The 56505-nt window shown below is 45.6% G+C and carries 60 protein-coding genes, 1 tRNA gene and 1 pseudogene (1 of these 62 only partly in view); 14 read left to right on the top strand and 48 right to left on the bottom strand.

The features are described from left to right. From AB4263_RS10800 to AB4263_RS10735, 14 genes are all read right to left on the bottom strand, one after another. Window positions 1-127 carry the 5' end (the start) of a hypothetical protein gene (locus tag AB4263_RS10800; RefSeq protein WP_102300534.1) on the bottom strand. The gene continues 869 nt to the left of window position 1, outside the view, so the window shows 127 of its 996 coding nt (coding positions 1-127); the start codon lies at window positions 125-127; its stop codon lies beyond the left edge, outside the window. Continuing rightward, a complete protein-coding gene (locus AB4263_RS10795) occupies window positions 124-1740 on the bottom strand; it encodes a GspE/PulE family protein (RefSeq protein WP_372081662.1) in 1617 nt (538 codons plus the stop codon). The genes AB4263_RS10800 and AB4263_RS10795 overlap by 4 nt, the downstream gene beginning before the upstream one ends. Further along, window positions 1737-2348: a hypothetical protein gene (locus AB4263_RS10790; RefSeq protein WP_102300536.1), complete on the bottom strand. Its 612-nt coding sequence runs from the start codon at window positions 2346-2348 to the stop codon at window positions 1737-1739. The genes AB4263_RS10795 and AB4263_RS10790 overlap by 4 nt, the downstream gene beginning before the upstream one ends. Further along, complete coding sequence (locus tag AB4263_RS10785; RefSeq protein ID WP_102483219.1) at window positions 2345-3460, bottom strand: hypothetical protein; 1116 nt, start codon at window positions 3458-3460, stop codon at window positions 2345-2347. The genes AB4263_RS10790 and AB4263_RS10785 overlap by 4 nt, the downstream gene beginning before the upstream one ends. Then, window positions 3460-4932 (bottom strand): type II and III secretion system protein, encoded by a 1473-nt coding sequence (locus tag AB4263_RS10780; protein WP_102300566.1) that lies wholly within the window; start codon window positions 4930-4932, stop codon window positions 3460-3462. Before AB4263_RS10780 ends, AB4263_RS10785 begins: the two co-directional genes overlap by 1 nt. Further along, complete coding sequence (locus tag AB4263_RS10775) at window positions 4932-6269, bottom strand: hypothetical protein (RefSeq protein WP_372098190.1); 1338 nt, start codon at window positions 6267-6269, stop codon at window positions 4932-4934. The genes AB4263_RS10780 and AB4263_RS10775 overlap by 1 nt, the downstream gene beginning before the upstream one ends. A 242-nt stretch (window positions 6270-6511) precedes the next feature. Beyond that, complete coding sequence (locus tag AB4263_RS10770) at window positions 6512-6916, bottom strand: hypothetical protein (protein WP_371728088.1); 405 nt, start codon at window positions 6914-6916, stop codon at window positions 6512-6514. A 5-nt stretch (window positions 6917-6921) separates the two neighbouring features. Then, window positions 6922-7839, bottom strand: a complete 918-nt coding sequence (locus AB4263_RS10765) for a DUF1281 domain-containing protein (protein ID WP_372098189.1) — start codon at window positions 7837-7839, stop codon at window positions 6922-6924. A gap of 132 nt (window positions 7840-7971) precedes the next feature. After that, the gene (locus AB4263_RS10760; RefSeq protein ID WP_372081800.1) at window positions 7972-8289 is read right to left on the bottom strand and encodes a hypothetical protein; all 318 of its coding nucleotides are present in this window, start codon (window positions 8287-8289) and stop codon (window positions 7972-7974) included. 114 nt (window positions 8290-8403) lie between these two features. Beyond that, complete coding sequence (locus AB4263_RS10755; RefSeq protein WP_198599960.1) at window positions 8404-8718, bottom strand: hypothetical protein; 315 nt, start codon at window positions 8716-8718, stop codon at window positions 8404-8406. Between the two features lie 97 nt (window positions 8719-8815). Beyond that, a complete protein-coding gene (locus AB4263_RS10750; RefSeq protein WP_102333121.1) occupies window positions 8816-9157 on the bottom strand; it encodes a hypothetical protein in 342 nt (113 codons plus the stop codon). Window positions 9158-9235: 78 nt separating this feature from the next. Next, window positions 9236-9469 carry a hypothetical protein gene (locus tag AB4263_RS10745; RefSeq protein ID WP_237297761.1) on the bottom strand — a complete coding sequence of 78 codons (234 nt, stop codon included), beginning with the start codon at window positions 9467-9469 and terminating at the stop codon, window positions 9236-9238. Window positions 9470-9543: 74 nt separating this feature from the next. After that, a complete protein-coding gene (locus AB4263_RS10740; RefSeq protein WP_235612580.1) occupies window positions 9544-10068 on the bottom strand; it encodes a hypothetical protein in 525 nt (174 codons plus the stop codon). Between the two features lie 123 nt (window positions 10069-10191). Next, window positions 10192-10635: a DUF3577 domain-containing protein gene (locus AB4263_RS10735; RefSeq protein WP_017110273.1), complete on the bottom strand. Its 444-nt coding sequence runs from the start codon at window positions 10633-10635 to the stop codon at window positions 10192-10194. Between the two features lie 515 nt (window positions 10636-11150). Here AB4263_RS10735 and AB4263_RS10730 point away from each other — a divergent pair. Then, window positions 11151-11527, top strand: a pseudogene (locus AB4263_RS10730) (regulator). A gap of 49 nt (window positions 11528-11576) precedes the next feature. Here the strand turns inward: AB4263_RS10730 and AB4263_RS10725 are convergent. The 3 genes from AB4263_RS10725 to AB4263_RS10715 form a co-directional block, all read right to left on the bottom strand. Next, window positions 11577-12308 carry a hypothetical protein gene (locus AB4263_RS10725; RefSeq protein ID WP_136985708.1) on the bottom strand — a complete coding sequence of 244 codons (732 nt, stop codon included), beginning with the start codon at window positions 12306-12308 and terminating at the stop codon, window positions 11577-11579. Then, window positions 12298-13416: an ATP/GTP-binding protein gene (locus AB4263_RS10720; RefSeq protein WP_136985707.1), complete on the bottom strand. Its 1119-nt coding sequence runs from the start codon at window positions 13414-13416 to the stop codon at window positions 12298-12300. The genes AB4263_RS10725 and AB4263_RS10720 overlap by 11 nt, the downstream gene beginning before the upstream one ends. Window positions 13417-13796: 380 nt before the next feature. Then, the gene (locus AB4263_RS10715; RefSeq protein WP_017110279.1) at window positions 13797-14135 is read right to left on the bottom strand and encodes a DUF3024 domain-containing protein; all 339 of its coding nucleotides are present in this window, start codon (window positions 14133-14135) and stop codon (window positions 13797-13799) included. A 148-nt stretch (window positions 14136-14283) separates the two neighbouring features. Here AB4263_RS10715 and AB4263_RS10710 point away from each other — a divergent pair. Next, a tRNA-Gly gene (locus AB4263_RS10710) sits at window positions 14284-14358 on the top strand. Window positions 14359-14381: 23 nt separating this feature from the next. Next, window positions 14382-14663 carry a hypothetical protein gene (locus tag AB4263_RS10705; RefSeq protein WP_102333834.1) on the top strand — a complete coding sequence of 94 codons (282 nt, stop codon included), beginning with the start codon at window positions 14382-14384 and terminating at the stop codon, window positions 14661-14663. 12 nt (window positions 14664-14675) lie between these two features. Here the strand turns inward: AB4263_RS10705 and AB4263_RS10700 are convergent, their stop codons facing one another. The 7 genes from AB4263_RS10700 to AB4263_RS10670 all read right to left on the bottom strand — a co-directional run bounded on the left by AB4263_RS10700 (window position 14676) and on the right by AB4263_RS10670 (window position 21014). Further along, on the bottom strand, window positions 14676-15260 hold the full coding sequence (locus AB4263_RS10700; RefSeq protein WP_372098188.1) for a hypothetical protein: 585 nt from the start codon (window positions 15258-15260) through the stop codon (window positions 14676-14678). Window position 15261: 1 nt separating this feature from the next. Further along, window positions 15262-16899, bottom strand: a complete 1638-nt coding sequence (locus AB4263_RS10695) for a PcfJ domain-containing protein (protein WP_372098187.1) — start codon at window positions 16897-16899, stop codon at window positions 15262-15264. Beyond that, window positions 16896-17582 carry a hypothetical protein gene (locus tag AB4263_RS10690; RefSeq protein WP_371728081.1) on the bottom strand — a complete coding sequence of 229 codons (687 nt, stop codon included), beginning with the start codon at window positions 17580-17582 and terminating at the stop codon, window positions 16896-16898. The genes AB4263_RS10695 and AB4263_RS10690 overlap by 4 nt, the downstream gene beginning before the upstream one ends. A gap of 305 nt (window positions 17583-17887) precedes the next feature. Further along, the gene (locus AB4263_RS10685) at window positions 17888-18115 is read right to left on the bottom strand and encodes a hypothetical protein (protein WP_372081813.1); all 228 of its coding nucleotides are present in this window, start codon (window positions 18113-18115) and stop codon (window positions 17888-17890) included. Further along, window positions 18112-20235 (bottom strand): DNA topoisomerase III, encoded by a 2124-nt coding sequence (locus AB4263_RS10680; RefSeq protein ID WP_372098186.1) that lies wholly within the window; start codon window positions 20233-20235, stop codon window positions 18112-18114. Before AB4263_RS10680 ends, AB4263_RS10685 begins: the two co-directional genes overlap by 4 nt. Window positions 20236-20328: 93 nt before the next feature. Next, window positions 20329-20562, bottom strand: a complete 234-nt coding sequence (locus tag AB4263_RS10675) for a hypothetical protein (protein ID WP_019821570.1) — start codon at window positions 20560-20562, stop codon at window positions 20329-20331. A gap of 14 nt (window positions 20563-20576) precedes the next feature. Continuing rightward, the gene (locus tag AB4263_RS10670; RefSeq protein WP_102300587.1) at window positions 20577-21014 is read right to left on the bottom strand and encodes a single-stranded DNA-binding protein; all 438 of its coding nucleotides are present in this window, start codon (window positions 21012-21014) and stop codon (window positions 20577-20579) included. A gap of 793 nt (window positions 21015-21807) precedes the next feature. On the opposite strand from AB4263_RS10670, the gene AB4263_RS10665 reads away from it, so the two are divergent. Both AB4263_RS10665 and AB4263_RS10660 read left to right on the top strand, forming a co-directional pair. Next, window positions 21808-22095, top strand: a complete 288-nt coding sequence (locus AB4263_RS10665; RefSeq protein WP_102333108.1) for a hypothetical protein — start codon at window positions 21808-21810, stop codon at window positions 22093-22095. Further along, window positions 22058-22978 carry a tyrosine-type recombinase/integrase gene (locus AB4263_RS10660; RefSeq protein ID WP_102333109.1) on the top strand — a complete coding sequence of 307 codons (921 nt, stop codon included), beginning with the start codon at window positions 22058-22060 and terminating at the stop codon, window positions 22976-22978. Before AB4263_RS10665 ends, AB4263_RS10660 begins: the two co-directional genes overlap by 38 nt. A gap of 71 nt (window positions 22979-23049) precedes the next feature. On the opposite strand, the gene AB4263_RS10655 is transcribed toward AB4263_RS10660, so the two are convergent. Beyond that, window positions 23050-23208 carry a Hok/Gef family protein gene (locus tag AB4263_RS10655; protein ID WP_017110292.1) on the bottom strand — a complete coding sequence of 53 codons (159 nt, stop codon included), beginning with the start codon at window positions 23206-23208 and terminating at the stop codon, window positions 23050-23052. 870 nt (window positions 23209-24078) lie between these two features. Between AB4263_RS10655 and AB4263_RS10650 the strand changes: the two genes are divergently transcribed. Further along, the gene (locus AB4263_RS10650; protein ID WP_346763709.1) at window positions 24079-24582 is read left to right on the top strand and encodes an HU family DNA-binding protein; all 504 of its coding nucleotides are present in this window, start codon (window positions 24079-24081) and stop codon (window positions 24580-24582) included. Between the two features lie 89 nt (window positions 24583-24671). Here AB4263_RS10650 and AB4263_RS10645 read toward each other — a convergent pair whose 3' ends face one another. Continuing rightward, the gene (locus AB4263_RS10645; RefSeq protein WP_102333110.1) at window positions 24672-25562 is read right to left on the bottom strand and encodes a FitA-like ribbon-helix-helix domain-containing protein; all 891 of its coding nucleotides are present in this window, start codon (window positions 25560-25562) and stop codon (window positions 24672-24674) included. A 221-nt stretch (window positions 25563-25783) separates the two neighbouring features. On the opposite strand from AB4263_RS10645, the gene AB4263_RS10640 reads away from it, so the two are divergent. After that, window positions 25784-26422, top strand: coding sequence for a recombinase family protein (locus AB4263_RS10640; protein WP_019821554.1), 639 nt, complete (start codon window positions 25784-25786; stop codon window positions 26420-26422). Then, the gene (locus AB4263_RS10635) at window positions 26416-26757 is read left to right on the top strand and encodes a DUF723 domain-containing protein (protein ID WP_102333111.1); all 342 of its coding nucleotides are present in this window, start codon (window positions 26416-26418) and stop codon (window positions 26755-26757) included. Before AB4263_RS10640 ends, AB4263_RS10635 begins: the two co-directional genes overlap by 7 nt. Window positions 26758-26787: 30 nt before the next feature. Here the strand turns inward: AB4263_RS10635 and AB4263_RS10630 are convergent, their stop codons facing one another. From AB4263_RS10630 to mobH, 7 genes are all read right to left on the bottom strand, one after another. Beyond that, window positions 26788-27006 carry a hypothetical protein gene (locus tag AB4263_RS10630; RefSeq protein ID WP_102333112.1) on the bottom strand — a complete coding sequence of 73 codons (219 nt, stop codon included), beginning with the start codon at window positions 27004-27006 and terminating at the stop codon, window positions 26788-26790. Between the two features lie 209 nt (window positions 27007-27215). Further along, entirely contained in the window at window positions 27216-27800 is a 585-nt protein-coding gene (locus AB4263_RS10625; RefSeq protein ID WP_102333118.1) for a hypothetical protein, read from the bottom strand. Then, on the bottom strand, window positions 27793-30438 hold the full coding sequence (locus AB4263_RS10620; RefSeq protein ID WP_102333113.1) for a DUF2235 domain-containing protein: 2646 nt from the start codon (window positions 30436-30438) through the stop codon (window positions 27793-27795). Before AB4263_RS10620 ends, AB4263_RS10625 begins: the two co-directional genes overlap by 8 nt. Window positions 30439-31293: 855 nt before the next feature. Further along, window positions 31294-32436, bottom strand: a complete 1143-nt coding sequence (locus AB4263_RS10615) for a hypothetical protein (RefSeq protein WP_102300426.1) — start codon at window positions 32434-32436, stop codon at window positions 31294-31296. Then, window positions 32429-33088, bottom strand: a complete 660-nt coding sequence (locus AB4263_RS10610; RefSeq protein WP_102300425.1) for a PFL_4669 family integrating conjugative element protein — start codon at window positions 33086-33088, stop codon at window positions 32429-32431. The genes AB4263_RS10615 and AB4263_RS10610 overlap by 8 nt, the downstream gene beginning before the upstream one ends. Next, window positions 33078-33614 carry an STY4526/YPO1902 family pathogenicity island replication protein gene (locus tag AB4263_RS10605; RefSeq protein WP_372098185.1) on the bottom strand — a complete coding sequence of 179 codons (537 nt, stop codon included), beginning with the start codon at window positions 33612-33614 and terminating at the stop codon, window positions 33078-33080. Before AB4263_RS10605 ends, AB4263_RS10610 begins: the two co-directional genes overlap by 11 nt. Beyond that, window positions 33611-35521 carry a MobH family relaxase gene (mobH, locus tag AB4263_RS10600; protein WP_198595633.1) on the bottom strand — a complete coding sequence of 637 codons (1911 nt, stop codon included), beginning with the start codon at window positions 35519-35521 and terminating at the stop codon, window positions 33611-33613. The genes AB4263_RS10605 and mobH overlap by 4 nt, the downstream gene beginning before the upstream one ends. 828 nt (window positions 35522-36349) lie before the next feature. Between mobH and AB4263_RS10595 the strand changes: the two genes are divergently transcribed. Continuing rightward, window positions 36350-36667: a helix-turn-helix domain-containing protein gene (locus tag AB4263_RS10595; RefSeq protein WP_102333858.1), complete on the top strand. Its 318-nt coding sequence runs from the start codon at window positions 36350-36352 to the stop codon at window positions 36665-36667. Window positions 36668-36800: 133 nt separating this feature from the next. Here AB4263_RS10595 and AB4263_RS10590 read toward each other — a convergent pair whose 3' ends face one another. Next, complete coding sequence (locus tag AB4263_RS10590; protein WP_372098184.1) at window positions 36801-37859, bottom strand: replication initiation protein; 1059 nt, start codon at window positions 37857-37859, stop codon at window positions 36801-36803. A gap of 1039 nt (window positions 37860-38898) precedes the next feature. Here AB4263_RS10590 and AB4263_RS10585 point away from each other — a divergent pair. Together AB4263_RS10585 and AB4263_RS10580 are read left to right on the top strand one after the other, a co-directional pair. Further along, window positions 38899-40068 (top strand): ParA family protein, encoded by a 1170-nt coding sequence (locus tag AB4263_RS10585; protein WP_102333860.1) that lies wholly within the window; start codon window positions 38899-38901, stop codon window positions 40066-40068. Then, on the top strand, window positions 40061-41104 hold the full coding sequence (locus AB4263_RS10580) for a ParB family protein (protein WP_102333861.1): 1044 nt from the start codon (window positions 40061-40063) through the stop codon (window positions 41102-41104). The genes AB4263_RS10585 and AB4263_RS10580 overlap by 8 nt, the downstream gene beginning before the upstream one ends. Window positions 41105-41480: 376 nt before the next feature. On the opposite strand, the gene AB4263_RS10575 is transcribed toward AB4263_RS10580, so the two are convergent. From AB4263_RS10575 to AB4263_RS10530, 10 genes are all read right to left on the bottom strand, one after another. Further along, the gene (locus AB4263_RS10575) at window positions 41481-41666 is read right to left on the bottom strand and encodes a hypothetical protein (RefSeq protein WP_102333862.1); all 186 of its coding nucleotides are present in this window, start codon (window positions 41664-41666) and stop codon (window positions 41481-41483) included. A gap of 64 nt (window positions 41667-41730) precedes the next feature. Then, window positions 41731-42081: a hypothetical protein gene (locus AB4263_RS10570; protein ID WP_235612610.1), complete on the bottom strand. Its 351-nt coding sequence runs from the start codon at window positions 42079-42081 to the stop codon at window positions 41731-41733. Window positions 42082-42159: 78 nt separating this feature from the next. After that, a complete protein-coding gene (locus AB4263_RS10565) occupies window positions 42160-44433 on the bottom strand; it encodes a DEAD/DEAH box helicase family protein (RefSeq protein WP_102333864.1) in 2274 nt (757 codons plus the stop codon). Then, complete coding sequence (locus AB4263_RS10560; protein ID WP_102300491.1) at window positions 44430-45005, bottom strand: hypothetical protein; 576 nt, start codon at window positions 45003-45005, stop codon at window positions 44430-44432. Before AB4263_RS10560 ends, AB4263_RS10565 begins: the two co-directional genes overlap by 4 nt. Before the next feature lie 66 nt (window positions 45006-45071). Continuing rightward, window positions 45072-46157, bottom strand: coding sequence for a DUF6094 domain-containing protein (locus AB4263_RS10555; RefSeq protein ID WP_154723990.1), 1086 nt, complete (start codon window positions 46155-46157; stop codon window positions 45072-45074). Then, window positions 46157-46744, bottom strand: coding sequence for a DUF3275 family protein (locus tag AB4263_RS10550; RefSeq protein ID WP_136975172.1), 588 nt, complete (start codon window positions 46742-46744; stop codon window positions 46157-46159). The genes AB4263_RS10555 and AB4263_RS10550 overlap by 1 nt, the downstream gene beginning before the upstream one ends. A gap of 69 nt (window positions 46745-46813) precedes the next feature. Further along, window positions 46814-47332 (bottom strand): DNA repair protein RadC, encoded by a 519-nt coding sequence (gene radC, locus AB4263_RS10545; protein ID WP_019820928.1) that lies wholly within the window; start codon window positions 47330-47332, stop codon window positions 46814-46816. Window positions 47333-47336: 4 nt separating this feature from the next. Then, the gene (locus AB4263_RS10540) at window positions 47337-47993 is read right to left on the bottom strand and encodes a hypothetical protein (RefSeq protein WP_102333697.1); all 657 of its coding nucleotides are present in this window, start codon (window positions 47991-47993) and stop codon (window positions 47337-47339) included. A 95-nt stretch (window positions 47994-48088) separates the two neighbouring features. Continuing rightward, window positions 48089-48490: a hypothetical protein gene (locus AB4263_RS10535; protein ID WP_102333687.1), complete on the bottom strand. Its 402-nt coding sequence runs from the start codon at window positions 48488-48490 to the stop codon at window positions 48089-48091. 82 nt (window positions 48491-48572) lie between these two features. Then, window positions 48573-48746, bottom strand: a complete 174-nt coding sequence (locus AB4263_RS10530) for a hypothetical protein (protein ID WP_164496852.1) — start codon at window positions 48744-48746, stop codon at window positions 48573-48575. Window positions 48747-49044: 298 nt separating this feature from the next. On the opposite strand from AB4263_RS10530, the gene AB4263_RS10525 reads away from it, so the two are divergent. Then, complete coding sequence (locus AB4263_RS10525) at window positions 49045-49329, top strand: hypothetical protein (protein ID WP_102333698.1); 285 nt, start codon at window positions 49045-49047, stop codon at window positions 49327-49329. Window positions 49330-49858: 529 nt separating this feature from the next. After that, on the top strand, window positions 49859-50524 hold the full coding sequence (locus AB4263_RS10520; RefSeq protein ID WP_102333700.1) for a hypothetical protein: 666 nt from the start codon (window positions 49859-49861) through the stop codon (window positions 50522-50524). A 312-nt stretch (window positions 50525-50836) separates the two neighbouring features. Here the strand turns inward: AB4263_RS10520 and AB4263_RS10515 are convergent, their stop codons facing one another. Then, the gene (locus AB4263_RS10515; protein ID WP_157938698.1) at window positions 50837-51964 is read right to left on the bottom strand and encodes a GGDEF domain-containing protein; all 1128 of its coding nucleotides are present in this window, start codon (window positions 51962-51964) and stop codon (window positions 50837-50839) included. A 252-nt stretch (window positions 51965-52216) separates the two neighbouring features. Further along, window positions 52217-52420, bottom strand: a complete 204-nt coding sequence (locus tag AB4263_RS10510; protein ID WP_102333704.1) for a hypothetical protein — start codon at window positions 52418-52420, stop codon at window positions 52217-52219. Between the two features lie 68 nt (window positions 52421-52488). On the opposite strand from AB4263_RS10510, the gene AB4263_RS10505 reads away from it, so the two are divergent. Then, window positions 52489-53325: an alpha/beta fold hydrolase gene (locus tag AB4263_RS10505; protein ID WP_102333702.1), complete on the top strand. Its 837-nt coding sequence runs from the start codon at window positions 52489-52491 to the stop codon at window positions 53323-53325. A 115-nt stretch (window positions 53326-53440) separates the two neighbouring features. Here AB4263_RS10505 and AB4263_RS10500 read toward each other — a convergent pair whose 3' ends face one another. Beyond that, window positions 53441-54331, bottom strand: coding sequence for a hypothetical protein (locus tag AB4263_RS10500; protein ID WP_102333703.1), 891 nt, complete (start codon window positions 54329-54331; stop codon window positions 53441-53443). Between the two features lie 452 nt (window positions 54332-54783). Continuing rightward, on the bottom strand, window positions 54784-56256 hold the full coding sequence (ltrA, locus tag AB4263_RS10495) for a group II intron reverse transcriptase/maturase (RefSeq protein WP_016800697.1): 1473 nt from the start codon (window positions 56254-56256) through the stop codon (window positions 54784-54786). Between the last annotated feature and the right edge of the window lie 249 nt (window positions 56257-56505).

The raw sequence follows: 56505 nt of genomic DNA, 5'->3' as shown, positions 1-56505 counted from the left end.
CCAGAGACAAACAGAACTCTTTGGTGGTGAGTTGGTACTTATCGGCCTTTTTCCATTGCTGCAAAAAGTCAACGCGGTCTTTATCACTGAATTGCCACTGCTCCAGCGTTTTACCCAATATCTTCATAGGGCCTCCTTGAGCGCGCGATACACGTCCGTGATAGGCGTCGGCACTAGGTCATCCACCTGCTCAGAGGCCGACAGAATATCGACTTTCCCCTGCATGATGCGCGATTTACAATGCGCCTTGATATCTGGCCATCCCTGCGATTGTAAGTGCGCTTTCCACCCTAAATCGTCTTCACGAATAATGAACTGGCGGTCAGCGTCATCGAGCACAATCATCTCCATTACCACCACGCGGCCACTCTCGCCCGCCACCTTGTCTTCGCCATTGCATTTAGGGCAACCGGTGGGATTGAGTAGGCGAACGCCCGCAAGCTCAGATTCCGTGCACAGTTGTTTGAGCTGCTTAACCTTGAGCTCAAGCTTGTCTTTGGACATCGATGCTCGATACGCTTCAATGACGTGCTCCTGATGGTGCTCATCGAACGAAAAAGCGCAGTCACACAGCTTTCTCACCAATTTCACGTGCACAAACATCGCCATCAAATCCGGCGCCCCGACAATCGCAGCAGGCATGTTGAGTTGTTGAATGAAGGTTTGTGCCACACCTAATGCGCTATTGGTGTGCAAGGTCGCCAGTGCCAAACCGCCGGTTTCCGCTTTACGACAAAACTCTCTGGCCGTCGGCGTGTCTCGAATCTCACCGATATTGGAAATGTCCACATCGTGACGCAACGTCTCTTTGCAATAAAAGGCGTAGTCCAGTTTTACCCCGGAGCCTTCGACCGTTTCCACGCTCGGCTGCACTTGCGTTTTGCTCACAAATGCTTGAGAAAATTCCACCGGGTCTTCTAGTGAATGCACATTACGCGCAATGCGATCGACTTTTTCGAGCAGCGCGTACACCAGAGAGCTTTTACCAGAGCCCATGGGGCCCGTAATGATGATGCCCCCTTGGCGCTTGTGTATCATTGAAATAAGCGTACTTAGATACGGCGCGGGCAAATCCATGTCCTCTAAAGACAAAGCTTTGTCTCGCGGCGTCAGGCAGCGCAAAGTAAGCTTGGGTCCTTCATGGGTGGGAATGAGCGCGGCGCGCCATTCAAAGACGCGCAGTGCCTCTCCCACCTTGAGTGTTAAACTGAATCTGTCATTGGCGGGCAGGGTGTATTTAATGTCCTGTCCACCCAGGGTGGAAAACACATAGTCCATTAGGGCAAGTCCGACTTGCCTTGGCTGATTTTGCGCGCTTTGCTCATTATGAAAACGGGTCAACACGCGCCTCACCCCCACCGTTCTTAATAAGAAAAGCGTGCTGTCAGGTGTGGTTAACACGTGAATGTCCGAGCTGTTTTCATTAACGGCCGTTTGACACAAGGCGTGCAATTGACGCTCAATCGCCCCTTGTCCTTCTAAGTGGTCAAGCGCAAGGCCGGCCTCAGGCGCGGCTATCTCGGCATCAATCACCGATTGCGGCACTTCATCGACTTGAATCGATTGACCGAGCATCGCTGCCGACCCTTGTAGAACGTCAATAATCCCCCCTAGATTAGGGGCGTTAGGGTTCGAGGTTTGCACCACAAGCTCGGGGGTCACCACGGTGTATCCGTCGTCACGGCATAAGGCATTGAGGGTCTCTTCATCGACCGTACTCAATTGGGGATAGCGTCTCATAAGCCCCCCTCCAAGGTTCGAGTCGTCCCCTTATTTTTTAATTGAACGCCCTCACGACTAATGTGGCTGACCAGCACCCCCTTAATGCGCTGACCTTGCACGGCGCGTATAGGCGCCTGACCATCAACACTTAAGTACGCATAGGCTGCGCCCTCCTTGACCACTAAGCCACCTAGCGTGAAGCGATCAATCATGGGTAAAGATTTTGAACTCACTTCAGTCGCGCGCGGCACCTGCTCTAATACACTGACCGAGGGCAGCGTGTTGGGCTGACCGAGTCCGAGCCCCGCCCCAAGCTCTTGCTGATTGGCTTTACGCACGCGCGCTTTGGCCTCGGCTATCTTCGCGTCAAATTGAGCCAGGGACAGTTGCTCTGCGCGCTCAATGCGGGCCAGTGCACTGGTATCCAATACCGGCGTGGGCGTCACTTGGGTGGGTGGCGTTTTTTTCAAAGGGGTCACTTTCGGCGTGACAGACATGGTCTGAGTTGGTGATGGCGCCGCAGAAGCGGTCGTATTGCCTTGGCGATTGGCTATCCACAGACCTGCAACGATAATGCTGGAAATCAGTAGAATGGCGATTTGTACGGTGGACTTGGTCACAGTCATTGATTTTCTCCCGTGTAAGTAAGGTGCAAGGTGGCGTGGTACTGCCCCGACTCGCGGGGCGTCATTTGCAAGGTGGTGAGGCTCAATGGATACACCTCGGCCAACGTTTCGAATGTGGCGAGCTCAGCCAAGGTCATTGCGTCTTTTTTCAATGTAAAACTTAACGTTTTGATGAGCGCCGATGGGCTTTCTTTGGTATCCGAGATCCGCCAACCTAATTGCGTCAGCGCATCGAGGAGTGAATCACTGGCCTCAAAGGGACTCATTTGAGCCGACCACGCCTTTAACTTCTGCGTTAACGGTAGGCTGAGCGTCAACGATTGCGGTGTCAGCAGTGCATCCACATGCGCTAAGGTCTCGCTCCAATGCCGAGCATCACTCAATCGCCCATCCTCATCACGTTTCAAACGCGCGGTTAACTGCTCGCCTTGAAGCGTCAATGCGTTCAACGTCCATCCTGGCGGCGCGCTCTGTGCGAGCGCCGCCAGATGCAGGGCTTGCTCCGCGCTTTTGGCTGCACTTATCGCTTGGGACATGGTCTGCCGGTAACTCTGGTAATCATCTACCACAGGCGCGACTGCCTTGACGGGCGCATCCTGAGTTCGAGTCAGCCACAGCGCGGCGATGAGCACCATCAATAGCACTGCGCCCCCGGCGAATATCTTGGGGGCTTTCGACTTTTTAAGCGTGTAGCCTTGCCACTCTTTTTGAGTGAGCGCCGCCACCGCTTGAATGACGAAGGGTGACCACCTCTCATCAAGAGCATCGATGGCGGGCGTCAAATAAACCGCGTCACTCATTTTGAGCGTCAAAGTGTCAAGCTCATCAAAAGACAGTAGCTTGGCCTGCCTCACCACATCATTGCGCACTTGCATAAAAAACACGGCATCGCTATGACGGTCGATGAGGCACCAATGATTCGGCGCCGTCTCTTTTAAGTGGTGACGCCACGCTTCGGCCATCGCCACCCCAGGCTCATCACTGACGTAACGCGTCAGCCAGTGGCCGCGTTCTACTGTGAGTGCGTATTTCCCAGGGTGTTTGCGGGCTAATTGCCATTTCGAAAACGAGGACGCCGCCGTCACCACATGGTTGGGCGTAAAGTTTGGCATTATTTCACTCTCCTTGGGGTCAAGAGCACTAAGGTTTCCACCGTTTCTTGACCACTTAACTGACTGCCTAACCAATCAAACCCAAAGCTCGATGATTTATTGGCCGTTTGAGTTTGTTGTTTCACTGAGCCAATCACCACGGTTTGTCCGTAACGCAGTTTATTGGTGAAAGACAAATCCGCACTGCGTGTTGAAATGAATCGTAGCGTCGCATCATTGATTTCTTCGGTGCTGTCTCCAGCAATTTTGGTGAGCTTGCCAGCGGTACGTATCCATACAAAATCGTCACTAACATGGGTGTTCACCATCATGTCGATACCCTCCACCACATTGCCTCGCGTGGTACTGGTAGAGGTGGTTGTGTCGGTCACTTCGGTGGAAATATCGGATAAATACGGCGTATCCACCGTTTGAGAGATGCGCGCGCCTTTGGCGTTCAACGTCAGCACGCTAATTGGCGTGTCGGTTGAGACGGTGCCCTGCTGCTCCAGCGCTTTGATGAACGCGGTAGTGCCATCCCATTTTCCTGAGCCTTGGAACGCTAAACCACTGCCCCCGCTGATTAAGCTTGAGGAAGAGGATGAGCCAGGAATAATGAAACTTAAGGTGCCATCACCAACATCGCGCAAGAGGTTCCAGTCAATGCCTTGGTCTTTGTCTAGATTCGAGCGAAACTCCAAGATGCGCACATCCAAGAGCACTTGTTTCTCTAGCTCTGCTTGATAGCTCGCAATGACGCGTCGCGCCTGCGCCATTCGGCTCGGTGTGGTGCGTACGGTCAATGCCGTTAAGCCAGGCACCACCTTCACCGATCCAACCAACGTATCATCAGCTTCATTTTCATCGATGAGTACCGCTTCCACCGCGCCGGCGACTTCTTTCACCACCTCGACCGAGTCATAGGTGGTAATAAGGTACTGCCCCGCCGCTTGAGTATCGTCTTCCTCCCCGCTGCCACTGCTCTCACTTTCACTGCCTTGTTGCCCTGACATCGCGCCAGGCGGCAGAGTCAGCGTAAAGGTCTCGCTTTGGTAGTAACCCACCTTGAGCGTCTTATCTTGCGGCGTCAGACCATATCGCGTGGCGCTGCCAATGCGATTAAGCAAAGACTGCCTAGACGCTTCGGCATTAAGGGTAACGGGGGTGTTAGGATTGACATCCGGGTCAAACGCCACCTCAATGTTGGTGCCATCGAGCAACATGGACAACACCAAGGACAATGGCAATTGGTCGGCCTTAAGGCGCACACGCTCTTGCAGCCACTCGGGCGCGGTATTGCGCTCAATCGGGGTTGGGTTGGCGGGCGGCTTACTGAGGTAACGCACATTGCCAAGGGGCGTGCTCGCCTCACCGCGCGCTTGATCCATACTGTCTTGTATCGCCTGCGCGTTCTCTTTTCGGTCTAGGTAATCTTGACTGATGCAGCCGCTGAGCATCAACAACAAGGGTATCGTCATTAAAATAGGGTTCATCACTGCCTCTCTGTAATAAAAACGGTGCGCGAGCTTGAAATCAATTGCGCCTGAACGGGGTAACCCTCCAATACGGTATCGAGCGCTTTATCAAAGGCGCCGCGCGGGGTCACCACCCCGTATTCACCGGTTAAGGGATAATCGTCCTCACTCATCCAGGAGGCTCTCACCCCACCATCAAGCCAACGCCACTGATAAGACTTGGCCAGGCTTGCCACCGCACTTTTTAAGGTCTCGCCTTTCACCCAGCGAACGTCCACCGGGCCTTTGAGCGTGTGAAGTCCGGCCACGCCTTGTTGAACATCCAGGCGCAGCGGTAAATCCAAGGCTTCGCCCACTTGGGTGATGGTGCGAGGCAATGAGCCGGTAAAGTTCATGTGTTTCTCTAAGGGGCGCATGAGCACTTCCCTCTCTTCAGCACTCAGTTCAAACGCCACTTTGTCGATACGTTTGTCATGAAACCAACGTGACAGGGCGCGGTACGGGGATTCGTTCACACCAATAAAAAAGGTCGTGGGGGCCGGTAGAGCTTTCGGGGCTGTCTTCCCATCCGCAGTAAGCAACGGCGCCTGCGCTTTTTTCTTCACAGACGACTTAGACGGTGTTGACGTCACTTTTGAACTTGATGAGGGTTTCCCCTGCATATCACTGGCGAAAAACGCATCATTGTCATCCTCAAAACTGGACCACACCTCTGATGAAGCGCTTTTCGATGCCAGCGACTTTTTCAGTTGCGGGGTCATGACAACACTTGACGAACCATGTTTTTTTGAATGAGAGGCAGAAGATATCGATACGGCTTCGTTCGCTTTCACTGTGCCCGTCAGAGGAGACATACCTTCTGAAAATCCAGTTACAGGCTTGGGCGCCTGCCACTCATACCCGTACTTAAGTCGAAAGCCCACATTGCGACGAACCACATCTTCTTCAAGCGAGAACGCTTGACCGCCAATGACTTGCAAGGCTTGTCGAAGGCTCATGTGCCCCATATCGGTATGACCCAAAGGCAAAGGTTGCGCATAGAGCTGCGTTTCGGCGTAAGACGTCGGGGTGCGCAGCGACACACCGCTGCCTGACAATAAAAACTCGACACCGTCTTTGATGCTCATTTTGCTCATTACGGGTAAACGAGCTTCAATCGGCACGCCTAAGATGTCGGTCATTTGCTCGCCTGCCGAGCGTTCAATGACATAACGTGAGGTTTGCACGCTGCTGCCCGATAATTCGGGGGCGGTGCGAATATTTAATGGGGGTGGCGGCGTCTCTACAGGCTCAGGCGGGGTTTGACACCCGGCCAACAAGCCTGCAAAAGACAACATGAGCCAGCGCGTTTGCATATCATTCTCCTGACAATAAAAGACCCCGACACGCTAACAAAAAGGCAAGAGGAAAATCTCGATTAGAAATACATTGGTGGATGTATTTTTAACGAGTATTTATTTTTTAAATTGTGATATCATTACTGGTTTTTTAACTGCTAAGCATTAAACCTCAAGTAGAGGTTTACATTTACAGTAGAAACAAAAACGCCAGCTTATCGCTGGCGTTTGATGTTAAAGCGTTAAGTCAATTCCCTTGTTCATTGATACAGACACTCTCCTTTATTGTTCATAAGACTGCCACACAATGAACAGTGACCTTGTTCATCCGGTAACACCTCCTCTTCTCGATATTTTTTGCAAGTCGGCCACTCAACCTCGTCGCTCTCAGGATTTTTAACCGAAAAGGTAAAACCCAACATGCTACGAAACCAGTCGGTTTGATGGACATCAACCTCATGGTTTTTCACCTGCAGCTTTAACTGCTCCAATTCTTGAAGGTGCGCACAGCACTCGCTGTGAGAGTAAACCGAGAAGCCGAACTCTTTTGTCCACTTCACCACCGCTTCAACCACATCGATCGCAGCATCTTGCGCTGATTGACTTTCCGTTATTTTGGCCAGTGCCATGGTGCCTTCATCATCATATACATAGATAATCTGCATCAACATCACCCTCCATAGTGAGAGAAATGCTCAAGCACGTAGTCAGGCCCCACCACGTCGTAATAGCCCTCCTCGTTCTCTTGCTCAGAAAACACCAGGTCTTCCCAAATCTCTTCATGGCTCTCCCCGTTCACATACTGAACGTAACCGGCAAAGGCGCAGCCGCATTCAGCAAAGAAGTGGGTGAGCGTGGTCTTTGGAAAACGACGCGCTAGCACCTCTATCGGTGGTATCGCCGGAGACCAAGCGGTATCAAATTCCAATTGGCCCTCACCTACCTCTAGAACAGAGACTCGATCCCACTTCGTGCCAAGGCGTTCAACGTTATCGTGATACCCCGATGGAGTTTGGCTATCGCGAGAAAACAAACCACCATTAAAGCCATTGAGCTCAACCAATAACATCGGCGGCGCTAACGCACTAAGAGAAAAGTTCTTAGACGCTTGCTCTGGCTCAGGTAAATCCAGCTTTGCCCAAACAATATCGAGTGGTAATCGACGAAAATAGAGTCCTGTCCAATCTGAGGCCTGCTTTTTTAGCAAGGGTGCCATCTTCATTCTGGCGGCTTTAGGTAAGTCACCCCAATAACGCTGCTTGAGGCCGCTTTGATCAAAAAGCGCCAACAGCCACTGGCAGACCTCCTCATTGAGTGCCACATCGGGTTGTTTCATTAACGTGACAAACTTTGTAAACGCACGATTTTCTGGTGTTGAACTTCCGACCTCGCGAACAAGGTCTGGGTAGAGTTCAAAACTCATCGGGTAAGTGGGTTTTAACAGCCCACCGACACCGGCTAAAAACAGCTTAGCCGCCGCGCGTGACGCTTGTTGATGAAGCAGTGGTTTAGGTTGGGTCATGAGTTCGATGATGGCATCAGAATCAGGCCCATCGATATGAATTTGGTTGACACACCAATTTGGCATAATCAGTTCCTCTTAAAAAAATAAAAGGATGCCCCACCTGGGAGACATCCCTGGTGGGTGGTGCGCAAAGCGCGATGTAATTAAAAAAGCCCCTATCTAAGATAGAGGCTTTAAGGTTAAGTCGAATTGAGGTTATTTAGCGATAGCAGCAACTAAAGCGATCAATGACACGACAAGTGGCGTGATAAGTAATATCGGTTGATATTTAATATCACGTACCATTTTCATCGTATCGATTAATAGCCTCTCTCGCTCAGCTTCAAACTTTTGTTCTTCGGCATTGAGCTTTTCTCGCTCAGCTTCAAACTTTTGTTCTTCGGCATTGAGCTTTTCTCGCTCAGCTTCGAACTTTCGCCCTTCAGCATTAAGCTTGTATGTATTAGACAAAGTTTGGTAAAGCTCGGCGTTCTCTTTTTCCAACTCTTCTATACGTTTTTGCTTTTCGCACATTATCTTTCTCCATATTCATGAAATAAGAATAACAAAAAAGACAGAAAACCCCAATCCCGACAGGAATAGAGATTCCTGTCAGTAGGTTTGGTTTAGGTCATTGGGGACTAATGCTTATGAGAGCAATGCCATTAATATCTGCTCTTTGAACAGTAATGTCACTGTACCCACAGTGATGGTTCCACAAATCGCCCATTGCAATCGATCAAGCTTAGAACGCACTTCTTTAACTTCGGTTCGAACATCCGCAATGTCTTGCTTCAATTCAGTACGAACATCCACAATCTCAGTACGAACTTCGTCAATACGTCGATTCAGATTACGCTCTGTCTCTTGCAGCTGCTCTCGCGTCACGGCATGTTGTGACACATCGAGCAAATGCTTCATCAGATCTTTTTGGGTAAATTCGTTTGGACTACTCATCGTCATTATCTATTCCTATTCTCTGTTAACACTATAACAAAAAAGACAGAAAACCCCAATCCCCGACAGGAATGAGATTCCTGTCGGATGGGTTACATTACGGTTAGATCAACACTTCCACGACGTTGTACGAAACATACGGACCATGAATGGTTCTCGTGGTACGTCGAACCACTCCTGCTTGCTCAAGAGCGCCTAAAAATCCAGCGTACTCGTCGCAATCTTTGATGGCCGTTTCATTCTCGTTGAAGTGATTGTTTGGTAAACACACCGTCGGAGTGCCCATAGGCTCCCCTGGAAACGAATCCGAAGCTTCATTTCGTTTTGTATCGGCAGTGCATAACTGGAGCGCGATTTGCTTGTTATTGCGATAGTGATGTTTAGAAACGTCACAATCGATTTTCTGCCCACCGGCCAGTGTTACCGTCACCATAAGTTGAGTCATATCATTTCTTCCTAATGTAAAAAAGAAGGAATGACCCCATAGAGGAGGCATTCCCCTCTATGGGTTTATGGGTTGCCCCTAATGTGAGCGACGCTGAAATCTCAGCGTGTTCACATTAGGGGTAGATTCATCCCACACCATGAAATCATGGCTAAGGCGTTGTTGGATCACTTCAATGTCTTCGACGGGGTAAAAGCGACCTTCACGCATCATAAAACCAGCGTTTGCTAGTTCTGGTGGTGAAATATCACTGCCCCTCGCCACAGAAAAAAGCGCCGTGGCTTTTGTCTGTAAAAGATTGAGTTTGTCCATCTTGCTCTCCTCAAAAATAAATAAGGAGAGCCGCCGCCATAGGGGAACGAGTCCCCTGTGGGTTGGGTTAATAGTTAATTCAATTTCGCTTGTTCAATACGCGCCTCTAGGCGTACATCAAAACGCGCGTCCAGCATGGTCTTTTTCCACCAATGAACTACCGCTTGCGGCTCATCAGCGTCAAGAAGATAAAACGTACATAGCCAGCTCACCACTTCGGGTTCGCTGTGCAATGCCTGTTTCAATTCAGTCCAATGAACGCCTGTTATCGCTTTAGCATTACCATCACGGATTTTTTGTTCGATAACATCGAATACATCAGCGTAGTAGCAAGCTTTGGAATAACCGCGCTTATTTTCCTCCATGTTGGCTTCGCACTTAGAGCAAAACTCTTGGTCACATTCATGATGGCTACAGTGAGTACAATCCAATGAGTAAACTCGGTTAATGCAACCACCCAGTAACTCATCAAATTCACGTCTTACAGCAGCTTGACCGCAGCAAGGACAGGGTTCTTCACTTGTGAAACCATTCGTGTCGAGTACGTACTCTAGTACCAACGCGTTATGCGTCTCTTGAATCATCATTGTATTGTTCATTGTCGCTCTCCTAATATTGGCAAAAAGGAGAAACGTCGCCATAGGGGAACGTATCCCCTGTGGGTCATCAATGAAAGTAATAAAAAGCCCCAACACACAACAGTGTATTGGGGCAGTCAAACATCAAGCCGCTTGCTGATTTTCATCAGAACCAGTCGGTGCTGGCGATTGTACAAGTACAACATCATTCACCTTCAGATACTTCACTTTGAGTAGACGCCCCTTAATGGTTGCGCCAAACTGACCCGCTTTCGTACTGTGGTTGCTTTGATAAGTAAAGGTGTCGAGCGAGATATCACTGATAGTAAAACTCAGTGAGCCTTTATCGCCACCTTGTGGGCTAAAGTCATAGTTATCAAGACCATGCGCTTCAAAAAGCTCAATCGCCTCTTTCCCTACGACTTTGCAGTCAATGTACGTTCTTTCGTTATCATCACCACGTAAACACGTGATGGTGGTTGCGTAGAACGGGTCACCTTTTTTCGGTGTCACTTTTCTCACGCGGTTTAGAAAACCAAATCCATGAGTGTGAAGGTCGAAATAAGTGTTTTGATTGTTATCAGACATAATGTTTTCTCCGAGACAGGCTGCACGAGAAAAAATTACATCCCACCATGGGAAATAATTTTCCCGTGGGGGTGATAAAAAGTCGGTGTATAGCGCCAAAGCTCTATCAATATAGGCTAAGGGCAGTTAAGTACGCTTTCACTTCTTTAAAAAGAAGCCACGACACATTTCAGAAAGCCATTTAAGGGGGGTTAACCCCGTGTGTTTAATACTATTCGTCAGTATTCAACGTTTAACATCTTGAGGATAACAGTCCAAATGGGCTTGTAAAGTGATTTATATCACATCTTATTTGATTCATTTTTCATCATTATTAGTGCCTGATGTCGGCAGGCAATCGCTTTACCGCGCAATGGTTTTATTAATTCCTAACAAGGTTTTGGACAATAATTCGTTTAGGAAAACAAATATTGCCACTTAATACGCCTTCTTACAGTGCGCACTTTGCCTGCTAATGTTCAATAGTGCATATCTCCTTAAATCAGTGCAACCTCTTGTATTTAGAGGTTTTATCATTGAAGTATCGCGAAATGAGTAAGAATTACATTTTTCGAGAGTTAGAGTGCCAAATGACGAAGTTGCTGAACTGTGTTTTAAAACTGTGAGAACGGTCACATGGTGAGATGAAGGAAAACCAATACCGCCTGAGTGTAAAAGGCTTATGCGTATGGCAAAAGGGCGAGAACTCAGTCCTACTAGTGACTGGAAGCAATTTAAAATTCATTATGACAAACTAGAACTACCAACGGGCGATTTGGTCACAGCGCAACAAGTTTTACTTGGCATCGCTTTGTTAGAGATACAGTCAGAATTAGAACTAGAAACGACATCTCACTTACTTAGATATGCTAGGTGTCTTTCGAAGATGTTGGTTGAAAGAGGTGGCTACTAGAAGATAGAGAGCCAATTTGGAGTGAAATAAAAAGAGGGCTTCAAGCCCTCTATTTTTTAGCAAAGTTAAATTGACTTCCCTTTTGATGATAGACAAAAAGAGGAAATGCGCTAAGGACATACAACTCATTTGAGCCTTCAACCAACTTGAGCTGGCAATCTAAAACGTCAGATTGTTCTGGGTTTTTAAAGTTATTTCGAGTCCCATCTTGAATAAAGTTACCTTTTTCGACATTTAGGCGAACTAAGTCTGTCCACCTCTCTTCGTTTATCTTTCTAGGGTCAAGATAGTCGGTCATACCTTGTGTAGACAAGCCTTTATAAACTTTACCTTTGGATTGTTCAGTCTTTATCTTGTGCTCTATAAATGAGTTGTGACAAGGAACATCCCTGATAGCTTCAACCATCGGATAACTTACGAATAACTTGCCGGATTCAGTTTCCTCGTCAAACGTTTCAACCATTTTAGTTAAGTCTTCAGAGCTGAATTTATCATCATGAAACTCAAAATCGAAGAAGAGAAAAACTTGGTTGAAATCATCGCGACTAAATTTTTCAAACAAGTCCTTATTGCTATCGACAGTATTATATTCTTGAATAACCTCAAAAATATCTAAGTCTTCATCTTCTAGCATCTTACTGTGTAGTTCGTAAATATTATTACCAAAACAGCAGTAAACTATACTTTGTTCACCAAAGAAGCACTGTTTAAGACCATTGAAATATAGCGGTTCCCTTACTTCACCTTCAAAAACGCAAAGAATGGAACTTTTAATATTCATAGGTTAAACCCTTGAAGATTTTCTCCAAGTTATGAGCTTTTCTTAAGTCTTTATCTACAAGTTTATAGAGTGGGTACTGTTTATCAGCCAAGACGAAGTAACAGTCAGGTCTTAGTAAATCATTTGAAAGAATACTTAGATTATGGCTCGTCAGAATTGTTTGACCTGAACTCTGGTTCATTTTAGTTACGATGGCTTGGGATAATGAATAATGGTAATACGCGTCAAATTCATCAATATATGCGAAAGTTAATTCACCTGAATCAACTTTTAACCACCAGTAATAAAAAATCCCTAAAGACATTGTTCCGGTAGATGCTGCGTATGAAAATTCTACATTCTTATTTTTATACTCGAATGCAATGCGTTGATCTTCTTCTTCACCGATAACAGTTAGCTTACATCTAACACCTGATTCATTGAGAAACTTCTCGAAATCACCAAGTTTATTTGCCTCTATGATTGCACGAGATAGGCGCTTATTTGTATCAATAATTTGACCAAAGTAGTCAGCATTCTGTGTGAGGGTACGGAAGAAAATCATCCCAGACACAAAATCGATAAACTTAGTAAAAAGCTGAGCGTTCTTATCTTCCATATCTAAAATGGAATTGGATTTAATATATTTTATAGCTGATATATTGGGGTTTGTAATTTCAGAGCGAAGGCTTTCTGTACCTGCCAACTTAACAAAAAGTTTTTCGCTTTCATCACGATTTAATGAAACTACAAGCTCATTATTTATTACTAACTTTTCGTATCTAGTGTTTGCAACATCACTTTTTCCGTACGAATACTCAACGATATCATTCCCAAACTTAAACTTATACTCAAAAACGGCTAGCTCATCTTTACGTGCATCACCGTTTAAGTAGTTGGTTTTCAATGAATGCATTATGTTTACATCGTTGATGTGACACGTTAAATCAAGAATTGCTATGCCAAGGTTTGATTTGCCGCACCCATTATGGCCATAAGCTATTGAATGCTTGATTATGCAATCTTGTACATTATCAGTATTGAATTCATAATGCTTTTCTGTTTCAAAGCTAAAGTTAAATCTTTCAGAGAAGTTTCTGAAATTGGATACAGCAAAATTGGCTAACATAAAATGCCCCAGTACTATAAATAATTACCTGATAACAGTCTAACATAGGCAACTTAGAACTGCCGTAAAAAAAATACGGCAGTTCTTTATAGAGAAGCTCGTAGAGCCTGAGTTTCAGTGATAGCTATTAAGTACGTCGAATTTACCCCCGTGATACAACACGGGAATTTACAACAAACAGCATTGGAAGAATTGATAATTTTTAGTAGGGGAAAGCCCATAAACAGGATGTGAATGAGTAAAAGGTCTATCCAACAATGGGCCACTTTCGAGCTAGAAAGTGCCACGGGTAAAATGTTGATAATATATTTTCTGATCACATTACCAACCCGCGTGTTTGATACTACTTGACGTGAGTAACGGATATTTTAAATATCTTCTCAACCAAAAAAATTACTATCAGGATCTAATTTAAGTGTTCCTATCGCCAAATCCAGTAAATGATGGGTAGAGTGCTGCATCCATTTACCTGACGCACGCATCCCATAAAGTACCCAGTGCTTCTTGGTTTTTACGTACGTTATTTTTGCAACGGGGAAACGTTGCGTTGTCCCATCACCAGAAAATGAAGGGGACATTTCATAAAGCATCAGACTTTGCTTCTCCAGCTCAGTCACATAATCGATCTCCGACCTTATCGCCAGAGGAGGCCGAATGTCCTCGACTAATTGCTCCATCATCTTCAAATAGCGAGCGCACTCAAATTCACTAAAAGCCATCTATTACTCCAACCGTTAACATCAACCACCAAAACCGTCATGATAACGTTAACGCCCCCTTGAACCAAAACGATTATTCGTTACAATGCTTGCGCCAGTGGGGTACAGGAACTCCATTGGCCGGAGCTCTCCTCACAGGCGCTTCGTTGCGTGCATCGTATAATGGCTATTACCTCAGCCTTCCAAGCTGATGATGCGGGTTCGATTCCCGCTGCACGCTCCAATTCATGCTCTAAGGTAATCCTCATGCAAACGCCCCCTTCTGACGAAATGAAACAAGCTAAAAAAGCCTTCAAAGCCAGTTTAAAATCGTATCTGGCTCAGTTTGACGAGAAGGCTGAAATACCAGACGTCAGCGTCATACTGGACGCTTTTAAACCCGTCATATTCCAAGAGTCCGTCGATCTCATCAGCCAAAATAAAACCAAAGTAGCCCGAACGCTCAACGTGAACCGTGGCGTGCTGTCTAAAGTACTGCAGCAGCATCCAAAACCTACGCTCAACCTAGATGAAGAGTCGCTGAGCTGAAACAAAAACCACTTACTTTTTGTCGTGACCTTCTGTCAGTGCCGCTAACCTATCTTCAAGCGCAAACACATAGGGGCTTAAAAACAACGTAAACTGAATGTTTTCGCATAACTCTCCTGAGATATGCACATCATGAAGCCCCACGAGATACCAACCTTCTTCTTTATACTTCTTCATCCATTGAACCAAGTCTCTGATTTCATCATGCTCCAACAGGCTCAAGTCCTTGATATAGTCATTGTTCAAGTCGGTTCCTATATACCGAGAATTACTCAGGGATAAGTAGCCATCCCCTTTATAAGGGAGCGCGCTGGGATGAACCACATCAATTCCGTAATCAAAATACGCATAGGATATATGCGCAAGCAGATAGCGAGATGCTTCAACAGATAACGTGAGCTGGCTTTGTTCCAGTCTCTCTTCAATGTCGTCGTCAGGCGAAATGGCTCCTACCGATATCTGCGCTTTTTGGGATTGGTACTCATGATGGCTTTCTGAGCAATAATGCAATCGAATGGGAATGTCACATCTCATGTCAGCTTTAGGATCAACCTCTTTTAATGTTGGAATTTGAGTCGGCGCAATTGAATTTATCATGTTAACTTCCTTCATTTTTCGTCTTATTTATTGTCTCAATCAACTGCTTCGCTACCTGCTCCATAGCTTGGCTACTCAAGTCGTTTCTTGCACCGCGCAATTGATCGTATTGTACGAGGCGTGACACGGAGTCTTGATAAAGCCCTAACGTCGCTCGCTCTGCATCAGAGGTCAATGTAAACACGCGATAACGCTGCTTCACACAGTCATCGAGGTAAGAAAATACGCAGTGTTCCATTTCTCTGGCTTCCCTTCTCAGCCCAAGTCCTGTGGTGATTTCTTCCACTGTTATGCCTTGCGTGTCAAACGTCTCCCACTCGGCTCTTTCCCACGTCAACGCATTCATTTGCGCGTCCGCATCCAACCTGTCGGTGTTCATTCTGGCCACCCAGCGTTCATGTTGCTGGACCAAAGCGTACCAAGATTGATTTTTGTGGATGACGGCATCCTCGCGCTCTACCCAATCGAACACATCATTAAATTGGTTGAGGGCTCGGCGCCATTGCTCTTTTTGTTTGCGCACCTTAACGCGCCCAATCATGGGCTTGAAGTATTGCGCCCATCGAAACACCACACGCTGAAGGCGCTCAAAATCCAAAACCCCGTGATGGTCATGTCGCGCCTTTTGGTCCCTTATGGTTGATAAGAGGCGAACCTGAATCGTGGTGGAATACCCCGTAAGCGCATCAAGCAGCGACAGCTCTGAAGGTGTCCACATCCTTGCTTGGATAAGCAAAGCTTGTACTTTTCTTGGTTGACGATTAATTTTTCGAATGACGCCTTTACTGACCTCTGTAGGCAAATGGGAAAGCAAATGTTCGTAGCTGAATAGATTAGGATGTATGTGGCGGTTGACTCCTCCTGGCAACACACTTAACCAGGGCAACCATACTCGGTGACGTTGATAGGCACTCACATCCTTGACCTTATTGCTAAAGGAATGCAGCTGCCCAAAAGATACCTGGCTCAGCGAGCATTGGTATATTTGCAGGTAGAGCGACAACTTCTCTTTATCGACAAAATCCCACAGGTGTTTATAGAGCGCGCGTCCACCTAGCTTGATGCCATGTTCAAGAAAACCAAATTGCTGACCAAACCGCTTTGAAACCCACTGTTTGGTTGTTTTCCCCATATCAAGATAAGCCATCGGTACTGGTGTCATATCCATCCCGTCATAATCGCCTTTTTTCGACACTTTCACTGGCACACTGAGCGCTTGAATCCCTTGCTTTTCCAAATCCGACAATAGCGCGCCTATCACGTATTCCAATATGTTGTAAAACCGCCACGCCAATGAATCCTGACGAGATTGCATCATAAAATCAGGCGAATACTGGCATCCAACCCAAGACCCGTGGAGATTATGCTCCCCATCCCACGTTAACGAGAGACGCTGCATAGTGACTTTTTGATTGGGGTGCTTAACGAGACGAAAGAGTCCAGCCAGCACTAACGTATCGAATGCTCCATCTTGCTCGCGTTTGACCATTCTTCGCCAAGACTGGTCGTTTAAAAAGCGGTAGAGCGTTTGCCATGCCAGCACCTTCGATTGCTCTTGTTCACCCTCCATACCGTGAAACGAAGCCATCGTCGATGACAGTAACACTTGGGGTGGCGGCAAGGCCGTTAACGTGTTCATCGGCCCTCCCTTTTTTGAATTAACGCGCTGCGCGGAGGCGTCACCATGCGGTCGTGTGTGTCAAAGTCCACCCTATCCAGATTCAAGTGATGAAAGCTCATCACTTCACCATCAAAAATCGGCGAGTGCTCGTGCGCAAGAAACCAACAACCAAAATCAGAACGAGAAGGTCTAGGCCCTATCCTTATCGACAATGTGTAAGAAAAATCTTCTGGCTCAAGGTGAGTGGTATATTCGTTCTCCGAGTCTTCCCACTGTTGCTCCCATTGACGTTGCGCCTGTCTATAGGCCTCACTGGCACGGTGATATCGCGTGACACAGGCTCGCTTATGCACCCCAAGATAACGACAGACTTTAAAAAAGCCGTGCAAATGCGCGATTGTCACGCTTGACTCAAAACGCATCACGCCTTTACTTAAAGTAAAGGTGCCTTGTATCCAGCAATCTTGACGCTCAGGTTTACTAGGTAACGTCCATAACCCAACAAAGATATATTGGCCTTTCGTCAGTTTCTTGAGGTAGGCTTGGCCATACGCAAAACGACGTTGACCGATAGATTGACGAACCCCACCCAGTGACAAGACTTCATGATTACGAAGCTGATTCAATTTAGATTTATAATACAGTGGGCGACGGGCTCGCTTGAAAAACTCAAGCAACGTCATCTCGATAGACGGATTCATCCTTCCCCTCCATAAGTTTTCATCATAACGTCATGCGCGACTTTCAATTTTTTCACCCCGTTATAAATATTGCGGCGCGAAACGCCGGTGATAAACTCCGCCAACTCGTAAGTGTGGCCATGAATAATACGAAGGCGCACCGCCTTTCGAGTACTGTTAGGAAAGTCCCGCTCTGAATACATCGACAACAACGCATTCAGGTGCCTTTCTGTGAGAAACTGCCTCATACCCCTTTCACCCATTAAGCGCTTAAAGCTGAATTTTTTGTGTCGTCTAGCCGACTCATAATTTAATCCTTTTTGACTTCAAACCTCAGAAGAGCCAATCCACTGCTCATCGAGGTAAGCATCCCAACCATCAGGACTCACTGAGAAATAGTCGACACACTCCAACGTATCGTGCGTCCAGCCGCCTTTGGGGGCGTGGTACTGAACCATTTCCACCCCCTCCAAGCTCAGAATACGAAGCAATGCCAACGTGCGCCCTTCCATCTGGTCGGGCTCAGCCGGTGATAACGAACGGGCGACTATCATGAACCCATCTCCTTTCCTAACTTGCCTTTGTCATCGAAATGACGCTTCTGACAGCCTTGTTTCCACGCACTGCAGCTCCAATAGAAACTGCCTTTGTTTTTCCCGGACTTGCGCACCAACACACCTTTGCCACAGGCACACTTTTGATTTTTGGCGGGCTTGCCGCGCACGCTATCGAGGATAAGGCCACATTGCTCGCGGTCTTCACATGCCCAAAACGGTTTCTTGGTCGAGCGAAGGCGCATTTTTTTGCCACACAACGGGCAGGGCGCTTCGGGCTCAACGACTTTCGGTAAGGTAATAGTGATGTCTCCGGACTTCACCTTACTAACAATGGCGCGCACAAATCCTTCTTGGTTTTGCATAAAGGCATCGAGGCTCATCTCTCGCTTGGCAATGCTTTCGAGCGACTGCTCCCAAATCGCGGTCATCACCGGATTGCTCACTTCGTTCGGCAGCGCCTGAATCAAACCGCGTCCCGCTTCGCTACTTAGGAGCTTTTTCCCTTTTGCTTCCACAAAGCCGCGCTTTTTGAGCGTCTCAATAATGGCCGCGCGCGTTGCTTGCGTGCCAAGCCCTGCCGTCTCTTTCAAAATCGCTTTGAATTGAGCCGGAACATTATCGCTGCGTGCAATATTGGCCATCGCATCGAGGAGCGTCCCTTCGGTAAACGCAGAAGGCGGCGTGGTTTTCTTACTCACCACATTGACCTGGGAAAACGTCAGCGACTGACCGACCGTTAAGGAAGGCAGAGATTGAGATGCACTGTCTTCGCTCTTCCCTTTCCCCTCTTCTTTTTCTTCTTTCGCCACAACCCGCCAGCCTTTAACGCGCTCCACTTTGCCGGAGGTTTTAAAGCGGTGACCCACACACTGCAATTCAATCACAGTGGCGTCATCTTCGGCATGCGGATAGAACTGAGCGACGTAACGCTGCACGATGGCTTGATACACGTGTTTTTCGCGCTCACTGAGTCCGGTGAGTACCGGCGCCTTTGCAGTAGGGATAATGGCGTGGTGCGAGCTCTGCGCCACTTTTTTATCATTCCAACACGCGCTGCTTATTGCCTCGTCCGCACCTTGGCACATCGATGCAAACTCAAAGGTCTGACCCAACGACCTCAAAATTTGAGTCACTTCGCCTTGCTGGCTCACCGGCAAAAACGCGCAATCGGTACGCGGGTAGGTGGTCAGTTTGTGCTTTTCATACAAGGCTTGCGCCGTATCGAGCACTTGCTGCGCGGTGTAACCGAACTGAGCCGACATGGCCTTCTGCAGAGAGCCCAAGAAAAACAGCGCAGGATGTTTGGCTTTTTGGCGTTTGGTATCAAACACGGCGACAGTCGCCACTTGTCCCTGACAATTCCGAGCCACACGCTCAGCGGCCTCACGAGACACACATCGCCCTGACTCATCGCTTTGCGCTTCTGGCACTTGCCATTTAGACGAAAACCCTGTGTCACCGACGACGTCATAAAACGGTTTGGACACAAAATTCGCAATGGCTAAATCTCGCTCAACCACCAACCGTAAGGTGGGCGTTTGGACGCGGCCCACCGATAAGGCGCCGCGATAGCCGGCTTCTCGCCCCACCAGAGAGCAAAGCCGCGTTAGGTTCATACCCAGCAACCAGTCAGCTTGACTGCGACCAAGTCCTGCCCAATACAGCGATTCGGTTTCACTGCCAGGTTTGAGATTATCCAAACCTTTACGAATGCTCGCTTCGTCTAAGGCGCTGAGCCAAAGTCGAGAGACTTGGCCTTGGTAACCCACAAACTCTAAAATCTCACGAGCAATCACCTCCCCTTCACGGTCGGCATCGGTGGCTATCACCACCTCTGTCGCACTGGCCAGTAGCTTTTTGATGACATTGAACTGTTTCTTCTTGTCCGGTGGCACGACCATTTGCCAGGTCGATGGCACGATAGGGAGCGTGTCATAAGACCAAGCTTTTAATGCGGGGTCATAATGCTCCGGGTCGGCTTGAGACAGAATATGACCAAACCCCCAGGTCACGACCACACCTTGACCACGCAACGCCCCCTCGATTTTTTCATGACAGCCAAGTACCTTGGCAATATCACGTCCTTGAGACGGTTTTTCACATAAAAGCACACGCATGGTTTACCTCCAACCTACGCACAAACAAGGTGACCGCGTCACCTTTAGAGCGCCTTCTTGATAAAGAAAACTGACCCAATAACAAGTCACCCATCATGATGTCGTCACCTTGCTGGCGAGTTGTTTCTTCACCCAACCTGGCGTGACCTTACTGAGCGTCATGCCTTCACGGTTGCCAATTAAAGCTTGCTGCACTTGCGAACAAAATGGCTCTTGCGCTTTCACGCCGAGCTCCGCTTGAGCGCGTTGGTCGGCGTCACCACTTCGGCGCGACCGCACACGAAATCGAAGCGCCGCAATCGCGTTAGATAAATTCACTCCTCTCATCTATCACTCCCTATTTAAAGTTCAGATTGAGAGGCTGGGTTATTATTCGCCCCTGATTGTTGTGGCTTTTTTAATAACACCGCATCCACACGCTGCGCCATGATGGTAATTAACGAAGCCGTTAATGCCATGCCTGACGTCATTTGGCCTGGGTTATTTTTATCTTCCCAAACGTCGATGCGGAGTTCGCCTTCAATACGTACGCGCATGCCTTTTTGTAATAACTTACTTAACGCCTCAGCGTCACGCCCCCAATAACTGATATCTACCCAAAAACCGCCCTTATCTTCATAAGGACGCTCTGGGTCTTGTGTTTTAATTAAACGGTCGTACTTGACGTTAAATTTTAATAACGGTCTAGCTTCACCATTCGAACGGTCATTCGCTGGCTGCCAACGCAATTCTGGTGTCATACCAATATTGCCATCAAAAATAAAAAGACCTTTTGCCATCTGTTTTTCTCCTTTGAACAAAGTCACGAGAAACAGTATCAAAAAGGCAATAGAAAAATACTCATTAAAAATACATTGGTGGATGTATTTTAAACGAGTATTTATTTTTTATTTTGTGTTACACTATTTAAAGTTACGCCAAAATATCACTAACTATTATATTGATTACGTATCAACACACAGAACCGCTCGCTTAACGCTTTATTTCTTTTGCCTCACCCCTTTGCTTTCCCTTTCCCCTCCTGCCTCAGACGACAATATATTGTTCCATCAACAAGGTTGTCGCGTTCGCTCCATTTCCCACCTTGCTACTGCCTCATCCGTGTTATTTCTCTTTACTGCCTCATTTATTGAAACCTTGCCTCAACGTAATACCGAAATCCCCCGTTTTTGCTCCCCGTGCCCCTCAGCGCTGATCGCCTTGCTCACCGCTGAGGGGGCCTGTTTGCGCCACATTGAAGCCGTTTAATGGTTTACTGAGGCAAATTCTTACCTTAAGGTTATCTAGAAACCTGTTTTACTTGAGTCTTTATTATGAAACCTAAATATCGCGAAAGTCTTATTAATCAAATGAGGCAGATTCAACGTGATAAGAAAAAGAAAAATTCTAAACTTGAATCATTCAAAAAGGAAATACTCATCTTGAGGCATGTTAATTTAAGTTATAAAAAAATTTCAATTTGGCTTGACAGTAAACATAGTACGAAAGCATCCTTGAGCCAGATCCACTATATGACTTCTGTCGCTTGGAAAGATGATCCTTTCCTAAAAGATATTAAATCCATGGCAAAGTATGAGTAATCAATTATTTAATGAATTGATCCATAACAATTATCTTGTTATCGATCATGAACATACCCAAATAACAAAACCATCACAGAAAAAAGGATCGCCTTTAGATCGCTATCGTTCTGAACTCTTATTTTTCAGGCGCGAGATGGGCTGCTCTTATCACGATATTGTGAAGTGGCTTGCAATACATAAAAACGTTCACCGCTCTCATACTCAAGTTGCTTTAAGAATTCAACAATGGGAGGCAGAATATGCCAAACAAGAAAAGCTCCCAACGAAAAAAGTTTGAGCGCAAGGCGAGAAATTTTTTCAATTTCCACTATTTTGGGCTAGGTAAAAACAAAAAAGAGGCGAAAGGAAAATTAAGAAGTCAATCCACTCTTTTTCGACATGTGGAGACAGCTGCCTTTATTCAAGAGCGGATGGGCGCAGCCATGCTAATAGATATTACGCCACAAATGGCTTTGGATTATTTATCATCCCGAGTCGGTAAAGTTTGTAGCAAAATGCTTGCAAATGAGAGGCGTGTACTAGAGCGGATCGTTTATTTACATGAGCCAGAGCGTAGGCTTTATATAGAAGAAAAACTCGATCCTAGAGAGTGGGTAAATCGAGCTTATACTCACAAACAAATTCATCAAATCATGACACATCAAACTCCAGAAAATCAGTTAGCTACCGCGCTGTGTTTTACAGCGGGGCTCAGAGTACAAGAGCTCCTCACCCTCCAACGATTTGACGAAGCTTCAGCGTCAAAAGATCGAAAATGGCGCAGTGATTTGTTTTCGGGTTTGCAAGGCGAGAAATACGTAGTGAAAGGCAAAGGTGGACTATATCGAGCCGTCATGATCCCGCATTGTTTAGCGAAAAAATTAGAGAGGCATCGTCTGAGTGAACCCCGACAAATCAAAGACCGAAAATGTACTATCACTAACCGGTACAACATCACTGGCGGGAAAAAATTTACCGATGCTTTCAGTCAATTGTCTAAGCGAGTTCTAGGCTGGTCACACGGTGCTCATGGGTTAAGATATACTTACGCACAAGATCGGCTTAATCGTTCTATTCCCGATAAAAGTTACGAAGAAAAACTGGAAATCATCAGCCAAGAGCTTGGCCATTTCAGAAAAGAGATCACACCTCACTACCTTCATCGAGGTACGTGTTCGTAGAAATAAGGGCGCTCTTAGACCATGCTTCACAAAACTGAATCAGGAGGGGTTTTACCCCCTCCTGCCCAGCTCTACCTTACTGCTTCGTAGACAACAAATTGAGCCAGAAAACTTGTACCACCATCCTGGTAGCGAACCTCACAGAGTGAGTCTCGAACTAGCCATAAGCTACACAAGAACGTAAAGCACAGGACAATAAGTCCTGCGAGTGCTGTTTTATTTTTCGGCATATTTTGTTGCCTCCACAGTAAAGAGGCTCTACAATGAGTTTGTGGAACATCACTTAGGCCTCGTTAAATGAAAGTTACTGCGTCAACAGTAACCGGATAACGGGGCTTTTGTTTATCTGCCACAAGCAAACATAAAAGTCAGTCACTCATGGCAAATAAGCCAAGAGCGCCCAAACAAATTCTACCACAAGCCTTTCAAATCAAGAACGTTTGTTTCCAGCACCCCCACTTTCACCATTGATATCAAGCTTGTCAAAAACGACAAAGGGCATTCATTTGTGCTTCAAATGAATGCCCTTTGTATATCGTAAGTTTACGCCTTACGGCGACGTAGTTACCCCACGAATTAATCATTCAAGCATGATTTAGGCTCGCCAGCTTGCACGCTGACTGGTAGTGCTAAAGATAAAGAATCGCTCCTTAAGTTAAGTCTTTTGACACAATGGTCCCCCTCAGAACCTAGGCATCAAGTATGGTTATGTTGCTTGCAACAGGCTGTCGCAAAGTTGAATTTAGCCCTTAGAAATAAGAGCAGTATAATGACGCAGTGGCCATATTGAATTGATGTAAAAATCAAACAGTTGAATGAACAGGCGCAGAGCCTGAGCAGTTAAGTATGCTTTCACTTCTTTCTACTAGAGAAGAAGTCGCGACACGTTTCAGAGAGCCATTTAAGGGGGGTTAACCCCGTGTGCTTAATACTGTGCAGTCAGTATTCAACTACAACAGGATTAGTATAACACAAGAAAAAACAATGTGATGGGCTGGCTAGACGACTCAAAAATAGGGTTATAATGCCTAGCTTCGCTATCTAAATATAAAATAGCGACTCTTAATGACACGTTTGACTTTTACATAACAGGAGGGGGTATGGCGGTCTTTAATATCCGTTATTTGGATAAAGAAAGAAATACGCTCAAGTCCGAAACCGTGTACATGCGCTCTTTAGCTGCAGCCAAAGCCAGCGCCACCACACACGCGACTGAAAATACGTCTAAAATAGAAATTAGCGACGTTGTCGATAAACCCCTCGCCTTTCGTTATGCGACTGGCAAGTGGGATGAAGAAGAAAAACCAACTCTAGAACAAGGAAAAGAGATGAACCGTAAAGAATTAGTGGATCATATCGCTGTAGAAGTCGACATCACTAAAAAAGAAGCCGATGCCGCACTCAAAGCCATCATCGAAGGCATTACCACAACACTGGCCGATGGTGATGACGTTGCTTTGGTTGATTTTGGCACATTTAAAATCACCCACCGTGCAGCGCGTGAAGGCCGCAATCCGAAGACCGGTGAACCCCTTCAAATTGCGGCGTCAAAAAGCCCAACATTTAAAGCTGGTAAAAAACTGAAAGAAGTGTTGAATCCATAACGCTTTGCTCAGCCTCACTGAAATATTGATGATTTTAGTGAGGCTGTGAATCGCAAAGCATAGAGCCTTGATCAAAATTCAACAATTGCTTATCTTCTGTGTTCATTAACTTTAATACACAACTCTCGACACCCTGACCAGTATTCTCGTAATCGAGAATCACCTTTATCCCAGACATCCTCCCACCATGAACTATCAGTTTGTTTTTTTATTAAAGCTAGGGGGTCTATATTCCCTTTTTCCAACTCTTGACTATCCAATTCATCAAATATATAGCTCTTAATCATAATGTTAGAAGCACTTAAACTGGTAGAACCTTGAGAGCTTGTATATTCTTTGTAAAGCTGCTCCCAAAAGACAAACAACTCGCACAAAGAGTTAAAGCCACCGTTACCAACTGAGCCATCGAGTATATAAGGAGTGTAATAAACAATTGAACGCTGATTCTCATAAATTTTCACTACATATATACATCCAGAAAAATCCCGAATAAAAGCAATGTTGATTAAATCATCATATCGTTCCTTCTTAAGTAACCAATCGATGGCTTCTTTCGGCTTCTCTGGAATACGAATGTAAGTTTTATCAAATGGAGATCCATCACCATGTTTCAACCATTTTGGATCAGCAGAAAAGTAGTCAGCTAATGCATCAAGCTGTTCAAAAGTAGGTTCAACCTCCCCCTGAGCCCACTGTTCAACAATAGAGCCCTTTGCAAAACCCAATTTTTCAGCCACATGTGAGGCTTTCAATTCGAAATTAAGAGCACCATTTTTTTGTTGAATCAAAAAAGACAACCTCTCACTTATTTCCCCACGATAATACTCATCCACACTAGCTTCTGAGCCATTAAGTTCCGTCCATTTAGCAAGCGCATACCTAACTTCCGCTTCCACTGAGCGCTCATTAATAGAAGCTAGTTCATTTAGACGTTCTACAATTTCGACTTTTAAGTTTCGAATAGTTAATCGACCAAACATAGTTTTTTCCCTCAAATAAAACTGATGCCTTCATTTTGACATCATAACGCACTCACTCAAGTTCGTAGTCTGAAAATCACTATAAACATCACACAATAAATACAAAACAACATTAGTTCATTTTAGGTACACCTTTAATGCACTGGGCTATTTTAGTGCTGTAAATAGCAAAAATAGATGTATAATGCACCAACTTAACTAAACCAATGTAAAATGCACCAATGAACAGCAATATACGAATTTATGGTTACCTAAGAGCATCGACCGATGAACAAGATGCCTCGCGAGCAAAAAATGACCTTATTGACTTTGCAGACAAAATGGGATTCCCGATCGCGTGCTGGTTTGAAGAAAATGAATCTGGCGCTCAATTACATCGTCCTGAGTTATTTCGCCTGCTCGATGTCGCCATGGCCGGTGATATCATCCTAGTTGAGCAAGTAGACCGAATAAGTCGTTTGAACACCAAAGATTGGGAGCAACTGAAAAACATCATCGCCAATAAAGGGCTAAAGGTGGTGGCATTAGACCTACCGACGAGTCATCAGTTCATGAAGACCACCGATGAGTTTACAGAACGAATGCTTGCAGCACTCAACAGCATGATGCTCGATATGCTGGCCGCTGTCGCAAGAAAAGATTATGAAGATAGACGTCGACGCCAAGCGCAAGGCGTACAAAGAGCGAAAAAAGAAGGGAAATACAAAGGTCGACCGGTTAATGTCAAATTGCACCAAAAGATAGAGGGCCTACTTCGAGAAGGCAAAAGCTACAGCCAGATTGAAACGCTTATAGGCTGCTCCAGACACACGATTTCCAAAGTTTCTAAATTAATAAAAAATAACAATACACTATGTTAAAACCATCACGACAAGAACGAGCCAATCACTTTATCCAAAAAGCAAAACTAAAGTACGGTGAGCGGTACGACTATACGAAAATGAAGTATGTCAACCGGACTACTCCTGTCGAAATATTATGCCCAGAGCACGGCGCCTTCCATACAACACCCAATAACTTTCTGGCCACGGTAAAAAAAATCGGTTGCCCGCTTTGCAGTCGTGCACAGAAGGCAAAACGTACACCACAAAAAGCCAATGATAAGAATGAAATCAGGGGGTGTGGGACGGATAACTTCAACGTTCGTGGAGGGACGAAACAATATAACCACCTATTGCTGAAGGTGTTTGATTAACGAGTGACCACCTAGATAGGGGGATGTTTGTTATTTGTTAGGTATCGTTGCTCGGCGCTTAAGGTCTTGAGCCTTCAAAACCTTGGCTCCCATGATCACAACTCGAAGAAAACTCTGTTTTGATTGGGACTTGTTCCAATTATCTAGGTTCTGGCGCGTTGTAGATGCGTACCTAGCCAATTCGTCAACGGTATCAAACCCAGCCATTTTACTGAGTTCTGAGAGCTTATAGTCTGGTACAAAACCCATGAGATATCTCCGAAATTATTAGTCAAAATGTTTGACCAAAGTACTTATTTTAGTAAAGTATTTTGACTAATGGAAACTATCTCGTCAATATGTTTGACTAAAAATTTGTAGCTAAAATACCCTATCAAAAATTTCATGCAAAAAGGGCTGCTGTAATAACAACGCCCCTTAGCTGATAGCACTGAGATTTTAGGCCGTACTCAAATTAATTAGTCTTCGAATGGTACTGGGGAAGACTCACCTTTACCATCAAACAAAACAACCACTTCTGTTACCCCATTTTGCGGAGATCTTTCGACCCAACCATTAGGATCACTTCCTTCCTCTGGCGCACAATCTCGAGTCCTAGATACACAAGCGAACGTGTACATGACTTGGATACGCTCTTCATCTACGATCACCTGCATTGAGCCATATGTAGGTTTGTAATATTCATAGTAATTCTGCAAAGTACGCATTTTCTTCTCGGCTAATTCAGCGTCAATCGGTGCATCAATACGGTAGTAGACTAGTTCATCATCATAATTCCAGCCTTTACTCCACATCCCTTTGATGTGTGATGGGACGCCCATTTTTCCGATGTCGGCACTGGCTCCAGGATAGCCATTGACGGCTCCATAACTAAAGCCGGTCCAACCGCCTCCTGTAGTTTGAATAGACACGTCACTCATAATATAGAAATCACTAAGGCTTCCTGCGTTACCGATGGTTGATTTTATTAATGGCTGCTCTTCTTGACAGCCACTCAAGGCGACCATTGCAATGAGGAGTGTCGCTATTACGTACTTAGGCATTGTCCCAAATTCTCCGCTCTGGTGTTTTCTCTGTTTTTTCATCGGTTGTAATGCTGTTTATAAGCGTTTCCTTGACCGTCTTATATGGGAGATTTATCACCGTATCATGAGAGCGGTGGATATAGTTGTCAAAGATAAGCGTTGGTTGAAGCGTAGTCTTCCAATCTTCGCTGGTTAACTCCCCCAATGGCTTGGTTGATAATTCATCCCATAAAGACTGGCAGAGCTCATCGGTGACATAGTCAGGAGTTAGGTTTTCAACATACGCCCGATCGATCCACTCAATCCCTGCGTTTTGAGCTTGTTGCTTCATGCGTTCGAGGGCTAGCCCTGCTATCGCATTACTCACGGGTTTAAAGTGATAAAAATAGAGCGTGTTGTCTTTTTCTTTTACCTCACCGTAATGGCCAAACCGTTGTCGGCATGTCTTTTTCCATTCAGCGTCTTTAACTTGGCGAGTACGCTCTATCATCGCAGCCTTATCTGAACTTCCCCCTGGATATGCAAAATTAGCGTGCACGATATCAATGATTTCTGATTTTATCTCGTTACGGTTGTAGGTACTGCTCACCGGAAAGCCCACATAGTCAGGAAGTCCTTCTTTCTCATATTGCTCAATTGAAGGGTAACCGCCTCCCACATCGGTATGGCATCCAGGGAAGTGTTCTTGGTAGAAATTATCGGGTAACCAATTATCACGACTCAGTGACGTTAATGGGAAGTTTTTCCGATACTCATGCTCAGCAACCAACTGCAAGACCGTGGTGGCCATGGTCGGCTCTAGGCCCAACTGAAAATTACCTTCATCGTTATTCCCCGCTAAGTAAAACGACCCTACGGTATCAAATAACCCCAAGAACCTTACACTGACGCCTTTCGTATCATCGCGTTCATAACCACCTTCTTCTGAAAACTTTTTGTTGGTTTCATTACCCAGTAGATGAGGATAAATCGTAACATCCGCTTGCTTACCTGTGACTGGTCTATGGTAATCGGGTAAACCCTGATACAGGGCATTAACAAAATGACGAGACAATGCCGCACCTCGGCTAAAACCGATAACATCGAAAATGATGTGAGTAAACTCATCATACTTGTCGCCCATTAGATCAATCTCTCTACGCAACTGATTAAGTAAACTCTGCCATTTGTAAAATGCACCATTTTCACCGTCCACATAGTTGAGTAAGACTTTGCCGCTAATACCCGCAATAGCATCAGCAAAGTCTCCATCAAACGCACGCGGTGCACTCACTCCAAACGCCTGCTCGGGACCTGTTTCATCTTTGGCTGCATCGATGATGGCAGGGCGCTGACTGTCGTCTTCAATGTCGACAGTGCCGACACCGGATACATAAATTTTTGCTGATTTACCTTGAATTTGTGGATAAGCCGCAAACAAACGCGCCACATTACTGCGAGATTTATTACCACGCAATTCTTTGTAAGCATCATTCTTGTCGTTGGCCCCCGTGCCATCAAAAAACACGCCGACGCGAAAGAGCTTTTCAGGCCGAAGGTTGACGACCGGTATACCTTTGGCAACGATACTGGGACTATTAATGGCGACAATCTCTGTCCCATGTAATAAACGGCCAGGGTGTGAGTAATGGCAATTCAGTGGGGCATGATATCGTTCATTTGGGGTTTCCTTACCTTGTCCTACATCCACAAGTTCTGAAATATTCAACGCAAGTCCTTGCTCATTGAGCCACGCTGGGTTCACCGTAGAAAATTCATCTTGTGTCAACTTACGAGGTAGATAGAGTAAGTGCTGGTTGTCCAATACCTGATTATCGATACGCCATTGAATCGGTATCGCACTTTGCCAAGCGGTAGGACGAAGCTCATCGCTAAGAGTGAGTTCATCCGAATAGGTCAGGCAGAACCGACAATTACCATTACCGATAATTTTGTACTCTTGAACGAGCTTGCCTTCACTAAAGTGGTAATAATATCCTTGAGTGGCAAGCCCTAGTCGCTCACCAAATTGTACAGCCGGCATTACTGCGAGGAAGGCTTCATTGAGTGCGTTCGTCCCTTTAGGCTTAGCTAAGACGTTAGGGATGAAAAGGGGGACTGATGTGCCTCTCGATGACAATGCAAGCGTCCTTGGCGCATCCTCTTTTATGTTGGCCACCAATTGAATGCTGTGTTCGTTTTCTTGCTCGTTCCAACGAGAATGCATCGGTGACGTACTCGTTTTAGCTAACGCCACATCCCATCCAACATGGGCTTTAAAAGACGACTGAGAGCAAGAGAGCTCAAAAGCGTATTCAAGATCCGGTCTTTGGTCTTCTTCTGTATTACTGACGGTGGTTTGGACGCTTGCGAGTTTAGGCTCTGGTTGCACTGGTGGGTAATACGCACTTTTATAAGAAGAGTCTGATACCGCAGACGACGATCTCACCGCCACCCACCGTTCTGATTTCAATTGGAGCTTTAAGGCGTTGAAATAAGCATTTCGGCTTTGGCCTACTAAAGGAGCAAGTGTTCGTTGCAACTCATCAGGCAGCGCATCATGAAATTTAGATATTGAACCGCTGTCAATCAAGTAGCTTGTTAGCTCATCGGCAGCGATAGACTGACCACCTTGCTTTTGATGAAACTCGACCACTTTGATATCCGATATACTCATGACACCCTATTCCTCTGCAAAAAGCACGTTTGATTATTGGTGAATAAATAAACGTATCTTACTGAATAATAGGGTGTGTGTGTGCCGTTATTCCCTGTCATTATGACGGAATGACACAAAGGTGCCTTGAACGGCTTATGTGGGACTTATCGCTGACTTAGACGATACCCTATCATCTTATATCACCGACTCGAAGATTCCCCCCACCTTGACTCACCGCCATCAGGCCATGGAGGAGCGCGCGACGACATACAGAACGAGCAAAGCGAAAAAATATTGATCTCCGCACTTTTCACAAAAAAGGTCGAACAGTCAGTCACTATGGCTTAAATCTTGCCCCCTCGCCTTGCCAGAATGCGCGAGCGCAGCGAGTAAGATAAGACGGTGATATTGACGTGCGTTCGGGGTATATCGCTGCGCTACCGGATGGTCAGTGGAAGTGGGGCCCGTTCTTATCGTGATATCTTCTGCAGGTGAGGTTATCGAGGAACTTGATACGATAAGAATGGGAGGTACTTTAAGGCACTTTGGTTTATCCACTCTATCCACAGATTTTTAAAATTAGTAATAGAAAGAAAAGTATCGAATTTAAGTAATAAAATGGGGTATCTACTTTTCACCACCGTAGTATCTATATATCTCAATAGTTAGTATCCATTTTGTGTGGATAACGTACAAAGCCAGCAAAACGCTCCCCATAAGAGAATTTTATCCACCGCAGACTGAAAATCAGTCGAAAAGAGAAACAATAGAGGTAAAGTCTAACTAATAGAGCGTGATGAAGGTCAAATTAAGTGGGCAGAGGGATGTACTAAAGCCGCTTCGAAGAAGCAAAAAGATGAAAAAGTAGGAAGATTAAGCCGCGATGGTCTCGGGCGGTGAAGCGGTAGGAGAGAAGCCCAAATGTTTAAGGCGGGTATTCGCAGTCACCTCGAACTCTTGCTTACTCAGTATTCTGTCTAACCCTTCATCGAGCATTTTTTTAACAACGAGGCTCAGCGCTCGTGAGCGATCATTGGTTTGTTGAACTTTCTGTTTGGTACTGGCTGCCCCAATCGCCTGGTTACGACGCTCAATGGTGCCTTCCCATAGGGTATTACGCAGTATGGCCAAGCGCGCCGGTAGGCTCCCTGCCCCCTCTTGAATCGCAAGCTTATCCTCCGCTTCAAATTCTTGGCAAAGTTTCTTTCCAGCGGTTTCTCCGCCAACTAAAGTCCCGAAGTCATCCGTTAAGACATAAACGTTGTTGAGATTGCGCTTTTGCCCATCACTTTTATCATGCACCAGGCCACCACGTGGGTCGGTCGCCAGGTTATCCCCAATAAAGGCATGACGAAGCAACCCACACTGGATCAGTAAGGAGAACCAACGAGAGACCGTGGATTGACTTTTACCAATCACTTCGCCAATCTGTGACTGTGTGCCTCTCAGTGAGAACGAACGCGTGCTGAGACAAGTGTTGCAAATCATATAGAGCACTAAGTGATCGAAGGTTTGCGCCGCGTCTTTACGATACAACACCGTGCTGCCTTGACGTTGCAATTGGTAGTAGAGCCCACCGTTAGCCCGAGCGCCGTGTTTTAACACCGCACGAAAGACATCCGCTAGACCCGCTGGGAGCTTAGGCGGTTGGCCACTTTTCTTCCAGCGCTCAAGCGCATACTCAGGGCGATGATGAAACGCAACCAAGGCCGCTTCATAATCCGAGAGCGGTTGGGTGGCCTTCCCCATAGGAGTTTGTTTGGCTTTTTCAAGTTCAACCAAAAACTCAGAGCGCTTTCGTGAACGCTTACTTTCGCGTACATATCGCTGCGCTTCATACTCGTTTGCCTTATCTTGCAGCGTTTGCTCTTCCTCTGACGCGGGTCTTTCGCCCGACAAGACTTGATACGCTTCATCGGGGTGATAAGGCGCGCCTTGCTCCACCGCAAAAGAGATCGTGCTTGGCTTAGCCGTTAGGGGCTCTGGCGCCCCCTGAAACACGGTTCGTTTAGCCATGAGAGACCTTAATCACAGGCGCAAACTCCGCACGCTCGACCCCTTCAAGGACTTCAAAAGGGATAGCACCGAGCTTAGCCTGAGCGGCTTGCGCTTTTGCATTGTTGTCCGTCACATCTTGTCGGGTCACCCCCGAATGCTGAAAGGTGACGCTCATTGAAATGATCCCACGCAGGGCTTTTAAGCACGCAAGGCGATGTTGTTCAAATTCACTGCGGGCCATCTGCGCTTTAAAGTGCGCATCTGACAGTTGCACCATCGCAATATCAAATTGCTCTAACAATGCCAGCAGGCGCCAACCAAAGCGCGTCTTGACCGATACCGACTTTTTCACCGGCGCGCGGCTCAAGGTTTCATGATACAAAATGCGAGAGCTATTGCGCTTAGGCAGTACATCGAGCGTGGATTGGCACAAAGCAAACGCCGCGTTGATAGCACGCTCGATTTCAAGCAAGGCAAAATCCGCGTAGGGATCGTCATGGCGCGCCGCATGCTCCAGTGTCGAGAGACGTTGAAAAAACAACCCAACACCGGGGGCTTTGCTCCGTTTCGATGGATTCCACAGTTTGACGGTTTCGACGCTGTGCAATTGCACCTCGGCGCTGGCCATCAAACCACCCATTTTGTTGCTTTGCTGCTTTTTATTGCTCATGCTCTTTATCCCACTTTTCTAATTCTTTCCATAACGCGCCCAAACTGACTTGGTACGTCCTCGCTATCTGCAACAGTGCCTCTGCACTGATTTGACGGTAATCCCCTTGCTCCATCAGCGCTTTGCATACGGCACTGTGTTGTTTATGGGAGATGCTTCGACCTCGATATGATTTATCAATGGATAATTTATCTCGAAAGGCACAGCACTCTTCGGCTCGAACCCCGAAAAAATGCATCATCATTTTGTTGTTCGCACCATGTAATAAAAACGTTTTATGCTCTTCTGGCGGCTCTGCATCAGAAAATAACGCCTGCATCAACGGTGTGATATCAAGTGCGCCTTTGCGCTGTCTAATCCAACCATCCAGCTCGCGATACGAAAGGCGCTCTAATCTAGAAATCTGCGCATCACTCACTCCAATGGCTTTTAGCACCTCCTCTTGACCAGAGACGGCCAAGTAAGCCAGTTTGGTGATCATGACATGGCACACTTCACTGGTAAGATCGTATTTTTTCATGCTCATACCCCCTCCAACATCACAAGTGGATTGACCGCGTAGCGAGTTTCCCACGCTTCGGTCAAAGGAAACAAAAAGCCGTTCAGCGCTTGGTTAGAATCTTGAATGCGCGCTTTATGTACGTTGCGCGCCTCTTTCGTGACGATATGACGCTTTAGAGGTTGCAACCCTTGTTGTACTTCGCTGTAACTGTTGGCTTTGGCGTATTGGCAACGCTCATCGATGAAGGTACGAAAGGCGCCAGGCGAGACCACAAACAGACCTTGTTCAAGGCGATGGAATAACGCGTCTTGACGATTCACCGGGTGCACGCCGCCTTTAAGGACTGAATCTAACCATTCATAGAAAGCACGGCCCAAGTCTTCGCCGTTGGTCTCTCTCAAATCAATCTTCTGCATGAGAGCGTGAGGCTCACTGGACTCAGGCACAGAGACAGGCTCAGCGTTTAACGCTTCCAACGCGGCTTCGACCTCATCCATCGGCGCAGCGGGCTCTATTGCCGCTGAAGTTGTCGCTTCTGGGTCTTCATCCTCTTGCTCGATGGGCGATGTAGTCTGCGTCATAGCTGGCTGCATGAAAGCCATGAGGTCATCACTGATGGCGTCATGGTTGGGTGGCGCTTCAAGATGAGTGGTGTCTGCCATAGGTGCATCTTCATTCACAGACACGATTGACTGAGGTTGAGCAGGTGTCGCTTCTCCCTCAACGTCTACCTCAACAGGAAGAATGTGTCCCACCAGGCTCTCCAGCTCTGCTTCTGGGGCGAATGTCGGCCAATGCACACAGATAAAGGTAAAGGTTTGGCGCCAGTCAAACTCAGAGAGCAGCACCTCACACTTCCAAATCGCCAGGTCATCGGCATTCGGACGAATAAGTTGGTGTTGCTGCAGCTCGTTAAACAGACGGGAATTGTCCGAAGGGACAGAGGTGATGCCACGCTCAAGCAGCGTGCTGCGTAGACGGTCAGCAATGGGCTTACTCATCAAGTAAAGGAGATCCCCCTCCACAAAACCTTCGGCGCCTTTTTTGTTCAGTGGGAGGGTCGCGCTTTGCAGAAGGTGCGATAAAGTCAGCTTGAGTTGTCCCGCCAGGGACACCGTCGCCCCGCGCGCTTGCTCAGCGGCGAGATTGATCCCCTCTTTGTCGGCGCCCAAGTCTTGCGCGACGCTGGCCGCGTCCGCTTGCGTCACGATTTGCTCAATGACATTGTCGGGGTTTTTATGACCTGATAGATATTCAACCATGGTGTGAAACAAGGCTTTGTCGCTGGAGATAGCCAGCATTGCGTCAGAACTGAGCAATTGAGTCAGTAGGGTATGGCCCATATATTGGTGCGTCGAATACTGGCGTGCTTTGTGGTATCGGCAGCGGTACGGTCTGGTGATGGCGCCCATCACTGGACTCCAACGCTCCCCCTCCCCGCTTTCTTGATGCAACTCGATGTCTACATCATTGATCTTGCCTGAGTCGTGCAGCAGCGCGCACAAAAACACGCCATAGACCCACACAATTTCACGGTGGATAACCTCTTCGGGTGGGGTGTTGGGTGGTAATATCGCATTGCGGCGCAGACGCATCGCGTAAATGGCCACATCGAGGCTGTGAAGCAGTAAACCGCGTTTACCGGTGTGGTGATAATTTTCTGATGCAGGGATATCTTGACACCACATGGCGTAGTTCACGACCGTATCGACGACAAACTCAGGCCACACCTCAAACGGCAGCGCAAGGCCGCTGCGTTTTAAGACGCGGAGTTTGTCCTGGATAATCTCGTCGTGTTCAAGCTCAGCCCGAGTGGCAGGCAGCACAAAGCCCTCTGGAGCGCTCAGCGCACCAGAGGGAGATACATCGGATTGATTATGTTGTTCATCTGCGTAAAGCCAATCAATGAACCGTTTAATTGATTGAAACATCCTTAACCTACCTTCTGAGCTATCAAAACCAAAAAATACTGTATATAAAAACAGTACCACAAACATTTCGTTGCATACAATACCGATCAAAAACCGTTTGAGGCAAAAACACTGACCCCTAGGTTTGAACCCATTTCATGCACGAAATAAAAGTAACAGAGACGAAAAAATCAAGGCGAGAGAGCCCTGTACTCTGAATATTGGTAGGCGACACAGCACAGTTAGTGCATGACGCTAAGTCGAGCGCGAGGCTCGTCGGGTTTGATAGCACCAAAGCAATGTAGGCTAAGGGCAGTTAAGTATGCTTTCACTTTTTCCGTTTGAACTTGGAAAAAGCCGCGACACGTTTCAGAGAGCCATTTAAGGGGGGTTAACCCCGTGTGCTTGACTGCGCATTGGCAGACGGAGCAACTCTATAAAAATTGAACAGAGAGATCAAGTCCTTGAAGGAAGGCTGAGAAGGCAGGACACCGTTTGTTGATTCAGTATTGATGTGGTGATGAGTACTGATCATCTTGACCAATAGGCGATTGACTAAGCATCACAGAGGGGAAAGACGTCCCTCTTCATTGGCATTAGGTAAATGTTTGAATTGGAACTATTGTCACATAAGAGCACAAGAATAAGGTGCGAGCCCCAGAGCATTAGGGGCTCGCAATAGTGCGCAGTGGGATGCGCGCACTAAATTTGGTGTCGGGGTGTAGTGCATGAGTGGGTTTTTAAAGAGCCAGAAACCAAAAGGTAACACTGTAACCCTAAGGGTTCAATTACTTAATTTTTTTATATTCGCTAAAATTTAGGGGAACGGAATAAATAGAATTAAATAAAATGACTACTGATCAATTCAAACAAAAGCTAGCACTATACATAGATAGTTCAGGGCTCAGTGATTCAGAAATTGCAAGACGTTTAGATGTAAATCGAGTTAGCGTTGGAAAGTGGCGAAAAACAGGACAGATCTCAAAAGAAAATTTATCTAAATTATGTAAAGAACTAGGGGTTAGTGAACAGGAATTCTTTTATTCTTCTACGTCTGATTTACCTCATAGAAAACTAACTATTATCCAAGAGGTTCTTCTTTTAGAAAGTAGAGATATGATGATTATCGAAGATATAGAAAATATTTTAAGACAAATAAAAGGTTAATTTGTGAAGTAGGTCATTACTGAGCTGACTACGTTAGGAAGCAAAGAAACTGAAAGATATATGGACCATGCTTGTGTGGGATGATACAGAAAAACTATCAATAACCAGCTGTGTTTGGACTGGTTATTGATAATCAAAGAGAATCCAAGAAACCTTTAGCTAACAACTCGTCTACTTTCGACATTTCATTGTCTTCTGCTTCCTTAGCTTTACGATCTCGATCTATCGCCATTTGTTCCTTACGCTCTGAAACTTTAAGTCGTATCGCATCGGCTTGCTCATCTCTACCGATTAATCGAAGGTTTTTCTCCAATTTAATTAACACATCCAGTTCAACTTTATTACCGGACTTACTGGCTACGTTAACTTCTTGCATAAGCTCTAGAACCTTTTTAGTCGCTTCCTTCACTTTATCTTTCGGCACTTGGTTGAGCCAACGAACATTGAATTTAATTAAAGACTCATTGTTAGGTTTCTCAATAATCTCGTACCCTAAACGACCATTTTGGGTTAATACTTCAAGTTTACCCTTGGCCTCAATGGAATTAGCTATCTCCATCAATGAAGGCTCTATAACCTTATAGATAAAAGCTGACTGCAGTTCGTAAGACTTTTTTCTAACTTCGCCATTCTTACCAAAAACGCCAAACATAGTTTGCAGTTTGGAAATTTTAAGGTGGTACATTTCTTTGTCGTAACGATAACGCGATAGAAATTCAAATACCTTCTTAGTGTTCGGGTTTCTCAATGCTTTGAAAAACTTATTGTCGATTTTCGCGTGACCGTTATCAGAAGCGTTAATAATATAGGTTTTACGCAACTTGCCATTAGGCGTGATGGTGAGCGTACCGCCAGAGTATCTGATTTCCGATAAGATAGGACGGTAAATAAACTGTCCGTTTTCTTCTATACCTATCTCTCTTTGCGCCAAACCTTGCGATGGACGTTGAAGAGCAGCGTATAGTTGTTTCTTTTCAACTTGGAAAAACTCACAAAGCTCATTTGAACTAAATGTATAATCAGGAACAACTTCATGACCATTTTCATCTTCCCAATCACACTCTCTCATACGCGTTAGCATCAAAGCGAAAATATCCATCATCTTAGATGTAAGGTCCGTTGATGCATAAATTAGCGAGTGGGATTTTAAATGATAAGCATCATGTTCTTCTTTTATGTTATTCGTTGCCATGGGTTTGACCTATCCTTTCAATTCCCCAAACCATCCATTTTCAGTGTTTGAGGGAAACATAACTTACAGTAATTCTGAGATTAGTTGATGTGCTTTAAGCATTCAACTAATCTCAGAATAGCATACACCTTGTCATATTTAGCATTCAACTCATATTTACTAAGTGTTTTTTGGGCTTTGATCACATGACTAACAGAACTATTTAGCTCAAATCACAAATTCAGCATTATTTAATCAGTAAGATATCATTACCTAATGCTTAAAGCATTACTGCTATCCGAATCGCTTAATTCCATCCGAAATAGCATTAATTTTGTCCCAAAAAAACCAATCAGTACAAGGAAAAGTTATAAACCATTGATATTAAGCATTCAACAAGTCTGAAGTGCTTATTTTGGATTCAAAAGCATTAAACAAATCCGAGGTTGACTTATTTGACTCCGAATTGCTTATTCTGGTCATTCAGGCATTAAAATAATCTGAAAGCCTTGGTTTTTTCCGAACCTTATTATTTCAATCCGAACGACTTATTTTGGTAGGAGTCCACTTATTTCTATCTGATTTTGCTTATTTTGGTCGTATAACACTTTTATCAATCCGACAAAACGATCAACTAATCCGATTTAGCATAATTTAAATATGTTATGAAAATGTAACAGCCCTTGCATATCAAGGGCTAGAGATGTTTTAAAACAACCTTATAGGATCTTATAGGCTTTATAGGTGATCCATAGGTGATCTTATAGGTGATCCATAGGTTTAATAATTAGAGGTGTTTTATAGGAAGGTCGTGCATAAAGTGTATATCTCTCTCTTGCTACGCTCGTTCGAGATTTACACTTTATACACAACTTAATAATAATAAAAAAAAATACAACTTTCCGATGATTTATACATCCATGAGAAAAAAACTACTGAGATTCATATTGTTAAGTGAGCTCACAAACAGCTCTTTAGGTATACTAATTTTTTGTAGTTGTATTGATTTTTGATATAAGATAAGGTTGTGTTTAATTTGATTGGTTTGGTAAAGGAAGTTATGAGTACTAAGTTAGAAATTGAAAGACTCAAAGAAAGAGCTGACGCCTATATTCAAAAACGTAACGACTTCTATCCAAAAGAAGAACGATTATACACGAGGCAAGAAGTTTCAGATTACTTATCCATTAATAAAGTTACTTTAGATAATCATGTTAAGAACTTAGGTTTTAACGTAAAGGCTAGAGAAGGCATGCAGTGGTCGATGAGTATATCTGAACTTTACGATTTTGAGAGTCTTCTTCCCAAGAATCTACAAAAAAATGAGCACTTTCATCGTAAAGCCAATCAAAAATGCCAAGTAATAATGATGCAGAATCAAAAAGGAGGTGTAGGTAAGACAGTATGTGCAGCTACTGTAGCGGCATGCTTAAGTGCTGAGTTTCCTGAAAAACTACGCATTGGATTAGTTGATTTAGATGGCCAATCTACTCTTAGTATGTACTACGCTTCTAATGCTCAACGTGATAGTGAGTTTAGCGTTGGGGATATTGTTAGGGGAAACTATAGTTTTGAAGATGGCGAAACATTTGAAAAATTGGTAAGTGACGCATTTTTACCTACAACAATTCCAAACCTCAGAATTTTACCAGCTTTACAGTCAGATCGATCTCTCGAAGGTTGGTTTCACCGAGTCCATAAGGATTTAGACAACCCATATGGGCAAGTTAAAAAGATTGTTGACGCTGTTAAAGATGAATTTGACATCATTATATTGGACAGTCCTCCGTCATTAAGCTTCATGACTTATAACGGATACTTTGCAGCTACAAGTATTGTGTTCCCATTAGCTGCGAATGAAAATGATATTGATGCAACATGCAACTACTTTGCTAACTTACCTGAAGTCTGGGCTCTATTAGAAAACTATGAGCATAAGGGATATGACTTTATGCGTATGCTAGTAACTAATTATCGACAAACAGTATCAAATACTTCGTTGATGAATCAACTAAATCGTTCCTTTGGGGAGTGGCTTTACCCTACTCAGTTCAAGCATTCTGAAGCAGTGCAATTGTGTACTTCTATGATGAATACAGTATTCGATCTAACCGCAAGTGAATACCCAAAAGCAAAAAAAACCTTGAACGATGCTAGAACGAATGCTTTTGAGGTGGCTAGTCAGATTTATCGTGATGTAGACAATGTATGGAGTATCAATAATGGCTAGGAAGAAGCAAGTTTTAGGTATGACTGATAATCAGCCGGGAGCTGATGTTGCTAAGTCAGCTCTAGCTAAAAACAATTTAGACTCGTTACCAGAGAAGCTTAAACGTGACTTGGAATCTACAGGTGGGGATTTGCGTTCATATCTACATGATACGTTTGGATTCACACCTGAAAAAAAAGAAGTTCTTTGGAAGTTAAGCTCTGGAGCTACAGCTAAATTTTTGGAAATTAGTCTTACTTACGAACAAGTTAAAGATAGTACTTATGTTGATTTTAGTATAAATGGTCGCGATCAAGAGTACCTAAATAAAGTGAACTTAGAAGACCTATCTACAATGGACTTCCAACAGTTTTATCCAGCGATTGCTAATCGTAAAAAAGGGAAAATAAGTTTTCTAGATGGCTCTAGGCGTCGTGCCTACTTCTTGTCTCAAGAAGGAAAGATCCCGTTTTTTTCGGTTTTAATTAGTGATAATGATATTTCTCTAGTGGATGCTCAAGCATTAGCTAAGTCGATTCAAACGGCGAAAGAACATAACCTTTATGAATTGGGAAAGCGCTGTTTGTCGATGAGAGATAATGTAGGTCTAACCCAACAAGATATTGCCGATGCTTTTTCTATCTCTCAATCAAGAGTGTCTAAAGCTATGAAGGCAGCAATGACTAGTAAAGAGCTTTACGAATTATTTGATGATATCAACGAGCTGTCTGGTTCAGACTATGCTGAATTATCCAAGGTAGATGTTAATGTTTTGTCGGAGAATGATAAAAGCTCTTTATTAAAAGAGATTAAAAAAGGAAATGTCGACACTGTAATGCCCCAGCTTAGAAAGCTCCTGAAAGATCACAAGCCTATTCCAAAGAAGGCTATTGTTTCTTATATGGCAGAATATGAAGATAAAAAAAAATTTGCTAAGAAAAGTGTCAACAAATCCACCAGAAAAACCACTTATGAGTTCCAAAGATTAAGTAGTAGTGAGCAGGCCATGATCGATGAAGCAATCATAGATGTTTTCAATAAAATGGAAGGTAATTAACTTTAAATACCCGGGTTATTCCACAGGAATATCTCCCACATATCATGGGTTATTCCACAGGAATATTTTTAAAATTAGACAAGTTAGATAACCGAACTTCCCTTTTTACCCTTTCCGGATAGGGCTTTTCCCTTGGGAAAACCCTTCCCTTGACCCCTTTCCCCTTTGGCGCAGCCTACCCTTTGAAACAAAACACTAGCCTTTTGAACCACAGCGCTGAGCGCAGGACATTAGGGGGATTGCTTCAATGTCTATCGGGGAACAATGATTTGAGTCTTATTGGAAATAGGTAACCGTAGTTAGGTTGCTTCAGACGTTTGCTTGGTGAGATAGAGTAAAAAAAGAAGGGAGAGTAATGATGCTCTCCCTTTCTTGTTTACGATGATAGGTCAATCATCTCATGTTGGCAGTGCTGACATTGTAATATCGTGACAGGCTGCTCTTGGCTATAGCGGTTATCTGCTCCAAACTCACCACGCTCTAAGAACGGTGGCTCTTCGTTGGCTGGAACATCGAGAGGTTGTAATGCGCCCTGCTCTCCACAGTTGATGCAATAGTTCATTTGTTTGCTCCAATTAAGATAAAAAGGGAGCGTACCGGGAGGCAAGCTCCCGGTTTGGGTTGAATTATTGTCGGATCTCACGCATCGCCTGGGCGATGTGTTGCAAGACCTTGTCAGCGCATTGCTCCAACGCTTGTCGGGTAGGATTGGGCTCACGCTCAAGTAACCGTTTCAGTTGGCAAGGAAACGCCTCCCCGTAGAAGAGGTACAACTTATCGGGCGCGTCTATCTCAAATTGCGCCAGATAGTGCTCGACTACAGGAATGACTGTTTCCAGTACGAGAGTGAAAAATTCCAAATCCCCACCGTTTGAGACCTGCTCAAACAATAAGTGGTTGTCGTCGCCATACGGAAAGCCTTCTTTGAAATACGCAAAGGCTAAGGCATGGTCGGTTGATATGAGTTGCGTCATCATTGTGTCCTTAAAAGTCGATGGGCACCCAAGCCCAACGGGCATCAGATGCCCATTGGGGGAAGTTAAGACGTTAACGTCTTAACGCGTTGTTTGCTTGAGTAAGGATTTGGCTAACGCCACCTCCACACTGTCGCCATCACTATTGAGTACATCCAATCCATTATCCGGCATGTCGCCAGAGGTCGATTGGGTGACCGCTATCTTCTTGGCCATCAATTCAAGGCACGCCATTTGCGCGCTGTCTTGGTAGCCTAAAAAGCTCACGTCCACATCCTCTCGTTGACCAATACGCCAGCTGCGTCTGGCCGCTTGCATCAGCGTGTAGACGTTATAGCCGGTGTTGGTAAACACAATCGAAGGGAACTCCAACAAGTCCAGTCCGGTCTTGACCAGCTCTGGATTGGTGATGAGCACATCAATGCCTCTGTCCACCTGCTCCAGTATCCAATCTTCTCGGTCTTCGGTTTTTACGCTTGAACGCAGCACGGCGCATTTTAAGCCTTGGTCACTTAGCAGTGATTTGAGCCTCGATGCGGTGTCGCGCTTGCCGGTGTAAACGGTGTACACCAAGGTCCGTCGGCCTTTAAGTTTGTTCGCATTGACCATCTCAATGAGCTGTTGCTCTTTGGGCGTGGGCGTCTGCTCATCAAACAAAGCCGGAATATAAGCCAGGGTTTCTTGAGTACGAGGGTGAGTTACCCTCTCTTCTCGAAACGCGCAATCTGGCCACGCCAGCAGCGCACTCATGACCACGCCTAATAAGGTTTGGTCTCCAGCGGCCAACGCTTGACGAAGCCTCGCGGTTAAGCGTTGTTCCATGTCGGCGTAATGCATCTGCATCTCATCCTCCATAGCCACTTCAATAAAGTGCTCTTGGTAGTCTGGCAAAATGCCGTCACCCATGTCAGCCAGTTTGACGAACACCGTGTAAGGTAAGACGAATTTGGCCACTCCCATCGGCCCAAAACCGGGCGCGCGGGTTTGACTCACTTTGACGTTCTTGCCTTTCGCGGTTTTGTGGTTCACATCGTGGGTCACTTTCATGATTTCCTTGATGATGCCGTGCTCTTGCGAGAACGAGAGGGCGGCGCTGCCGAGTTTTCCTCGGTGGTAACGATAGCCCTCTTCCATCATCACCGATGGCATGGTGCGCCACAGCAGATAAAAAAGGTCTTCCGCGTAGCCGCCCATCAGCGTCCCCGTCAGCAGTAAGCACTGTTTCACACAGCCTGCGAGTACCTGCATGGCTTGGCCTTGGGCCGCCCCTGCGTTCTTATATTCGTGCGCCTCATCGATGATGAGCCAGTCAAAGAACCCCTTCGGGAAGTAACGTTTGATGAACTCACTCGCCTGGTAGTCGCCTTGACCAAACGCAAATTGCGTTTTGGCCAACTTGCGCTCAATGCGTTCAGATTGTCGGTCGTTAAACACAAACTCCCCGTCTTCATCAAGCAAGTTAACCAGCTCGTAAATGTTGTCCGTCAGCGCTTTCGCCAGCACGCGCTCACCCACGCCATCGAGCAGCTTCCCGGCGGTGACTTTACCGATGGTCGGTAAGGTCTGCAGGGCGCGTGAAATCGTCTTGCTCAGGTTGTCGTTCTGGCGTTGACGTTTAAGTGTCCACAGCGGTGCATGGCACGCTTTGCAGCTCTGTTGCACTTCCACCGAAAAATGCGTCGGTGCGATAAGCTCGCCCTCTTCATCTCTGGCTAATGCGCCGCAATCCGAGCAACGAACAAAGTCCAGTTGGGCGGTTTGCGCCTGCAGACCGTCATGGCCTAACGTGCGTTTGAGCGTCTTAGTTTGATAAGCGCTCTCCCAGTGGTACCCCATGCGCATCCGAACCCGGCCCAGTATCATGTACTCAGGCCCATCATGAGGCGCCGCTTGTCTCAGCTTGAGCAAAGAGCGCAACGTATCAGGGCCATTGAGTACCCACACCTTGGCGTTGTGAACGGTGTCGAGAATTTCTCGGCGCCATTTGTACACCAGGTGCGGCGGGGCTAACAGCAAAAAGCGTTTGGCCTTGCCTTCATGGAAAGCCACCGCCGTGGTGGCGATACCCATGATGGTTTTACCCGTGCCCATTTCGCCGTTGAGTATGCCCGCAGGGGCACGCTCATCGAGCAGTAGGGTACTGATGGCCTGAATCGCTTCGGCTTGCGCCTCAAACGGCACCCGCTTGAGCGATTGCATCACCGCCGCGCGCTTTTCACACGCCGATTGATAACGCGCCGGGTGCGCCGCTTCAATGTTGTCCAATAGGCCGTCACCGAATTGGTCGATGAAGTCATGCAGAGACAACACGTTGTCTTGCTCGTTTTGTTGAGTGGTTTCTGTCGAGTCGCTCATCCCATCGCTCCTTGCAGTACGGTTAATACGCCTTGCTGCAGCGCTTCACTGACTAAGGGCTCCATCACGTCAATCTGCAAGTCCAAATGATACGCAAATACCCCATAGGAGGGCAGCTCGTGAATCATGGATTGCAGTCTTGGTTGCAGGGCCGGTTGCCAATGCTCTAACAGCGGCAAATGACACAGCTGCTTGAGCGTTGGCCACAACGTGGCGTGAGACAGTGGGGTTTGACTCATCACCGTCATACTTTGACCGCTAGGTTTCAGTAACGACGGGTGAATAAGCCAGGTGTGCACCCATTCGCCCACGGGCGTGTGTTTGGGTAACCGTGTGGTACGTTTGGTGAGTGACTTCGCCTGAGCAAAGTCGAGCACCAGATTGCCTTCCGGTAGTTTGACGGTCATGACGCGTATTCCGCCCTCGCTCATCGGTAGCGTGAGCGCGGCGAAAAAGTGTTGCATGGCGCCATCGCGTCCCCATACGGAGAGAAATTGCACCTGGTTATCAGCGGTGGTGACCACCGCATCGAGATAAAGCCCGTTATCGAGCGAAATCAATGGAGTCTTCATGGTTAGGTTCCTTATTAAAAAATAAGGCGCCTTCCCGTCAGGAAAAGCGCCTGACGGGCAGTGAAGTTATTGTATGACCACGATGCGGCCAAAGCGCTCACCCGGGGTGAGGTCAATCGCTCGAATGAGCGGTTGAAATTGGTCTATCACGGTGGTGATGGTTTGGCTCTCATCAACCGTCGTCACGGTGCGCTGCACTTTTTGAGTGCCACCTTTGACCAGCAGTGTCTGAGAGCCATCGTTGCTGTGCACCTGGCCGGCAATCTGTCCCGCCGCGAGCGACAACGACAAATGCCAAGGTGACAGTTTTCTTAACGGCCGAGGGACTTGGTGGTGCCTCGCGAGGTTAAATTGGGTGTCAAAGGTCGGCCAAAGCCCCCCATGCGCCCCAAACGCTTGTTCAAGTTGCCCCGTATCTGGCCGTATCATTTCAAAACGAAATGGTGCGTCATTGACTGGGGGTATCTCAAACGGTCGAGTGGGGTAAGGCAATATCACCTTACCTTCGCCAGCGTTTATCAATTGGGTCGCCGTTTGTGTGCGCTCCGCTTGATGCTCAGGCCCTCTCATGTCCGCTTTGCGCCCTAAGATGACCACTTGTTTAAAGCGGTCGGTTGAGGCAGCGAACACTTCGACCTGTCGTAGCCGCATCGCAAGATAACGGCTAAACGCAGGTGAGAGAGAGGGATAGGGCACCACCAACGCCAATATGCCGTCACGCTTTAGCGTGGGGAGCAGGCGTTGAGTGAACTGCACTTCCAGTCTGGCCATGTCACGATGTTGTTTGTCCACCTGGTCGGTGACCACCGCGCCATACGGCGGGTTTAAAAACAGCAACGTCTGACTGCCTGAGCCGATTTGTGTGTCAAACGCATTGCTGCGCAGCACCGAATCGAGGCATTGACTGGCCGTGACGGCCCGCGCCTCATCCAGCTCCACGCCATAGGTGTGAAGCGCGCTCTGCTCATGGTGGTCGATGTGACTCGCCAACTGAGCCAGCGCCTTGCCTTCCCCGCAACACGGGTCGAGCAAGCGTTGAGTGCCGGCTTTGAACCGCAGTCGCTTGGCTATCTCTGCTAAGGTCGCCTCATCGGTCGGGTAATACCCGTCTTTAAGGTAGTTGTGCGCCACGCGCGGGTGCATCACGGCCATTAGCTTGCCTCCTCATCAAAGCGAAGGCGCATCCAATGCTGCGCTTTGGGCTCAAACTTCCACACGCGCTCATCATTGATGCGACGCTTGAGGTAAGCCAGTTGTTTGCCCATCACTTCTCGCCCCACTTCTGGGGTGAGCTTGACGATGTCACCAATGTTACTTGGTAATGGCCACAGTGGCCCAAACAAGCTGACTAAGTCCTCTTGACTTTCGTGAGGCGACGCCAACGCCTGACTGGCCACGTCTCGCTGCTCGGTCAGTTGCTGTTGCGCCTTGCGCTCTTTGGCTAACGGATCTTCTTCCATTGGCTCGTCTCGTGGCAGCGCTTCTTCTTTGTAATCACTGAGCCAAATGCCGTTAAGCTCGGCGCGCGTTTCAATCACAAATCGGTTGCTGGTTTGATAGCTGCCCGGATAAATACGTTGTAATCCAAAGGTGCCTTGATAGGTGCCTTCGCTGTATTCATCTAAGACCGCGTCTCGAACGGAGAATTGACCAATGTCGGTATCGAGCATAGCGACGTTAAAGTCGCCATAACGCCCGCTAACGGTTTTGATGGTGAGTGTGCCGGGTACTTGGACCATGTTGGCCTCCTGAATTAAAAGCAAAAGGCCTCCCACCGGAAGACCTCTCCGGTTGGGGAATTGTAAAAGTTAAAGCCAGCCGCGCTCAGCAAACGAGGTGACGGTTTCACCGACCACAAAGTGGTCGAGGATGCGCACGTCAATCAGTGCCAGAGCATCCGACAATTGCCGTGTGATACGCCGGTCCGCCTGACTGGGCTCGCTGCATAGGCTAGGGTGGTTATGACATAAAATGACCGAGGTGGCATTCCAAAGTAGGGCGCGTTTCACGACCTCTCTGGGATAGACACTGGCCGAGTTAACGGTGCCATAAAACAAGATCTCAAACTCAATCAACTGGTGTTGGGTATTAAGAAAGAGCACGCCAAAGACTTCTCTATCCATCCCCTGCAGTAAACCACTGAGGGTGCGTTTCGTTTGCTCTGGGCTGTCTAAGGTGGCCCCGCGTGATAAACGGTCGATGGCGATGGCTTTTGCCATATCCAGCAGTTCATCGGGACTCACCGGCTCGGTGAGTTGGTAGTATTCGCCAGGGGCATCTTGCAGCTCTTGCAATTTTCCTTGGCCATAGGAGGATTGGTATCGCATATCATCACCAATCCATACTGGTCATCGGGAGCGCCGCCGGGTGCTCTGGCAAGTGATGAACGGCTTGACAAAACAGCCACCACTCGAAGGCGCTTTTTGGGTGACACACTAAGCGAAACGCTTGTTCATCCCCATATAGCCCGGTTATCGGCTCAACCGACATACGCGTAAGCGTTTGCATCAACCGCGTCTGTGACTCTGACAGTGCATCGAGTGGCGGCATTGAGTAAAAGGACTTTTCGCATCGGCGTGGGCAACGTGATAAAGGCTCGGCCTGTTTCAATTGCTGCTTAATGCGTTTTATCCAACTCTCGGCCGTACTCCAGCGTCCATTGGGTTTTAGACTGCCAGACTCGACGTCTTCTGACCAACGAATACCAAGGTAACGCACGGCATCAGACGCCGTCAGAAAACCATGGCAGGACCATTCGTCTCGTACGCGCTTGCCGTCATCATCAAACAAGTTGCTCTCACCAAACTCTCCGGTAAAAACAAACGTGTCAGTGCGAGGCAGTGTCAATCCTAAGTGTTTTTTCACATCGGAATGAAAAGCGTCAGTGACGTTAAGGCCTTGCTGCTCAAACCACGCTTTCGCGTCACTCATCAATGCGGTGATGGGGTAGTGCCACGCTTGCAGGGCATAACAGATTGAATAAGACATAGGGTGTGCTCCTAATAAAAAAAGGAGCACCCATGAAGGGAAGCCCCCTCATGGGTAAAGGTGGTGCAGAGCACCACCGTATTGACGGTCAATGATTATGCGTCGTGCACCTCGTCCTCTTTGGTCGTGATGATGAGCATAGGTTGATCGTGTCGGTCTCGCTCAATGCTCGCAATTAAGTCGAGTGAGCGGTTTACGTACAGGTTATCGAGACTGGGTGGTTGGCACACCGTAAAGGGCACCTGCGATTGAGCCGGTACTTTACGGGCGGCTCGCCGCGCCAGTTTCAGCAATTGAAGGGTAAGCTTCTCTTTGCTGCACTCAATGATAACGTCCGGCACATCAACCGCTTGAAAGTACGCTTGTTGACTGATGCCTGTGTACGGGAAGTAAAAGCCCGCGTCCTTGGCCGTGGATGTGATATCAATAAAGCCCGAAGGATCGAGGGCGTCATTAAGTACATAGTGACCAAATAGCGGTGGGGTAGTTTGACTCATAATCGCTCCTAATAAAAAGGAGCGACCCCTTTAGGAGAAAGCTCCTAAAAAGGTGAGTTGATTCGGCAAGATAGCTTGAGTGTTAACGTCTTTGGCGTGTGAACTTCATGCGAAGGATCGGCGCAGCGTTGCGTTGAAGCAGTGTCCAATGCGCAGCAAAAAACGTCATGGGTGCATGACTTTTCCAAACCAGCCAAAAGACCGATAGAAAGATGCCCCAAAAAACGAAGTTATCGAGTAGGGTTGTGTAGTCCATGTGTTTCTCCTGTTATAAAACAAGGAAACACTTGCCCAAAGGAAAGGTTTCCTATGGGTGGTGAGGGGTAGCTGATAGATTATCAGTATGCTTTCACTTCTTTAAAAAGAAGCCGCGACACGTTTCAGAGAGCCATTTAAGGGCGGTTAAACCCGTGTGCTTAATACTGTGCGTCAGTATTCAACGTTTGAAGTATTTAGGTTAAAAGAGGGCAGAAAGCGTGTCAACCACTTTGTGTTGGTGAAGGAGGTGGTGGTATTGTAAAAGTTTGCACGACTTTTCTAAGTAGGAATATAACGTGGGAATTGATGATCGTTTTATGGATGCATTAGAACTTGATATTGTTAAGACTCTTAATAGTCTTTTAGGTGTATCTTCAGAGCAAGATAAAAGGGTTTATGATTTAGCTGAAGCGGTAGTGATACAGTTAGTTAATGAACACTTTATTTCTCAGGAATCATTTTGTGGTGAACAGTGCCGAATCTGCGAGCTAAATGATGAATTAATTAACTTTCTTGAACCTAGACGGTTAGATAGAGTAATTGTTGAGTGTTGTAATTATGACGCACGCTTGATTGAGTAACCCATCAAGAGTGAAGTACATTAAGAGCTGAACACAAAATTACATTTTGTGTTGGTGGGGTCACAACTCTCTAACAATCCCAATCGAACTAAGCGTAATAAACTCTGGTGACGCGACATCATTACCCTGCCAATAACTTTGTGTGTTAAAACACCGCTTCCGTTCGTAGATCGTTACTTTAGCTGCATCATTGCTGGGTAAATCATTGGGCCTCTCAGCTATGGGATGAGTCTGACTAGAATTAGTCTGAGATTGCTGTTGGAAGAGAGCTAACAATATCCGTTTTAGAGTGCCCTTCATAACGGACCTTAATACTTTTTCTATGTATTCAGTGTTATAACTCAAATGAACCTCGCTTAATAGCTTGTTGTGCTTGCCAAAACAACAAATTGATGGTTTTGTGTTTAAAGGTGCGTAAATAACAGCTATGGAAATCAAGGGGTATGAAACTCCTTATAGTAGGGTATTAGTATAATTTAAGCCTAACTTTAACTTATTGAATTTATCAATTAGTTCTATGGAGAAAACTTTGAGTCAAAATAAAATGGTGAAATGTAAACATTGCCAAGCATTAGTGAAGCAAAAAAACATGCTTAAGCACATTTCTAAAACTCATAAAACCAGAAGTATCCCCACTGTAGCTAAAATAGTGAATAGATCACACGCAATTCAAAAAGTTGAGACGATTGTTAATTTTAATGCGTTTAAAAATAAGCTTTCGCTAATTAAACATCTAGGTCTAAATGGCCAGTTGAGATTGAACAAAAAAGAAAAACATGCCTTCGACCAGCTAATCATCGTTATCCATTCAACAAATGATATTACACACCTCAAAGGCTGTTTAATTAATATACTGAATTCAATAGATTTTGATAAAGCACATAAAAGATATCTAGCCAACGTAGCTCGAAAAAAAGAACTAAAACGTAAGAAAGCTAAGCAAAGTTTACTTCCGAAAAAACGCAAAAAATCACATCTAGAACCTTTAATGACCAAAAAACCAGATATCGAAGATGTGCTTAATTCAAGGAGAGACTTACCAGTCGTAGGGCTCGGTACAACCCCATCGACATCAATACAAAAAGTTAGAGCAAGTGAAGTTCTAATCGATAGGCATACAACGCCTGACAAAATTAAAGACAAGCATATATTGTATGCTGAAGGTTGGAGCTTAGAAGGGGCGTTTAGTAAATAATTAATAGACCCCTAGAACAAACAATAAAAGATGATAACGCTTAGTTTATTGCTTCAATGGCAAACTCCTCGATATTCATCCGTAACTCGCCATTTTCCTTGTCGTGCCTGTGAAACTGTCTGATACTTCAATGCGTTTCATTTCGATGTTCATGGTTGGTTCGAGTTTTTAAGGCGCGCTATGTCACTGGCGATGCGTTTACAACCTAAAAACAAAATGCCATCGTTACTGACCGTTAAGACAATCGGACTCGCAATCACCACCACTACGAGCAGCAAAGACTGCAGTATCGGCATCGCCATAAGTGGCTGTTCAGTCCGTTTGCTGGTTTAAGTTTACATAGCGGATTTTATCTTTCCCGGCCTTCTTCGCTTCATACATGCCTTTGTCTGCTATTGACAATGATCCGATCAAGTCTTGATGTTGTGTAGTCACATAAGCGACCCCAATACTACTACTTAGCTCATGTTTTTTATCTTGCAGAATTGGAAGCGTGTTATGACCAGTAATCGCAAGAACCTGCTCGGCAAGACGGCGGACCTTTGATTCATCAGACGCATCCCTAACAAAAATAGCAAATTCGTCTCCGCCTAAACGCCCTACGTCATACTCCCCAACAGAGGTCTCCCCCAATTCATGCTTTACAATATGAGCGAGGGTTTTCGCATATTCAGCTAAGACTACATCGCCAACATCATGCCCGTAGATATCATTGATGGACTTAAAGTTATCTAAATCAATATAGATGAGCGCCGTTTTTTCTGCTTGCCCCTCTTGAGTCGCATGATAAAGAAGAACCGAACGAAATGTAATACGGTTAGAAAGCATCGTTAACGAATCTAAATACGCTAAGGATGCGATGTCACTTTCATGCATGGTCAGGATTTGATGATCAGCTCGACCTTGGAAGAAAATAAGAATATGGCACATACCACTCAATGCGAACAGAGTCAGGGTCACTCTAAATGAAAGTATTTCACTGTACTCTACTCTGCTAAATCCATACTCAAACCCCATAAACAATATGGCGGAAGTGACCATAAGAAACACGGTATTTAAAATTAGGCCTATTCGAAAGGAGTTAATAAAAATACCGACTGCGGCTAATAAATAGCTCCATAAGAAACCATTAGATTCGTATCCACCTGAATACAAAAGCATCAGGGCTAAAGAGTAATTAATAATGGTTAACCCGATACGACCAGCTTCTTGATTTCTGTTCATAACAAAAACATTGACCGCAGTAGAACAGGAAAATAAGCCTAGGATGGTGCTGAGCAGTCGGTCATCACCAGAAGGGATACTGTTTAAAAATAGGGAGGTAAGGAAGAACAACTCAAAAATAGTGAAAGAGTTCACCATTAACTGCATTCGTTTATGTTTATCTTCAACAATATCGACAAGTTTATCTGCGACAAAATTATGAGTATTGATTGTCATCCTGATCACCGCTATTGGAGCAGAATTCTGTAAACAGATTTGCATTATTAAAGGAAGTTGCTTGGAAAAGGGAAAATCAACCTGTATGAACCCCGAACTCTTGTGGGCTGAAAGCGCAAAGCACGCATTGAAGAAAGCAAATGAAATGGTGTGTGATAAATCATGTCATCTTCGTTTTAAATAAAACCCAGCAGAGAGGTTATATTTTTGTTTGAACATCAAACCATTCAATAGACTGAGCAACAAGCAGGCTTATTCTTCCGTATTTTCGTTCATTTTATCACCCTCAAATGACACCAAACGAATAGACAGTACAGCACCAAAGTAGCGCAAGACTAACTCTGGATCTTGTGCACTACATGCCTTCCTTCCTAATATTTCGAGCAAGTCAGCCATAAAGTTTTTCATTGGCTGCTCAGCCTCTGCTAAATGCTGTTCTAAAATTTTGTTTTTCATTTTCCCTAGCCATTTCACTTTTTATCCATCATTTATAAGCCTCCATATAAACAAAGAGGATAAAGTAAATGGAAATCATCAAAACTTTTTTAAATAATAATCATTACCGTTATCGTTTCCAGCACTGTGATAACTCTGAACAGTACATAGTGTTTTTACTCGGGGCATTGCAAGATATTGAAAGTGTAAATTCGTTTTCCACGCACTTTGCCAATAAAATGAACTGTATCACCATTGAAATACCGGGCACTGGACACACCGAAAACCTTGAATCGACGATTAGCATTAAAGACCAAGCTACAATGTTACGAGAGTTTCTTCGTTATTTACGAGTGAGTTCAGCTCATATCATCGGCTTTTCTTATGCGACAGCTGTTGCTGTTGAGCTTTGCGATATCTGGCCACATGTTCGATCTATGTCTATTTGTGGCGGTGTACCAGGGATCCCCTCTTCTGGTCGTTTAGCGACAAAGAAAATGATTGCAGCTGCCATGAGTAGCCCAACTTGTTTCGCGAATTCTTTTACTGAATCGCTCACAGTTAACAATGACAGCATACCGAAAAATAAAGCGATCATAAGAGCGACAGTACGAAGCATTAAAGCCATGCCTCAAGAGCGCATTGACGTGTTTTTCGAGAACTCCGTTCGACTTTTAGTACACACTCCAAGCAATGTGGATAAAATCACAGCGCCCTGCACTATTTGTGTTGGTGAATATGACCCTTATGTAACTAAAGAAACAGCTACAAAGTTTGCGCAACAACTTCCTAACGGTCATTTAGTCATAATTAATAATGCTGACCACCTTGTTCATTTACAATATCCAGATACTGTGGCGCGTGCGATGCTCGCCCAAGTAGAAGCACAACTGACTCTGCACAAACAACTTGCAACGATTAACTAAGTAGCTAACATCATAAATAAGTAACTACCCTCATATTGTTGCTTGTTAGTTAGGTGCAATCAACCCAAGACAATGCGCTTTTTGGGTTGATTATTTTCACTCCCTGTAGGTATGTCTAATTATTAATGTATATCTTTGATAGACTTATCAGTATATCTACGGCGTGTTTTTTATTTTTATCGGCCACAAGGCTCAAAGCTTTGGTAGTTAACGCATCTCTGACATGTTGGAATTGACGTAATTGATGAAACTGAGGGAATTGGACCATTTCACTTGTAAAATTCACATGGGAATTAAGCTGAAAGCCTAACTTGACTCTAAATCCAATAGACACGGAAAAGTCTCGTGTTTTATTCACATCCTCTAAAGTTCTGTATTGGTATACAGATAACCCTAAAACACGGGAAATGACATCGATAGGAATATTATGCTCTAGTCGAAAACGCTTTACAGTGATCGCCGATGAACGATAGTAATCAATAGCAAAGGCATTCAGGTCTAAATCATCGGGCGGGAGTAATTGTTCATAACACGAAGGTAACGAGGTTGTTGAAAGTAACTCCTCACGAAACCCTTGAAAATCATTTAGGCCCTCCAAAGTCATAAGCTCTGTGATCATATCAATATAAAGATCAAACTGTTTTGTTGGTAAACGCCCAATGCAAAACAACGCGTTTACAGTGTGGCTATCCATACCACGGTAATTTTCTTTCACTTTTAACGCAAGATAAAAACTGGTCATAGGAACCATCATTACCCAAGACATAGCAGCCACCATATGAAGAGGGCGAATCGAGGTATAGCTTTGCTGCATATATCGTTTGAGTGTCGAGCCTTTAATGCCACTCACTCTTCTCTCTAAATCGTCAAAAGACAAGCCTTGCGCTCGACGAACAAGAGACAAAGATATCGCCATGTCAGTATCAATAGAAGCAAGTTTTACATCCAACATTTTGAGCTGGCTTTCAGTTAAATGCACTATAGAATCATTAAAGGGTTGCTCCATGGTTACCTCAAGGTGCTTTCAAAGATATTTCGCTCAACAGTCTGACTATATTAGCCCATTTCGCCTTTAAATATCTGAGTTGAGGGAGAATATTGTCCCAGAGCGCCTTACATTCCAATGTAAAAATTCACTTTCTTCGCATAAATATAGTAGCTTTACATGAGCTGTATTCGGATGCGAATTTGTTACAAATCCTGCAACTGCTAAGGGTTCCTCGGTAGTTTCTTGATGACCAATGTGCATGTTTTGCACATCAGCTAATTTGATGGCCAATACTATACCTTCTAAGACGTTTGGGGACTAAAAAGTACCACGGGTAAAATTCAGCCAATGAAGGTTTTGTCGGATAGGCGACACTCGTTGCCGAGTGCCACCCTCCTAAGAACCGTACGTGCAACTTTCACTGCATACGGCTCAAGCCTCCGCTAAGGCGTATTACGTTACCCAGCAACCTAGATAGCAGTCAAAGCAGGATCAAACCAAGAGTGACGGCTTTCCTTTTTCGGTTTCCTCTTTGCCAAGTAATCTTGGTGCTGAGGATCGAACGGTGTAGCCGCACTTCGGATCTTCACATGTCTTTTAATTGGCGTTTTCGCTATTTGAGCCAAGTTGTAGTGACAGTCCATATTCGCAATTTTCTGCCAACCATGAAATTGCCAACCACCACTTCTGTTCATGTAGTATTTGCGCCTTACCCAGTCTTTTGATTTAGTAGGATGGCGTCTTACCGCCCATCGCCACAGTAGCCAGAAGATTTGATGACCGAGATAACCGAAAGTACGTTTTGCAACGCAGTGGCGATAATAATTCGCCCAACCCTTCAGTTTAGGGTTCAATAGTCTGATAAGATCATTGACTGGCATTGTTGCGTGCTTCTTAATGAGTTCGCGCAAGTTTCCCAAGAAGGAGAGAACGTTAGTTTTACTCGGTTTGATGAGCAGTTTTCCTTTGTACTTCCTGAGGTTAAAGCCCAGAAAATCAAAGCCATCATCTATATGAGTAAGGTGCGTTTTCTCTTCAGAGAGTGCCAACCCTCTCTCTTTTAGAAAATCAATCAGTCGTGGTTTGACTTCGTTAACAAGAACATCTTTTGATGAACCCGTTATCACAAAATCATCCGCATAACCTATAAAGTTAACTCGTTCTCCCGATTTCTTAGCCACTTCTTTTACGAGTCTTTCTAAACCCGCAAGTGTCAGTAACATAAGCGTTGGGGAGATAATTCCGCCTTGCGGAGTTCCTTCCGAAGTTCGGTAGAACAAGCCCTTATCGATATAGCCTGAGCCTAACCACTGCTTCAGCATCCTTTTGTCTATTTGAACATGTTCAAGTAGCCATTCATGCCCGATCATGTCAAAGCAAGCCTTAATGTCACCCTCTAAAACCCAACGACCTGAACGCTTAAGACACAGGCATTTGAAGCATTGTTGAATTGCATCTGCCGTACTGCGGTTAGGGCGAAAACCGTAGCTATTTGGATCTGCTACTGTTTCCGAAATTGGCTCCAAAGCAAGCAGATACAACGCTTGTTGCGCTCTATCTATCATACATGGAATGCCTAGAGGTCTGAGTTTGCCATTCTTTTTCGGGATGTAGACGCGTCTGAGAGGTTTAGCTCGATAGCCTTTTCGATTCAATTGATTCACAGCGGTCATTCGACGAGCATCCGTATTCCAGATGACACCATCTATTCCAGGAGTGTTACTGCCTTTATTTTGGGACACTCGCTTCACAGCCAGTAATTTAGCTGCTCTGGAGTGCGTTAAGACCCACTGCAAAGCTTTTGCTTTACTGTGTTTTCCCTCTCGGGTTGCTTTTGCAATGCGCATTTGAAGCTTTAACACGTGCGACTCGACGGCTTTCCAATCGATGGATTGCCACTGAGTGCCATTAGGAGAGGCACTAACTTCTGATGAAGTCACCATTTGCGTTTCCCCTTGAATAAAGTTCTTCAAATCATCTTGCAACGGGAGACCAGTTAGAAGTCAGCTCGCTTTCGCGCCAGATGTAAACCTGTATCCACTTCATTACAAAGCGACATTTGCTTTTTCTAACCTCCTTTACCTGCACACCTATCGGCAATCTTCGCAGACTACTTTCCCAAAGGGAGATATACAGGCTTACCCTGTTCCGTATGTTGCGTACAATATCAGGTTAGATGCCCACTATAGATG

The organism is Vibrio sp. 10N.261.55.C5 (genome assembly GCF_041470505.1).
Taxonomy (GTDB): domain Bacteria; phylum Pseudomonadota; class Gammaproteobacteria; order Enterobacterales; family Vibrionaceae; genus Vibrio; species Vibrio crassostreae_C.
This window is presented reverse-complemented; position numbering and strand designations above follow the sequence as displayed.

Bases quoted from the DNA above. Each gene is read 5' to 3' on its own strand.
- AB4263_RS10620 (WP_102333113.1), bottom strand. From the start codon at position 30,438: ATGAGTATATCGGATATCAAAGTGGTCGAGTTTCATCAAAAGCAAGGT.
- AB4263_RS10780 (WP_102300566.1), bottom strand. From the start codon at position 4,932: ATGAACCCTATTTTAATGACGATACCCTTGTTGTTGATGCTCAGCGGC.
- AB4263_RS10755 (WP_198599960.1), bottom strand. From the start codon at position 8,718: ATGACGATGAGTAGTCCAAACGAATTTACCCAAAAAGATCTGATGAAG.
- mobH (WP_198595633.1), bottom strand. From the start codon at position 35,521: ATGTTTCAATCAATTAAACGGTTCATTGATTGGCTTTACGCAGATGAA.
- ltrA (WP_016800697.1), bottom strand. From the start codon at position 56,256: ATGGTGACTTCATCAGAAGTTAGTGCCTCTCCTAATGGCACTCAGTGG.
- AB4263_RS10640 (WP_019821554.1), top strand. From the start codon at position 25,784: ATGAACAGCAATATACGAATTTATGGTTACCTAAGAGCATCGACCGAT.
- AB4263_RS10775 (WP_372098190.1), bottom strand. From the start codon at position 6,269: ATGCAAACGCGCTGGCTCATGTTGTCTTTTGCAGGCTTGTTGGCCGGG.
- AB4263_RS10660 (WP_102333109.1), top strand. From the start codon at position 22,058: ATGCCAAACAAGAAAAGCTCCCAACGAAAAAAGTTTGAGCGCAAGGCG.
- AB4263_RS10625 (WP_102333118.1), bottom strand. From the start codon at position 27,800: ATGCCTAAGTACGTAATAGCGACACTCCTCATTGCAATGGTCGCCTTG.
- AB4263_RS10610 (WP_102300425.1), bottom strand. From the start codon at position 33,088: ATGAGCAATAAAAAGCAGCAAAGCAACAAAATGGGTGGTTTGATGGCC.
- AB4263_RS10630 (WP_102333112.1), bottom strand. From the start codon at position 27,006: ATGGGTTTTGTACCAGACTATAAGCTCTCAGAACTCAGTAAAATGGCT.
- AB4263_RS10670 (WP_102300587.1), bottom strand. From the start codon at position 21,014: ATGGCAAAAGGTCTTTTTATTTTTGATGGCAATATTGGTATGACACCA.
- AB4263_RS10590 (WP_372098184.1), bottom strand. From the start codon at position 37,859: ATGGCAACGAATAACATAAAAGAAGAACATGATGCTTATCATTTAAAA.
- AB4263_RS10645 (WP_102333110.1), bottom strand. From the start codon at position 25,562: ATGTTTGGTCGATTAACTATTCGAAACTTAAAAGTCGAAATTGTAGAA.
- AB4263_RS10505 (WP_102333702.1), top strand. From the start codon at position 52,489: ATGGAAATCATCAAAACTTTTTTAAATAATAATCATTACCGTTATCGT.
- AB4263_RS10715 (WP_017110279.1), bottom strand. From the start codon at position 14,135: ATGGCTTTTAGTGAATTTGAGTGCGCTCGCTATTTGAAGATGATGGAG.
- AB4263_RS10750 (WP_102333121.1), bottom strand. From the start codon at position 9,157: ATGACTCAACTTATGGTGACGGTAACACTGGCCGGTGGGCAGAAAATC.
- AB4263_RS10680 (WP_372098186.1), bottom strand. From the start codon at position 20,235: ATGCGTGTGCTTTTATGTGAAAAACCGTCTCAAGGACGTGATATTGCC.
- AB4263_RS10575 (WP_102333862.1), bottom strand. From the start codon at position 41,666: ATGAACTATTGCATCAACTGTGGAGAGCAGGGCGCATTACAACCTCTC.
- AB4263_RS10550 (WP_136975172.1), bottom strand. From the start codon at position 46,744: ATGGTCCAAGTACCCGGCACACTCACCATCAAAACCGTTAGCGGGCGT.
- AB4263_RS10665 (WP_102333108.1), top strand. From the start codon at position 21,808: ATGAGTAATCAATTATTTAATGAATTGATCCATAACAATTATCTTGTT.
- AB4263_RS10785 (WP_102483219.1), bottom strand. From the start codon at position 3,460: ATGCCAAACTTTACGCCCAACCATGTGGTGACGGCGGCGTCCTCGTTT.
- AB4263_RS10760 (WP_372081800.1), bottom strand. From the start codon at position 8,289: ATGTGCGAAAAGCAAAAACGTATAGAAGAGTTGGAAAAAGAGAACGCC.
- AB4263_RS10635 (WP_102333111.1), top strand. From the start codon at position 26,416: ATGTTAAAACCATCACGACAAGAACGAGCCAATCACTTTATCCAAAAA.
- AB4263_RS10570 (WP_235612610.1), bottom strand. From the start codon at position 42,081: ATGATGACGCAACTCATATCAACCGACCATGCCTTAGCCTTTGCGTAT.
- AB4263_RS10500 (WP_102333703.1), bottom strand. From the start codon at position 54,331: ATGGAGCAACCCTTTAATGATTCTATAGTGCATTTAACTGAAAGCCAG.
- AB4263_RS10740 (WP_235612580.1), bottom strand. From the start codon at position 10,068: ATGAACAATACAATGATGATTCAAGAGACGCATAACGCGTTGGTACTA.
- AB4263_RS10565 (WP_102333864.1), bottom strand. From the start codon at position 44,433: ATGAGCGACTCGACAGAAACCACTCAACAAAACGAGCAAGACAACGTG.
- AB4263_RS10735 (WP_017110273.1), bottom strand. From the start codon at position 10,635: ATGTCTGATAACAATCAAAACACTTATTTCGACCTTCACACTCATGGA.
- AB4263_RS10555 (WP_154723990.1), bottom strand. From the start codon at position 46,157: ATGGCCGTGATGCACCCGCGCGTGGCGCACAACTACCTTAAAGACGGG.
- AB4263_RS10795 (WP_372081662.1), bottom strand. From the start codon at position 1,740: ATGAGACGCTATCCCCAATTGAGTACGGTCGATGAAGAGACCCTCAAT.
- AB4263_RS10685 (WP_372081813.1), bottom strand. From the start codon at position 18,115: ATGATAGTCGCCCGTTCGTTATCACCGGCTGAGCCCGACCAGATGGAA.
- AB4263_RS10700 (WP_372098188.1), bottom strand. From the start codon at position 15,260: ATGATAAATTCAATTGCGCCGACTCAAATTCCAACATTAAAAGAGGTT.
- AB4263_RS10530 (WP_164496852.1), bottom strand. From the start codon at position 48,746: ATGGACTACACAACCCTACTCGATAACTTCGTTTTTTGGGGCATCTTT.
- AB4263_RS10650 (WP_346763709.1), top strand. From the start codon at position 24,079: ATGGCGGTCTTTAATATCCGTTATTTGGATAAAGAAAGAAATACGCTC.
- AB4263_RS10540 (WP_102333697.1), bottom strand. From the start codon at position 47,993: ATGTCTTATTCAATCTGTTATGCCCTGCAAGCGTGGCACTACCCCATC.
- AB4263_RS10605 (WP_372098185.1), bottom strand. From the start codon at position 33,614: ATGAGCATGAAAAAATACGATCTTACCAGTGAAGTGTGCCATGTCATG.
- AB4263_RS10595 (WP_102333858.1), top strand. From the start codon at position 36,350: ATGACTACTGATCAATTCAAACAAAAGCTAGCACTATACATAGATAGT.
- AB4263_RS10675 (WP_019821570.1), bottom strand. From the start codon at position 20,562: ATGAGAGGAGTGAATTTATCTAACGCGATTGCGGCGCTTCGATTTCGT.
- AB4263_RS10560 (WP_102300491.1), bottom strand. From the start codon at position 45,005: ATGAAGACTCCATTGATTTCGCTCGATAACGGGCTTTATCTCGATGCG.
- AB4263_RS10695 (WP_372098187.1), bottom strand. From the start codon at position 16,899: ATGAACACGTTAACGGCCTTGCCGCCACCCCAAGTGTTACTGTCATCG.
- AB4263_RS10770 (WP_371728088.1), bottom strand. From the start codon at position 6,916: ATGCAGATTATCTATGTATATGATGATGAAGGCACCATGGCACTGGCC.
- AB4263_RS10705 (WP_102333834.1), top strand. From the start codon at position 14,382: ATGCAAACGCCCCCTTCTGACGAAATGAAACAAGCTAAAAAAGCCTTC.
- AB4263_RS10720 (WP_136985707.1), bottom strand. From the start codon at position 13,416: ATGTTAGCCAATTTTGCTGTATCCAATTTCAGAAACTTCTCTGAAAGA.
- AB4263_RS10745 (WP_237297761.1), bottom strand. From the start codon at position 9,469: ATGGACAAACTCAATCTTTTACAGACAAAAGCCACGGCGCTTTTTTCT.
- AB4263_RS10690 (WP_371728081.1), bottom strand. From the start codon at position 17,582: ATGAATCCGTCTATCGAGATGACGTTGCTTGAGTTTTTCAAGCGAGCC.
- AB4263_RS10535 (WP_102333687.1), bottom strand. From the start codon at position 48,490: ATGAGTCAAACTACCCCACCGCTATTTGGTCACTATGTACTTAATGAC.
- AB4263_RS10790 (WP_102300536.1), bottom strand. From the start codon at position 2,348: ATGACTGTGACCAAGTCCACCGTACAAATCGCCATTCTACTGATTTCC.
- radC (WP_019820928.1), bottom strand. From the start codon at position 47,332: ATGCGATACCAATCCTCCTATGGCCAAGGAAAATTGCAAGAGCTGCAA.
- AB4263_RS10615 (WP_102300426.1), bottom strand. From the start codon at position 32,436: ATGGCTAAACGAACCGTGTTTCAGGGGGCGCCAGAGCCCCTAACGGCT.
- AB4263_RS10585 (WP_102333860.1), top strand. From the start codon at position 38,899: ATGAGTACTAAGTTAGAAATTGAAAGACTCAAAGAAAGAGCTGACGCC.
- AB4263_RS10655 (WP_017110292.1), bottom strand. From the start codon at position 23,208: ATGCCGAAAAATAAAACAGCACTCGCAGGACTTATTGTCCTGTGCTTT.
- AB4263_RS10510 (WP_102333704.1), bottom strand. From the start codon at position 52,420: ATGAAAAACAAAATTTTAGAACAGCATTTAGCAGAGGCTGAGCAGCCA.
- AB4263_RS10725 (WP_136985708.1), bottom strand. From the start codon at position 12,308: ATGAATATTAAAAGTTCCATTCTTTGCGTTTTTGAAGGTGAAGTAAGG.
- AB4263_RS10765 (WP_372098189.1), bottom strand. From the start codon at position 7,839: ATGCCAAATTGGTGTGTCAACCAAATTCATATCGATGGGCCTGATTCT.
- AB4263_RS10580 (WP_102333861.1), top strand. From the start codon at position 40,061: ATGGCTAGGAAGAAGCAAGTTTTAGGTATGACTGATAATCAGCCGGGA.
- AB4263_RS10515 (WP_157938698.1), bottom strand. From the start codon at position 51,964: ATGACAATCAATACTCATAATTTTGTCGCAGATAAACTTGTCGATATT.